Genomic DNA, 54,891 nt, shown 5'->3' with positions numbered 1-54,891 from the left:
CCTCGGCTTCGGCTTCCGCTGCGGCTTCCTCGGCCTGCTGCACCTGGAGATCATCCAGGAGCGCCTGGAGCGCGAATTCAACCTCGACCTGATCTCCACGGCGCCCTCCGTGGTCTACCGCCTGCAGATGACGGACGGCACGATCAAGGAGCTGCACAACCCGGCCGACATGCCGGACGTGATGAAGATCACCGCCATCGAGGAGCCGTGGATCCGCGCCACCATCCTCACCCCCGACGAGTATCTCGGCGGCGTGCTGAAGCTCTGCCAGGATCGGCGCGGCACCCAGGTCGACCTCAACTACGTCGGCAAGCGGGCCATGGTGGTCTACGACCTGCCGCTCAACGAGGTGGTGTTCGATTTCTACGACCGGCTGAAGTCGATCTCCAAGGGCTACGCCTCGTTCGACTATCACATCTCCGACTACCGCGAGGGCGACCTGGTGAAGATGTCGATCCTCGTGAACGCCGAGCCGGTCGACGCCCTCTCGATGCTGGTCCACCGCACCCGGGCCGAGCATCGCGGCCGGGCCATGTGCGAGAAGCTCAAGGACCTGATCCCGCGCCACCTGTTCCAGATCCCGGTCCAGGCGGCGCTCGGCGGCAAGATCATCGCCCGCGAGACCATCAAGGCCCTGTCCAAGGACGTGACGGCCAAGTGCTACGGCGGCGACATCTCGCGCAAGCGCAAGCTCCTCGACAAGCAGAAGGAGGGCAAGAAGAAGATGCGCCAGTTCGGCAAGGTCGAGATCCCGCAGGAGGCGTTCATCGCCGCCCTGAAGATGGACGATTGAGCCGGGCCGCCCGACCGTGGATCCCCATTCGGACCCCCATTCGGACCCGACCGCGCCGATCCCGCTGACCGTCCTGATCCGCACGCTGAACGAGGCGGACCGGATCGCGGCGGCGATCCGCTCGGCGCTGCCGCTGCACTGCGAGATCCTCGTCATCGACGCGGGGTCGACGGACGCCACCGTGTCGATCGCCGAGGCCCTCGGGGCCCGGGTGGTGGTGAACCCCTGGACGGGGTTCGGCCCCCAGCGGCGGTTCGGCGAGGCGCTCTGCCGGCACGACCACGTCTTCAGCGTCGATGCCGACGAGATCCTGACGCCGGAGATCGTCCGCGAGATCCGGGGGATCTTCCAGAAGCCGGCGATTCCACCCCTGATGATCGTCCGCAAGGCGATGGTGCTGCCCCACCACGCGCGCCCCTCACCCTGGGCCTTCTGCACCGAGAACATCTACCTCTACGACCGGCGCGTGGCCCGCACGACAGACAACCCGAACTGGGACAAGCTCGCGATCACCACGGACGCGAAGCCGGTGACGATCCGGTCCGTGGTCTGGCACCACACCTTTCGCGACTGGAACCACGCCATCGCCAAGTCGAACTATGTCGGGCAGCTCGCCGCCGACACGCAGCCGATCGGCTCGCGCTTGGAGACCGGCCTGCGGCTGGTGTTCGAGTATCCGCTCAACTTCCTGAAGTTCTACGTCCTGCGGCGCTTCTTCCTGGCCGGCCTCGACGGCTTCGTGATGGCCAGCGTGCTCGCCTATGGCCGCTTCATCCGGATCGCGAAGATGCACGAGGCGACCCGCGGCCAGCCCTCGACGGGGCTGCCGTTCCTGCGCCGGGCCAAGCGCCCGCCCGCCGACACGCGGGCCGGATCCGGCTGAGGCCCCGCCGCCCCCGCCCGGCCATCTCCGCGACGCAATCGGCCGGCTCCTGTTCGCGGTTGACGTCCGCCCCGGCGCCCGGCTTGCCAGCCGGCGCGGGGACCGGCACTGTCAGCTTGGCCATAAGGCCGCGCGGGGTCGATCGGTCGGCCCGCCGCGCGACGGAAGACGGGACGCCTGCGATGACGAGGGACACGAGGACCATGGAGTTCGGCCGCCTGAGCCGCCGGTCGTTCCTGGCCGGCACGGGCGCGGGTCTCGGCGCCCTGGGGCTTGCCGGCTGCGTCGCCTCGGACGGCGCCCTGCGCGCCGAGGCGGCCAAGATCTACGGCCCGATGCCGGAGGAGAAGTTCCCCATCCCGGCCACCGACATCAGCAGGGTCGATCCGAAATACTTCCGCCGCACGGTCCCGTACGAGACCAAGGAGGCGGCCGGCACGATCATCGTCGATCCGGCCAACTACTACGTCTACCGCGTCGAGGGCGACGGGACCGCCACCCGCTACGGCGCCAATGTCGGCCGCGATGGATTCCGGTGGAGCGGCGACGCCTATGTCGGGCGCAAGTCCGAATGGGCCACCTGGACCCCGCCCGCGGAGATGATCCGGCGCCAGCCCGAGGCGGCCAAGTACGCCCGCGGCATGCCGGGCGGCCTCGACAATCCGCTCGGCGCCCGCACCCTGCATCTCTACCAGAACGGCGCCTACACCCTCTACACGATCTACGCCTCCGGCGAGCCCGACACGATCGGCTCGGGCATCACCAGCGGCTGCGTCGGCCTGCTGAGCCAGGACATGATCCACCTCTACGCCCGCACGCCGGTGAAGACGAAGGTGGTGGTCCTCCCGGCCTGAGGCCGGGGATCGCGGGCCGCCGGCGCCGGGGCTCTTTCTCCGCGGGGCGCCGAAGACAGGGCGGGCTCAGCGCGGCGGGGCCATGCGCAGGGTGCCGCGGCCGGCGGCCTTGGCCGCGTAGAGGGCCGCGTCCGCGCGGATGAAGAGATCCGCCGGCGCCGAGGCGGCGGCCCGGGCGATACCCACGGAGGCCCCGAATCGGAGGCAGACGCCGCCATGGGGGTAGGGTTCGCGCATGGCCGTGACGATGCGCCGGCCGATCGCCTCGCAGAGCGGCCCGTCGGCCCCCTGCGCCACCAGGACGGCGAACTCGTCGCCACCGATGCGGGCGACGAGGTCCGTGTCCCGGCAGGCCGCCCGGAGGCGCCGCGCCGCCTCCTGCAGGCAGGCATCGCCCACGGCATGTCCGTGGCTGTCGTTGATCGCCTTGAAGCCGTCGAGATCGACCAGGAGCAGGGCCCCGGTCTCCGACATCTGCGCCAGGCGGTCGTCGAAGACGGACCGGTTGGCGAGGCCCGTCATGCGGTCGAATTCCGCCTGGTAGCGCGTGCGCTCGGCGCTGAGCGTCTGCGCGGTGATGTCCTGCTTGAACCCGAACAGGCGCGCGGGGACACCCGCGCGGGTCTCCACCGACCCGGTGATCCGGATCCAGCGGCGGCTGCCGCGGCGCGCGACGATCTCGGCATCGAGCGTGAAGGCGGAGCGCCGGCCGATCGCCTCCGACCGAACGGCCCCGAGGTGGCGTCGCGCCTCCTCGGTATAGCAGGCGAGGGTGTCCTGCCGGTTCACCGGGGATCCGTGCGGGAATTCGAACAGGTCGTAGATCCCGTCGCTCCAGCGCAGGGACTCGGTCGGCAGGTCGCATTGCCAGAGGCCGATCCGCGCTTCGGTCGTGGCCTCCTCGAAGACGCGGGTCAGGTCGGCGAGGGCATCGGCCTGGCGCTGGATCAAGGCCGCCTGTGCGTCGAGTTCGTGGCGCAGGGTGAGGATCGTCGCGGTGTCCCGCCAGCTTTGGGCGGCCGCGGCATCGACCGCGCGGGTGGCCAGCCGGAGGGCGGCGGAGGCCAGGCGCGGGCGGCGTCGCGCCGGCAGCGCCTCACCGGAGTCGTCGGAAGAGTTCAAGCGTCGTGCCCCGTTCGCGCCAAGGCGTGCCTCCGGGTGGAACGGACATCGCTGGCGACGTCCCGCCGTGTCCGACAAGTCCTGCCGTCGTCAGGACGTCCCGCCGTGTCCCAGATGACCCTGGACCGTGACGATCGCACGGCGCCGGTTAACGGAGGCCAACCCGGCGCCGCCGGCGCCCCGTCCTACTCGGCGGGCTTGTCCATCTCCTGCGCCTCGGCCTTGTCGACCGGCGGCTCGGCGCTCGCCACGGACTTGCGCTCCAGCATCGGCTGCAGGCGCTCGGCGAGCTGCTGACCGAGATGGCGCGTATAGGCGTTCTGGAAGTAGCGGGCGCCGGTGCCGCGGCCGTAGAGGCGGTCATGCGCCTGGATCATCGCATCGACCTCCGGGCGGCACAGGAAGCCCGTGATGCCGGCGGCCTCGTACCAGCGGCCCGCGCGGGCGTGACGGGTCGCGGCGGGGTTCGCCAGCACGGTCTCGGCGAAACAGTCCGTCGCCGCCCCCTCGAGGGGCGACATGACCGCGTGCGGGTGGGTCGGATTACGCCCTGCCGCCTCCGCCGCGGCGCCCCATCCCAAGGTCGTCACCAACGCGCCGAACAGCAAAGCCTTCATCGTCGGAAGCCCCGTGCGAAATCGATCTCGATTCGACGCGAGTATTCACCAGTGATTCGGTCCGGAGAAGGGCAGAAGTCCGGCCGTTGGAGGCCCGACGATGATCGGCGCGCGATTGTGGCGCGCCCATCACAGGGCCGTCACGCGAGGGCCGTCAGCCCCGACGCTCGGCGTTCCAGCGGCCGCTGCAGGCGATCAGCCCGGTGGTGTTCCAGGTGCCGTTGCCGGTGCCAGAGCGGCCCAGCCGGCCGACCACGTCGGCGGCGTCGTTGCCGCGGGAGATCACCGCCCGCACCGCGCCGCTCTGCGAGACGCGCCCGTTGATGTTGAACTCGCCGCCGGCATAGCTCGCCTCGCCGCGCCGGATCTGGACGCCGTAGCGGTAGGCGCGGTCGCAGGGACCGTCGAGGGTGACCACCTCGATGCTCCAGGTGCCGTCGTAGCGGTTCGGAACCTGGACCTTCTTCTTGGCGGCGTCCGCGACCCCGGCGGAGGCGGTCAGGAGGGCGAGGGTGCTCGCCGCGAGGGCTGCGCGTCGCATGGAAATCCGTTCGTGATTCGACTCGATTGGGTCGAGAACGAGCGTGGCCGCCCCCGGGTTGCGCGCCTACGCGTTCGTCGCGTGCGCCAGCGCTCCTGTCAGCAGCGCCAGGACGTCGCCGCCGGCATGGAGATAGCCGTCGACGCCGGCCGCCGTCAGGGGCTCGGCGAGGTCGCCCGCCTTGCCGGCGAGGTACAGGGTGGTGGCCCCGGCCGCCTTGAGGGCGCGGGCGGCCTCCACCGCGTGGCTGGCGTAGAGCGCGTCGGAGGAGCACAGGCAGGCGATGCGGGCGCCGGAGGCGCGGAAGGCCTCGGCCAGGAGCGCCGGGTCGGTGAAGCCCTCCGCGTTGACCGCCTCGATGCCGCCGGCCGCGAAGGCGTTGGCGGCAAAGGTCGAGCGGGCGTTGAAGACCGCCACGGGGCCGAGATTGGCCAGGAACACCGCGGGGCGTCGGCCGCTCGCGGCGAGGGCCGCGTCGGACGCGTCTCGCAGGGCCTCGTAGGGTTCGGCGAGGCGCAGGGACGGCAGGGGCGCGGCGGTGAGGACCGCTCCGCGGCCGAAGCCCGCGGCCGGAGGCGCCGCCACGGGGGGGACGTCCAGGACCGTGACGGGCTTCTCGGCGAGGTAGGGGAACTCGCTGGCGCCGGTCAGGGCCTCGCGCCGGGTGGCGACGTTCCGGGCCCGGGTCGCCTGGATCGCGGCGATCCGTCCCTGGATCGTGCCGGCGCGCAGGCTGGCGACGATGCCGCCCTCGCGCTCGATCGCCTGGAAGGCGGCCCAGGCCGCCTCGGTCAGCTCGGCCGTCAGGGTCTCGAAGCTGCCGGCACCGGCGGCCGGGTCGGCCACGCGGGCGAGGTTCGATTCCTCGATGAGGACGATCTGGCTGTTGCGCACCACCCGGCGGGCGAAGGCGTCGCTGAGGCCCAGGGCCGCCGTGTAGGGCAGGGCGGTGATCGCGTCGGCGCCGCCGAGGCCGGCCGAGCAGGCGGCCATGGCGGTGCGCAGGATGTTCACGAAGGGGTCCCGCCGGCTCATCATCCGCCAGGCGGTCTCGGCATGGAGGCGCAGGGGGGCGGGGGCGAGCCCGCAGGCCGATTCCACCCGCGCCCAGAGACGGCGCATGGCCCGGAACTTGGCGATGGTCAGGAACTCGTCGGCATCGGCCGTGAGCAGGACGGCCACGGCGTCCCGGGCGCGCTCCAGGGCCTGCCCGCCGGCTTCGAGGGCGCGCAGGTAGGCCACCGCCGTGGCGAGCACGGCCGCCAGCTCGGTGGCCTCGCTGGCACCGGCCTCGTGGTAGGGCCGGCCGTCGGCGAGGCAGGCGCGTCCCGAGAAGCCCTCGGCGTCGAAGGCCGCCAGGGTGCGGGCGAGTTCGGCGCCGTAATCCTCCGCCAGGGCGCCGCCCGCCGCGAGGGTGCCGATGGGGTCGAGTCCGAGGTCGAGGTCGAGGCCCTTGAGGGTCTCGCCGCGGGCCTTGACCATGTCCTTGAGCAGGAAGGCGGCCTCGATCCCGCGTGCGCCCGCGTCGAGGCGGGTGGCGATCAGCGGCAGCATCACGTTGCCGAGCGCGGCGTCGAGGTCCGCGGCGTTGGTGGCGGTGAGGCCGTAGCCCCGCGCCGCGGGGGCGCCGGCGAAGACCAGGGTGAGGGCGTCGGCGCCGCCCTCGAGATCGGCCAGGGCGAGGGCACTTGCCTGCGCGCCGTCCGGATGGTCGACCCGCTGGGCCACGCGCCACGGGCCGGGGGCCCGCACGGGCTGCGCCACCGGGGCCGCGGCGTCGTAGAGCGGTTCGATGCGGATGCCGTCGGCCGTCTTCGAGACGAGGCGCTTCTCGAAATCGCCGCCCTTCAGGATACCGTCGACGAGGCCGAGCCAGCGCGCGCGGGTCGCGGGCGGGAACAGGTCGGCGAGGGGACGGTCTTCCATCGGGGCGGGCCTCCGCAGATGCTTGGCTTTGGCCAAGCGGCGTTGCGCCGGCCGCGCGCAGCCGGACATTCTGATCCGGAGAGCCCTTGCACGGGGCGGCGCGCGGACGCAATCGCCTCCCCGTCCTGTATTCTTTATCCCGTGCGATCCGGCGCTCGGGCGCTCCGCGTCAGCCGAAGATGATCAGGCCGGCGAAGCCCAGCGAGCCGACGATGATGCGCCACCAGGCGAACAGCCGGAACCCGTGGGAGGCGACGTAGTCGAGCACCGTCCGGACCACGATGAAGGCCGAGATGAAGGCGACGATGAAGCCGATGACGATCAGGCCGGTGTCGTCCCGGGACAGGTTCTTGTAGTTGTCGAGCAGGTCCTTGGCGAAGGCGCCCGCCATGGTGGGGATCGCGAGGTAGAACGAGAATTCCGTGGCCGAGCGCTTGTCGGCGCCCATGAGCATCGCGCCCACGATGGTGGCGCCCGAGCGCGACACGCCCGGGATCATCGCGAGGCACTGGAACAGGCCGATCCTGAAATCCATCGGCAGGGTGAAGTCGAAGACGTCGCGCTTCTTCACCTCGAGGTCGGTCTCGTCGAGGACGAGGAGGACGATGCCGCCGGCCACCAGGGTCGCGCAGACGATCCAGGGATTGAAGAGGTAGTACTTGATGTACTTCGAGAAGAGGCCGCCGATGATCGCCGCCGGCAGGAAGGCCACCAGGATCCCGAGGACGAAGCGACGGGCCTTGGGGTCGTTGGGGAGCGCCAGGGTGATGCCGAGCAGCCGGCGGAAGTAGACGGCCAGGATCGCCAGGATCGCGCCGAGCTGAATCAGCACCTCGAAGGTGTTGTTCGGTGATTCGAACCCGATGAAGTGTCCGACGAGGAGCTGGTGCCCGGTCGAGGAAACCGGAATGAACTCGGTCGCGCCCTCCACCACGGCAAGCACGACCGCCTTCGCGATGCCCATCGCATCCATCATCTCAGCGCCTCGAGGGTTGGAGGTGTTTCGTGGGACCGGGCCGGTCCGGAGCGAGCGGTGCGGATCCACCTCGCGCGGCCTTCGCGGATCGAGCCTGATCCGTCAAGGTTGACGGATGGTTATCGCGTTCGCCGCAGGCATGTTAATGAGGCGGCAACCCTCGGGCCATAAGTGTTATCGCCGCCGACCATCCCCGCGGGGCACCGACGCGGCCCGTCCCCCGGCAAACCCTCCCCGTTCGAAACGGCCTCGATGGCGACGCTTTACCACTCTCCTTTCTGCCCGCACTCACGCTTCATCCGCCTGGTCCTGTCCGAGATGGGCATGGAACCGACGCTGATGGAGGAGCGTGCCTGGGACCGACGCGAGGCCTTCCTGCTGATCAATCCGGCCGGGACGACGCCGGTGCTGGTGGAGCAGAGCGGGCTCGCCGTGCCGGGGGCCGGGATCATCGCCGAGTATCTCGACGAGACCCGCGGGCTCGGCCTCAGCGGCCGGCGCCTCCTGCCCGAGACCACGGCGGCCCGGGTCGAGGTGCGCCGCCTCCTCGACTGGTTCCTGGTCAAGTTCAACGCCGAGGTGACCGAGTACCTCGTCACCGAGAAGATCTCGAAGCGCTTCATGACCAGCGCCAACGGCGGCGGCCCGCCGGACATGAACGCCATTCGCGCCGCGCGCACCAACGTGCGCTACCACATGAAGTATATCGGCTACCTGATGTCCCGCCGGAAATGGCTGGCGGGCGACCATCTGACCTATGCCGATCTCGCGGCGGCGGCCCACCTCTCCTGCGTGGATTATCTCGGCGACGTGCCATGGGACGAGGACGAGACGGCCAGGGACTGGTACGCGCGGGTGAAGTCCCGCCCGTGCTTCCGCACCCTGCTGGCCGACCGGGTGCCGGGCATGGCGCCGGCGGACCACTACGCGAACCTGGATTTTTGAACGCACCGGGCCCGCCGCAGGCACGCGCCGCGAGCCAACCGCCGCACGAACACGCCGCGAGCCAACCGTTGCAGGCACCCGCCGCGAGCCGGCCGTCGCAGGCACCTGCCGCGAGCCAACCGCCGCAGGCACCCGCCGCACGCAAGACACCCCGAAAAATTCTCGCGGGCGCCGACCTGCGTCGCGCCGTGGAGGCGCGCGCCCGCCTCCTCGGCTTCGAGGCCGTCCGCGTCACCCGCCCGGACGCGGTTCCCGAGCTTCGGACCCGGCTGCCCGCCTGGCTCGCCGCAGACCATCACGGCGAGATGGACTGGATGGTGGAGCGGGCCGACCAGCGGGCCGATCCCGCCACCCTGTGGCCCGGTGTCCGCAGCATCGTCATGCTGGGCATGAATTACGGTCCGGAGGTCGATCCCCTCGCGGTCCTGGCGCGGCGGGACCGGGGCGCCATCGCTGCCTATGCCCAGCGGCGCGACTACCACGAGGTGGTCAAGGGCAAGCTGAAGGAGCTCGGCGGCTACCTCTCGGCCAAGGGCGACGTCCGCGTGAAGGTCTTCGTCGACACGGCGCCCGTGATGGAGAAGCCCCTGGCCGCCGCCGCCGGCCTCGGCTGGCAGGGCAAGCACACGGTCCTGATCTCGCGCGCCTTCGGCAACTGGCTGCTGCTGGGTGCGATCTACACCTCGGCCGAGCTGGAACCCGACACGCCGGAGACCGACCATTGCGGCTCGTGCCGGCGCTGCCTCGACATCTGCCCGACGAACGCCTTCCCGGCGCCCTACCAGCTCGATGCCCGCCGCTGCATCGCCTACCTCACCATCGAGCATGCCGGGCCGATCCCGACCGAGTTCCGCGCCGCCATCGGCAACCGGGTCTTCGGCTGCGACGACTGCCTGGCCGTCTGTCCCTGGAACAAGTTCGCGGCGGCGGCCGCAGAGGGCCGCATGGCCGCCCGGGCCGACCTCGCCGCACCGGCCCTGGCCGACCTCGCCGGCCTCGACGAGGCGGCCTTCCGGGCCCGCTTCGCCGGCACGCCCGTGAAGCGGACGGGCCGCGACCGCTTCCTGCGCAACGTCCTCATCGCCATCGGCAACTCCGGTGAGCCCGGCCTCGCCGCGGCCGCCGAGGCGAACCTGTCCGACCCGTCGGCCCTGGTGCGCGGCATGGCGGTCTGGGCCCTCGGCCGCCTCGTCGCCCGGCCCCGTCTGCAGGACCTTTTCAACGCCCGGGGTTTCGGCGAAACCGACGACGCCGTCCGGGCCGAGTGGCGGTGCGCCCTCGATCCCGCCGGCTCCGAGACGACAGGACACGCCGCCTCATGAACCTCTTCGTCTTCGGCCTGGGCTTCACCGCCCGGCGCTTCGTGGAGCGCGCCCGCAGCCGCTTCGACACGGTGCGCGCCACGGTCACCGATCCGGGGCGGACCGGACCGGGCGACATCGCCGAGATGCGGGCCTTCGGACCCGATTCGAACGACCCGCGCATCGCGGCCGACCTCGCCGATACGGACGTGCTCCTCGTCTCGGCCCCTCCGGTCCGCGACCTCGACACGACCCTCGGCGTATACCGCGACGCCATCGCCCGGAGCCGCATCGGCTGGATCGGCTATCTCTCGACCATCGGCGTCTACGGCGACCACGGGGGCGCCTGGATCGACGAGGACACCGCCCCCAGCCCGGTGAGCGGCCGCTCGCAAGGTCGCCTCGCCGTCGAGGCGGCCTGGCTGACCCTGGGCCGCGAGACCGGCAAGCCCGTCCAGGTGTTCCGCCTGTCGGGCATCTACGGGCCGGGCCGCAACCCGATCGTCAAGCTGCGCGACGGCAAATCGCAGCGGATTATCAAGCCGGGACAGGTGTTTAACCGCATCCACGTGGACGACATCGCCACGACGCTGCTGGCCTCGATCGACAAGCCCCGGAACGGCGCGGTCTACAACGTCACCGACGACGAACCCACGCCGCCGCAGGTGGTCACGGAGTACGCCGCCAAGCTCGCCGGCCTGCCGCTGCCGCCGGAGATCGATTTCGAGACCGCCGACCTCAGCCCGATGGCGCGCAGCTTCTACGGCGAGAACAAGCGGGTCCGGAACCGCCGCATCCGGGACGAACTCGGCGTCGACCTCGCCTATCCGACCTACCGCGAAGGCCTCGCCGCCCTCACCGCCGATGCGCGGACGGCCTAGCGTCCCGGCCTGCCCCGTGGGCGCCCGGGTTCGGTCGCACCGGCCATCGCGACGGTTCGGCCCGCATCACCGGGGGACCACGCCGTGAGAGTGCTCCATTCCCTCCAGGCGATGCGGGGGCTCGCGGCGTGCCTAGTCGTCTACGCCCATGCCTTCGACCTCGCCAAGACCCTGAGTTCCGGGCCGGCCGTCCAGGCCCGCCTCGGCTACCTTGAGGATTTCGGGGCCATCGGCGTCGACGTCTTCTTCGTCATCAGCGGCGTCATCATCACGCTCACGGCGCAGCGCATCGTCGATCTGCCGTCCGCACATCGCTTCGCCCGGCGCCGCGTCCTGCGCGTCGTACCGTATTACTGGCTCCTCAGCGGTCTCGTCGTCGGCCTGACGCTCCTGTCCGGGCTGCCCGACGCGCGCCGAATTCCGGCGACGGTGCTGTTCTTCCCGTTCAGTGCGCGCGGCTTCGAGATGCCGTACCTGGCGGTCGGCTGGACGCTCTGTTTCGAGATGCTGTTCTATCTCTGCGTCTATCTCGCCCGGGCGTGGCTGTTCTGGACGCCGACGCTCCGGTTCTCCGTGGCGCTCATCCTCTTCGCCGGGCTCTTCGTGCTGGCGCGGTCCGAGCCCGTCACCCTGTTCCTCCTCAACCCGATCATCCTCGAGTTCGGCTTCGGCATCGGCCTCGCCCGGCTCTATCGGCGCGGTACCGTCGGGCGCGCGGAGGCCCGGTATCTCTTCGCCTTCGGTCTGATCGGCTTTGCCCTGAACCTGATCTTCGGCTTCGGTCAGGCCTCGGAGCTGGAATACACCGTCGCCCTCCCGGGGGCCGCCTACCGGGTGCTGGTCTTCGGCGTTCCGAGCGCCGCCGTGGTGGGCGGCCTGCTGCTCATGGAGGGGGCCGGCGTGCGGATCGGAACGGCGCTGGAGGGACTGGGGAACGCGTCCTACTCGATCTATCTCACGCACACGCTCACGTTCGAAGTCATCCGGGCTGCGGTGCCGCGGAACAGCCTGGCGCCCGACCTCGCCATCGCCCTGGCGCTGGTCCTCGGCGTCGCGCTCGGGTTCGTGGCCTACCACGTCCTCGAGCGGCCGCTCCTGCGGGCCCTCGGGAGCCTTCCTGCCCCCGCCGGTCAGGGCCGTTCGGGGCCTGCCGCCACCGGGACGGCGAGCCCCTGAACGGAAGGACCGTCAGGCCGCCCTGCGGTTTGCCGCCGGCCCGAAATGGTCGCGGTAGCGTTCCGCGATGGCCGAGACGGGCAGCACCACGAAGACGTCCGTGGTGCCGAACTGGTGGTCCACCACGGCCCCGTCGCCGAAGGTGGCACCGACGCGCAGGTATCCCTTGATCAGCGGCGGCAGCGCTTGGAGCGCCGCCTTGGGATCCACGGCCTCGCGGGCGAGGCGGTCCATGGCGACATAGCGCTCGGGCAGGGCGCGGGCGCACCAGCCCTCCGCCGCCCGGGCATGGTGGTGCAGGAAGCTCAGGGGGAGGGCGAGACGGTCGGGGTCGGTCCCTTCCAGGCTGGCGCAGCCCAGCATGGCGTCGATGCGGTGATGCTGCACATAGGCCCAGATCCCGGCCCAGAGCAGCTCCACCGTCCGCTTCGTCCGATAGGGCTTCAGCACGCAGGAGCGCCCGAGCTCGAGGAAGCGCGCGCCCGGGTTGGCCGCCATCATCGGGGCGATGTCGTACTCGCCCGCGGTGTAGAAGCCGAAGTGACGGTCGGCCGCCTCCTGGCGCAGGAGGCGGTAGGTGCCGACCACCTTCGGCCGGGCCCGGCGGAAGGGCTTTGTGGCGAAGGGCGTCGTGTCCACGGCCGCATGGTCGATGACGAGGAGGTGGTCGCAGACCGCGTCGTAATCGTCGATGTCCCGGCGCGACAGTATCGCGAGGCCGCTCGGGACCGCCGACATCTCCTCGTAGAACACCCCGTAGCGCAGCCGCTGCGCCCGCCGAATTTCCGAGACGGTGGTGGCGAGACGGACCTCCAGGGTGCCGATCCGGCCCAGGGTCGCAGGGAGGCCCGGAGCCGCCAGGGGCTTCTTGAGGCGGGGCTTGAATCGGATCGGCGCCGCCCCGGGGGGGAGCAGCAGGCCGCGGGGATGGAGGGCCGGAAGGCCGGCACGGCCCGCCTCGGCGGTGCGCTGCTTCAGCCGGGCAAAGGGGGCGTGCACATGCGCCTCCCAGCCATTGAGCCACGCCGTGGAGGCATCGCGCGCGAAGTTCGGAACCATCGTCCAATCCGCCCTGTCGGGACACCGAGGCGGCTCCGCGGGAGCCCCTGGCCTCGTGCCTTCGGGAGGTCACAACATCACGAAGCCCACACGCTTTTATGACACAGATTGCCGTTTAGCCAGAGAGGTTTGCGACGGGATGAGCCCGACCCTCGGCGACGGCCCGGTGGGTAGTCGCCGAAGGATCAGGCCCGCCGATCGCAGACGAACGGGCTCAGACGAACTGGTTCAGACCCGGGATCGAACCGACGATCGGTCCCATCACGTCCTCGCCGGCCTTCTCGCGGCCGTAGGCGAACAGCTCCTGGCCGAGGGGCTGCATCTGGCCCATCGGCACGCCGGCCGACATCAGCTTCTGGCCGAGAGCCATGACGCCGCCGCCACCCATCATGCCGCCGAGCATGCCCATCAGGCCGCCGCCGCCCTCGCCGGCGTTGGCTTCGGCGATCGTGGCCTCGGATCCCGGCAGGGCGCTGAGCAGCTGGCTCACCTCGGTGGCGGGCCCCTCCTTCTGCAGGAAGGCCAGGATATGGCCGATGGCGGTCTGGGCCGTGGCGGCATCGAGGCCGGTCCGGTTCGTCACACGGGCGATCAACTCTTCCATCTCAAACGGGCTCCTGGGTGGCCGGCTCTTCCACGCGGCCGGGATTGCTACGCGGTCGGGATGTTGTCCTTCCGGCCTCATCGCCCCGAAATCAAGGCCGGCCCGCGAAGCGCTGGAAAATGCCGCGGCCGCAGCCCATAACCGGCACGGTCGATGCCGCCGCGCCTAGGCCGGCGAAGAGGAGCGGACGGTCATGCAGGACGACGGCACGATCCTGGTGGGCAAGGCGCCGCTGAAGGACGGCACCCTGAAGTCCGAGGGTCTGACCCTCCGGCTCGCCAATCGCCACGGCCTGGTGGCGGGGGCCACCGGCACCGGTAAGACCGTGACCCTGCAGGTCATGGCCGAGGGGTTCTCCAACGCCGGCGTTCCCGTCTTCGCTGCGGACATCAAGGGAGATCTTTCGGGCCTCGCTGCGGCCGGGGAATCGAAGCCGGTTTTCGTCAAGCGCGCCGCGGAACTGGGGATTTCCTACGAGCCCGACCGGTTCCCGACGGTGTTCTGGGACCTGTTCGGAGACCAGGGCCATCCGATCCGCTGCACCGTCATCGAGATGGGGCCGCTGCTGCTCGCACGCTTGCTGGAGCTCAACGACACCCAGGAAGGCGTCCTGAACATCGCGTTCCGGGTCGCCGACGACAACAAGTGGCCGGTCCTCGACCTCAAGGACCTGCGAGCCCTGCTCCTCTACCTCACCGAGAACCTGAAGGCGGTCTCGGGCCAGTACGGCAACGTCTCGGCGGCCTCCGTGGGCGCGATCCAGCGCCAGCTCCTGATGCTTGAGAACCAGGGGGCGGACCGCTTTTTCGGGGAGCCTGCCCTCGACCTCAACGACTTCATGCGGGTGGACCGCGAGGGCCGGGGCATCGTGAACATCCTGGCCGCCGACAAGCTGATGCAGCGGCCCCGGCTCTACGCCTCGTTCCTGCTCTGGATGCTCTCCGAGCTTTTCGAGCAGCTTCCCGAGGTCGGCGACCTCGACAAGCCGAAGCTGGTGTTCTTCTTCGACGAGGCGCACCTCCTGTTCGACGACGCTCCGAAGGCGCTCCTCGATGCGGTGGAGCAGGTGGTGCGCCTGATCCGCTCGAAGGGCGCCGGCGTCTACTTCGTGACGCAGAACCCCCTCGACGTGCCGGAATCGGTCCTCGGCCAGCTCGGCAACCGGGTGCAGCATGCCCTGCGCGCCTTCACGCCCCGCGATCAGCGCGCCGTGAAGGCCGCGGCCGAGACGTTCCGCCAGAATCCCGGCTTCGACGTCGCCGAGGCCATCACCGAGCTCGGCGTCGGCGAGGCCCTCGTCTCGTTCCTGGAGGCGAAGGGCACGCCCTCGGTCGTTGAGCGCGCCTTGATCGCCCCGCCCCAGGGTCGCGTCGGCCCGATCACCCCGGCCGAGCGGGCCGAGCTCATGGCGAAGAGCCCCGTGCGCGGCAAGTACGACCAGTCGGTCGACAACGAGAGCGCCTACGAGATGCTGGCTGCCCGCAAGGGCCTCGACGGAGGGCCGGGCGGGGCCGAGCCCGCGGAAGGGGGCTTGGGTGGAATGCTCGGCGGCTGGCTCGGGGGTGTTCTCGGCAGCAAGCCGGCCGGCAAGAGCGGCCGCCGGCCGGCCCCCGGCCTCGCTGAGCAGGTCCTTGGCAACGCCGCCCGCTCGATGGCCCGCAAGGTTGGGACCGAGGTGGGGAACGCGATCCTGCGGAACGTGCTGGGCGGCCTGACGAAGCGGTAGGTCGTCGGTGCCGACGCTCGGGCGCCCGCATTGACAAATCACCCTGTCCCCGCCTATCCACCGCCTCTCGCGCGGCTTCCTCGACGAAGTCCGCGCGTTTCGCGTTCGCGCTCGGCCCAGGCAGCAAGCCCCGATCCGGTGTCGCGGATGACCTGAACAAGAAGACGGTCCAGGCTCGCCTCGCGGTGAGCGGGAGACCGGCAGAGAACACGAAGAGAGAACGATGTTCGCAGTCATCAAGACGGGCGGCAAGCAGTATCGCGTTGCCGCCAACGACACCATCACGATCGCCACCCTCGAGGGTGAGGCCGGTTCGGCCGTCACCTTCGGTGACGTGCTCCTGTTCACGAACGGCGAAGGCGCCACCCAGGTCGGCGCGCCGCTGCTCTCGGGCATCAGCGTCACCGGCGAGATCGTCAGCCACGGCCGCGACGCGAAGGTCATCGCCTTCAAGAAGCGCCGCCGTCAGAACTCGCGCCGCAAGCGGGGCCACCGCCAGCACCACACGGTGGTCCGCATCACCGGCATCAGCGCCTGACGATCCGACCTGAGATCCAAAGATTCGGAGTAATTCCCCATGGCCCATAAAAAAGCAGGCGGCTCGTCCCGCAACGGTCGCGACTCGGCCGGTCAGCGCCTCGGCGTGAAGAAGTTCGGTTCCGAGGCCGTGATTCCGGGCAACATCATCGTGCGCCAGCGGGGCACCAAGTGGCACCCCGGCACCAATGTCGGTATCGGCACGGATCATACCCTGTTCGCCAAGGTTGCCGGCCGTGTGCTGTTCGAGACGAAGCGCGGTCGCGCCTTCGTCACCGTCGTGCCGATGCAGGAAGCTGCCGAGTAAGGCGCCGAACCAGGGCCTTCCGCGAGGCGGGCCCGACCACCAGATGATCCCGGGGAAGATGGGAAACCGTCTTCCCCGTTGTCGTTTCTCCCCTCGACGTTTCGGTGGCGCGCTCGCGCCCCGAGAGCCAACCTGACCTGAGTCCGCCCGTGAAATTCCTCGACGAAGCCAAGGTCTATGTCCGCTCCGGCGACGGTGGCGCCGGCTGCGTGGCCTTCCGCCGTGAAAAATTCATCGAGTTCGGCGGACCGAACGGCGGCGACGGCGGTCGCGGCGGCGACGTCTGGGTGGAGTGCGTCGACGGCCTCAACACCCTGATCGACTACCGCTACCAGCAGCACTTCAAGGCCAAGAAGGGCGAGCACGGCATGGGCTCCAACCGCCACGGGGCCAACGGCGCCGACGTGGTGCTGAAGGTGCCGGCCGGCACCGAGATCCTGGCCGAGGACGGCGAAACCCTGATCGCCGACATGACCCATGTCGGCCAGCGCGTGCGCCTCGCCAAGGGTGGCAACGGCGGCTTCGGCAACGCCTATTTCACGACCTCGACCAACCGGGCTCCGAAGCACGCGAACCCGGGCCTGGAAGGCCACGAGCAGTGGGTCTGGCTGCGCCTGAAGCTCATCGCCGATGCGGGACTGGTCGGGCTGCCGAATGCCGGCAAGTCGACCTTCCTCGCCACGGTAACGGCGGCCAAGCCCAAGATCGCCGATTACCCCTTCACGACGTTGCACCCGGGCCTCGGCGTGGTGCGCTCCGACGAGCGCGAGTTCGTCCTCGCCGACATCCCGGGCCTGATCGAGGGCGCGCATGACGGTGTCGGCCTCGGCGACAAGTTCCTCGCCCACGTGGAGCGCTGCCGGGTGCTGCTGCACCTCGTCGAAGCCACCAATGAACACGCGGGCCAGACCTACAAGCTCGTCCGGCGTGAGCTCGAAGCCTACGGCCACGGCCTCGACGAGAAGCCCGAGATCGTGGCGCTCTCGAAGGCCGACGTCGTCGATCCGGACGTGCTCAAGGAGCAGGTCGCCCGCCTCAAGCGCGCATCCAAGAAGAAGCCCCTCATTCTGTCCTCGGCCACGGGCCTCGGGGTGCAGGACGCCCTGCGGGCGCTGGCCCGGGAGATGGATGCCGCCAAACTCGCCGAGGCCGAGGCGCAACCGGCAGAGGCGTGGCAGCCCTGAGGAGGGGAAGCCAGGTCTTGTGCGGTGGCCAACCGGTCGTCACAAGCGCTCCATCGCCCTCTCGCCGATGCTGCCGATGACCTCCGACGTTCAGCCCCCGAACCTCCAAGACTTCCGTCGCATCGTCATCAAGGTCGGTTCGGCCCTCCTGGTCGACCGGACGCGTGGGCGCCTGCGCCATGCCTGGCTGAGTGCGCTCGCCGAGGACATCGCCGACCTTCATGCCAGCGGTGCCGACGTCCTCGTCGTCTCCTCCGGGGCCATCGCCCTGGGACGCACGGTGCTCGGCTACCCGCCCGGGACCCTGCGCCTGGAGGAGAGCCAGGCGGCGGCGGCCGTCGGGCAGATCGCCCTCGCGCGCCACTGGTCGGAAGCGTTGGGGCATCACGGCATCGCCGCCGGCCAGATCCTGGTTACGCCTCAGGACACGGAGGAGCGCCGGCGCTACCTCAATGCGCGCGCCACGGTGCTGAAGCTCCTCGAGGTGCGGGCCGTGCCCGTCGTCAATGAGAACGACACGGTGGCCACCAGCGAGATCCGCTACGGCGACAACGATCGCCTGGCCGCCCGCGTCGCCACGATGATCGGGGCCGACGTGCTCGTACTGTTCTCCGACATCGATGGCCTCTACACAGCGCCGCCGCACACCGACCCGGAGGCGCGCCACCTGCCCCTGATCGAGCGGATCACTCCCGAGATCGAGGCCATGGCGGGTGGGCCGGCCTCGGAGCTTTCCCGCGGCGGCATGCGCACCAAGGTCGAGGCGGCCAAGATCGCCGCGAGCGGCGGCACCCACATGATCATCGCCGACGGGCGCGAGAAGAATCCCCTGCGCAGCATTCTCCGGGGTGGGCGCTGCAGCTGGTTCCTGTCCGGCTCGAACCCCGTCACCGCGCGCAAGAGCTGGATCGCCGGCTCCCTGGAGCCGCGCGGCATTCTCACGGTCGATGCCGGCGCGGCGCGAGCCCTCCAGGGCGGCGCGAGCCTGTTGCCGGTGGGCGTCACGAAGGTCCAGGGCGGCTTCGGGCGCGGTGACGCGGTGGTGATCCGCGACGAGGCCGGGCGCATTCTCGGACGTGGGCTCGTAGCCTATGACAGCGATCAGGCCCTGCGCATCATCGGGCGGCCGAGCCGCGAGATCGCGGACCTCCTCACCCATCCGGGTCGGGCCGAGATGGTGCACCGCGACGACCTCGCCATGGTGGGGGAATAGCAGCTCTGTCAGCGGCAATGCTTGTTTTGACGGTATCCGGCATGGCATGACGAGCGGGAACACATGGCGGCCGCGCCCCTTTCCGCGACGGTCGCGAGGATGAAGGCCGTGCCCGTTCTGAACCTGCGAACTGATTTTGCGCCGCCCGGCGATCTCTCCGAGGAGATGAACGCCATCGGCCGTCGCGCCCGCGCCGCCGCCCGCCAGATCGCCCTCGCGCCAGCCCAGACCAAGGACACGGCCCTGCGGCTGATCTCCGAGCGCCTGCGCGCCGAGCGAGACGTCATCCTGGCCGAGAACGCCCTTGATGTGGAAGCGGCTCGTGCCGCCGGCCAGACGCAGGCGCTCATCGACCGCCTCACCCTCGATGCGGGCCGCCTGAACGGCATCGCGGATGCGGTGGCCAAGATCGGTGCGCTGCCCGATCCCGTCGGCCGGCAGGTCGCGGCCTTCGAGCGGCCCAACGGCCTGCTCATCGAGCGCATTGCCGTCCCCCTCGGCGTGATCGGCGTCATCTTCGAGAGCCGGCCCAACGTCACTGCCGATGCCGGTGCGCTCTGCCTGAAGGCCGGCAACGCCGCGATCCTGCGGGCAGGTTCGGACAGCCATCGCTCCGCCATGGCCATCGCCCGCATCATGCGCGCCGGGCTGGAGGCTGCCGGCCTGCCCGCCGACGCCATCCAGATCGTACCGACGCGCGACCGGGCCGCGGTGGGAGCGATGCTCACTGGCCTCGACGGGGGTATCGACGTCATCGTGCCCCGCGGCGGGCGTGGGCTGGTGGAACGCGTGCAGGTGGAGGCCCGGGTTCCGGTCTTCGCCCATCTCGATGGGATCTGCCACGTCTACGTGGCGGCCGGTGCCGACCTCGACATGGCCCGCACCGTCCTGCTCAACAGCAAGATGCGCCGCACGGGCATCTGTGGGGCCGCCGAAACCCTGCTCGTCGACCGCGCTTGTGCCGACACACACCTGGCCCCCCTCGTCACCGCTTTGCTGGAGGCCGGCTGTGCGGTGCGCGGTGACGCCGCCGTCCAGGCGGTCGACGACCGCGTCACCGCCGCCATCGAGGCGGACTGGCGCACCGAGTACCTCGATGCCATTATCTCGGTGCGTGTGGTCGACGGCCTCGACGCCGCAATCGAGCACATCGAGACCAACGGCTCGCACCACACCGACGCGATCATCACTGACGATATCGCCGAGGCCACGCGCTTCCTCGCCGAAGTCGATTCGGCGATCGTGACCCACAACGCCTCGACCCAGTTCGCCGATGGCGGCGAGTTCGGCTTCGGCGCCGAGATCGGCATCGCGACCGGACGGATGCACGCACGTGGGCCGGTGGGCGTCGAGCAGCTGACGACCTTCAAGTACCGCGTTCACGGGAACGGGCAGACGCGTCCTTGACGCGGCCACGCCCGACCCGACTCGGCCCCGATGCGCTTTGACGCGTCGGGGCCGGCGCACCTGCCCCCCGTGACGCCGGGCCTGCGCATCGGCCTCTACGGCGGCTCGTTCAACCCGGCCCATCTGGGGCACCGGCATGTCAGCCTCGTTGCCCTGAGGCGCCTGCGACTCGACCGCCTCTGGTGGATGGTGACACCGGGCAATCCGCTGAAGGACCGCGGGCAACTCGCGGCCATCGACCGGCGGGTCGCTCGCGCTGACCGTGTCGCCGACCATCCGCGCATCGACGTCACCGATTTCGAATCACGGATCGGCGCGCTCTACACCCGTCAGACCCTGCGCTTCCTCACCCGTCGCTATCCCTCGGTGCGCTTCGTCTGGATCATGGGGGCGGACAGCCTCGCGACATTTCATCGCTGGCAGGGATTTTCCGAGATCGCCCACCTGATGCCGATCGCGATCGTCGACCGGCCGGGCTTCACGCTGAAGGCCCCAGCCGCTCGCGCCGCTCAGGCCCTAGCGCGCTGGCGCATACCCGAAGCGGATGCGCCTACCCTGGCCGACCGGACCGCCCCGGCCTGGATGTTCTTGCACGGACCGCGCTCGACCCTCTCGTCGACGGCTCTGCGGGCCAGGGCGGAGAGCGATGCATAGGACGGTCATGGAAAAGGCAAGAGCCACGTTCCACTTTATCCTCATACAGGGTACGATCACGGGATGACGATGGCGATTGCAGGAACCCAGACACTGAACGACGCGGTTCATACCGGAGCCTTAGGCTCTGACGACTCCACCAACCGGAAGATCAATGATCTCCGGAGCCTGGCTCTCGATTGCCTCGAGGACATGAAGGCCGAAGAGACGATCGAGATCGATCTGATGGGGCGGACCTCCCTGGCCGACACCATGATCATCACCTCGGGCCGCTCCCAGCGCCATGTCGGCGCCATCGCCGACCGGGTCCTTCAGGAGATGAAATCGAAGGGGCTTGGTACCGCTCGCGTCGAGGGTCTCCCGGCCTGCGACTGGGTGCTCATCGATGCCGGTGACATCATCCTGCACATCTTCCGGCCGGAGGTGCGCGGCTTCTACAATCTTGAGAAAATGTGGGGCGCCGATCGTCCGACCAGCGATCGTCCCCTTTCCGTCGTCGCCGAGTGAGCGCCGGCACCGCTTCGTGCGCCTTCTCGTGGCGGCAGTCGGCCGCCTGAAGCCTGGACCCGAGCGCGACCTCGCCGTCCGTTACCGTGAGCGGGCCGCGCAGCTCGGGCGCGGCCTCGGCTTCACAGCCTGCGACATTGCCGAGATCCCCGAAAGCCGAGCCCGCCGCGCGCCGGACCGCGCCGCCGAGGAGGGGGCTGCAATCCTGGCTCACGCGGCCGCTGGCGCGGTGCTGGCCGTCTATGACGAGCGCGGCCGCGCCGATCTCACGAGCGAAACCATCGCGACGCGCATCGGAGGCTGGCGCGATGCGGGTCGCTCCGTCCTCGTCCTCGCCATTGGGGGCGCCGACGGCCTTGATGCCGTCGTGCGAGATCGCTCTGAGCTCGCCCTGTCCTTCGGAGCCGCCACCTTGCCGCACGGGCTTGTGCGCGTCCTCGCCCTGGAGCAGGTGTATCGCACGCTGACGATCCTTGCCGGCCACCCGTACCACCGCGGAAACCTCGACGAGCGATGAACCCGGCCACGCGACGCAGGCGAGACGGCATGAGGGGCGGCCTGCTGGCGCTCGTCCTTCTGACGCCATCGTTCCTCGCCGCGCCGGCCGCGCTCCGAGCCGAGGAACCGGCAACGCCGGAAGCGGTCCAGAAGGCACTCGAGGAGAAGACCCGCCGGGCGGAGAACCTCAAGCGCATCGAGGACGCCCTGGCTGCCAGCACCGGGACCCGCGCCAAGTACGAGGCGGAGATCGCCAGTATCGGCGGCGATCGGGCCAAATTGAACACCGCGCTTCTCGACGCCACGCGCCAGGCGCAGGCCACCGAGGTTCGAATGAGCCGGCTGGAGGAGCGTCTGAAGACGCTTGGTGCCAGTGAGGCCGCCCTGCGCCGCTCGCTGGATTCCCGCCGCGGCGTCATCGCGGAGATCCTGGCGGCCCTGCAGCGGATGGGGCGGCGGCCACCCCCCGCCGTGTTGGTGCGGCCGGAAGACGTGCTCGCGGTGATCCGTACCTCGATGCTGCTCGGGGCCGTGGTGCCCGAACTGCGCGGCGAGGCCGAGACTCTTGCCGCAGACCTCTCGGAGCTCGTGCGCCTCAAGGGCCTCATCGCCGCCGATCGCGAAGGATTGACCAACGATCTCGCGGGCTGGGCCCGCGAGCAGCAGCGCCTGAACGCCCTCATCGCCGCGCGCCGCACCCGTCAGGCCGAGGTCGAGAGCGGCCTCGCAGCCGAGCGGACCCGCACGGCCGAACTGTCGGTGCAGGCCCGCAGCCTCAAGGATCTTCTCGACCGGATGGAGGGGGAGGTCGCCTCCGCCCGCCGGGCTGCGGAGGAGGCCAGGGCCGCCGAGACGCGGGAGGCCCGTGCGACGCAGGAGCGCTTTGCTGCCGCCGGGGCCCGAGATCCCGCCCGGCTTTCCCCGAAAGTGCGCTTCGTCGACACCCGTGGCGACCTGCCACGTCCGGTCAGCGGAGCACTCCTGCGCAGCTTCAACCAGCCTGATGGGAACGGCGGCACCACCCGCGGCATATCGCTCGCAACTCGCCCGAAGGCCGTGGTTTCGTCACCGGCCGATGGCTGGGTGTCCTTCGCGGGGCAGTTCCGCTCGTACGGGCGACTCTTGATCATCAACGCCGGCGATGGCTACTATCTCTTGTTGGCCGGGATGGACCAGATCAACGTCGAAGTCGGCCAGTTCGTGCTCGCGGGCGAGCCGGTGGCGGCGATGGGGGAGGGCGGTACCGGCACCGATGCGGCGGCCGCAGACCGCGGCGATCCGGTCCTGTACGTAGAGTTCCGAAAAGACGGCGGCTCCATCGATCCGGAGCCTTGGTGGGCGAAAAGCCCCAGCGAGAAGGTTCGCGGATAATGCGCAAGGTTTCCCTCGTTCTGCTCGGCGCGTTCGTCGGCGTCGGGTCCTCCATGGTGGCGACCCAGACCCGCCTGCTCTCGGGGACGAGCGCGGTCGCGGCCTCCGCCGAGACCTACCGCCAGCTCAGCCTGTTCGGCGACGTGTTCGAGAAGGTGCGCACCGATTACGTCGAGAAGCCCGACGAGGCGAAGCTGATCGAGGCGGCCGTCAACGGCATGCTGACCTCGCTCGATCCACATTCGAGCTACATGGATGCCAAGAGCTTCCGCGACATGCAGGTGCAGACCCGCGGCGAGTTCGGCGGCCTCGGCATCGAGGTTACGATGGAGGACGGCCTGATCAAGGTCGTCACTCCGATCGACGACACGCCGGCCTCGAAGGCCGGCATCCTCACCAACGACATCATCACCCAGATCGACGAGGATCAGGTCCAGGGCCTGACCCTGAACCAGGCCGTGGACAAGATGCGGGGCCCGGTGAATTCGCCGGTCAAGCTGAAGATCAGCCGCAAGGAGTCGAAGGACCCGATCGAGGTCACGCTCAACCGCGACGTGATCAAGATCAAGCCCGTGCGTTCCCGCGCCGAGGGTGGAGACGTCGGCTACATTCGCCTGACCCAGTTCAACGAGCAGACCTTCGACGGCCTGCGTGCGGCAATCGACAAGCTGAACACCGATATCGGCGCCGATAAGCTCAAGGGCTACGTGCTGGATCTCCGCAACAATCCGGGCGGTCTCCTCGATCAGGCCGTGATGGTTTCGGACGCCTTCCTCGACCGGGGCGAGATCGTCTCCACGCGCGGACGCAACCCGGACGAGACGCAGCGCTTCTCGGCCAAGGCCGGCGACCTGACCAAGGGCAAGCCGATCGTCGTGCTGGTGAACGGCGGCTCGGCCTCGGCCTCCGAGATCGTGGCTGGCGCCCTGCAGGATCACAAGCGCGCCACGGTGCTCGGCACGCGCTCGTTCGGCAAGGGCTCGGTGCAGTCGATCATCCCCCTGGGCGGCAGCGGCGCCCTGCGCCTGACCACGGCCCGCTACTACACGCCGTCGGGCCGCTCCATCCAGGCCAAGGGCATCGAGCCGGACCAGGAGGTCCTGCAGGAGGTGCCGGACGAGCTGAAGGGGAAGGACGAGACCAAGGGCGAGGCCGGCCTGAAGGGGCACCTCAAGCAGAAGGACGTCGAGGAGCGCGGCGGTTCGTCCGCCTACGTCCCGCCGGACCCGGCCAAGGACAAGCAGCTCATCGCCGCCTTCGACTTCCTGCGCGGTATCCAGAAGGGCGCAGCCAACACGCCGAAGGCCGCCGTCCCGAACTGAACACGATCCGGCTCGCCTTAGCGAAGCGTTAACCATGACGGCCCCCAATGTTGGTTCAGGACCGACGCTGGGGGCCGTCGCCGTTTCGGCCAGTCCCTCTGCGAGCCTCGGTCCAGGAGCCTGGGGAAGCGGCTGCGCGTGGCCACCGACGATATCCTGACCCGTCCGCTCGGCGGCAAGCCGACCGCCGGCCAGCGTCTGCGGGCCCTGCGGCAGGTGCGCGTGACCGCCCCGATGGTGCTCGGCGGTCTCGTGGCGGGCCTCGTCCTCGGTGCCAGTATCCTCGTCGTGGCAGGTGACCCCGAGGGCGGCGAGCCCAGCGCGGTGGCGGTGATCGCGCTCCGCGAGCCGGTCGCCCCGGAGCCGACGACACAGGCGCCGAAGCCAGAGGCGGTGAAATCCGGTCCGAGCAGCGCCAGCGACGTCGAGACCGCCTCCGGCGTTATCGTCGTTCGCCCGACCGGCACGGCCGCCCCCACCGATGCCGTGGTCATCCAGGTTCCGTCCGCGGCCGCCGTGAAGCTGAGCACCGCTCCGGATCCACGGCTTGTCGAACGCGGTCGCCACGGCAACATCCCCCGCCTCGGCGACGGCCGCCTGCGCGCCCTCGACGTCTATGCGCGGCCGGATGCCGGCGGTCCCGGGCCCCGCATCGCCATTCTAGTCTCGGGCCTCGGGATCGGCCAGGCGGCCACCGCCAGCGCGATCACCCGCCTGCCCCCCGCGATCAGCCTCGGCTTCGCACCCTACGGCACCGACCTCGAGCGGACCGTCGCCCGGGCTCGCGAGGCCGGGCACGAGGCCCTGCTCCAGGTGCCCATGGAGCCCTTCGACTATCCCGACAGCGATCCCGGTCCTCAGACGCTCCTGACCAGCTCGCGCCCTCCGGAGAATCTGGATCGCCTGAGTTGGGTCATGAGTCGGTTCTCGGGCTTCGTCGGTCTCGTCAACTACATGGGCGCGAAGCTCACCAGCGATCCGGGCGCCCTGGAGCCGGTTCTGCGTGAGATCGGAGCCCGCGGCCTGGGTTTCGTCGATGACGGAACCTCGCCGCGCTCGGTTGCCCCCGCATTGGCCGCCAAGGCCAGGGTACCCGTCGCCCGAGCCGAGATCGTCCTCGACGCCCTGCCGCGGCCCGAGGCGATCGACCGGGAACTGGCCCGGCTCGAAGCGCAGGCCCAACAGAAGGGTTTCGCCTTCGGCTCCGCTTCGGCCCTGCCGATGAGCATCGACCGAATCGCCCGCTGGGCCGCCGAGGCGGAGGCGCGCGGCATTCGTCTCGTTCCGGTCAGTGTCGCCCTGCGCGGAAGCGGGCCGAGTCCCCGGCTCACCAGCGCCAAACCCTGACACGGCCCGCTCGACGGCCCGGGCCTGACAGGCCGGCCCGGAATTGCGCTGCGGCGCCGTTTCGTGCGTTGCGGCACATCCCCCGCCTGCCTATGGTCGCCGCCATGACCGCATCCCCGATCACCGACGGCGCCGACCTTCCCTACCGTTCCTGCGTCGGCATCACGTTGATCTCGCGCACAGGTCTCGTCTTCATCGGGCGGCGGCGGGCTGATGCCGGGCCGGAGCACGTGGCGGACGGACGGGCCTGGCAGATGCCCCAGGGCGGGATCGACGACGGCGAGGATCCGGGAGCGGCCGCCCTGCGCGAGCTCTATGAGGAGACCAACGTCGCGGCCGGCTCGGTGGTGCGGCTCGGCGAGACCCCGGGATGGCTCTCCTACGACCTGCCCGCGGAGGTCCTGAAGCAGGCCTGGAAGGGGCGCTACCGCGGCCAGACGCAGAAGTGGTTCGCCTTCGGCTTCCTCGGTTCAGACGACGAGATCGATGTCGCCACGCCCGGCAACGGCGCCTTCAAGTCCGAATTCGATGCCTGGCGCTGGGAGCCGATGGCCGGATTGCCGGACCTGATCGTACCCTTCAAGCGGCCCGTCTACGAGGGCGTGGTCGATGCCTTTTCCGGGCTGACGACCTGGCGCGTTCCCGCGTGACGGCCTGACGCCCGATGCGGTGGTGGTCGATCCCGATCCTGTTGGTGCTCGGCTGGTTCGCGTACACGCTGACGCCGCTCTGGGCACTCTATGACATCGCTCGCGCGGTCCAGGCGCACGATACCGACTACATCGCGCAGCACGTCAATTTCCGATCCCTGCGCCTCTCGGTGATCCGCCAGGCCGCCGCGGCGGCCCAGACGCGTGATCCCGCCGCGCCCGATGCGGAGCCCAGGGAGCGCCAGCGCATCGCCGAGGCCGCCGCAGCTCTCGCGATCCCGATCGCCGAGGCCCTGGTGACGCCCCGGACCGTCGTCGACCTCCTCGACGACGGATGGCCGCAATCGGTGGAGCTCGGCCGCGACGCGCCCGAGGAGAAAGCGGCCGGCGGGGGCCTCCGGATCGATTCCTTTCGCCGGCTGATCCCCTTCTATCTCGCTTCCGAGATGCGGGGCTTTCGCACCGTGGTCGTCGGCGTGCCGCCGGAGGCGGGCCGGGACCGTCGTCTGCGGATCCGCCTGCGCCTGCGCGCCTGGACGTGGCGCATCGTCGATATCGAGCTGAACGACGAGCTGCGCGAGCGCATCGCCCAGGCCTTCGCGCGCACCGGCGCGAAAGCGCGCTGAGGCCGCCGCGGCGGCTAGTCCTCGTCCTCCGTGCCGCGGTTGGTGAACCTGGCGTTGCCGAGGCCCGTGCCGATGGTGAGCACACCCCATCGCGTCACGTCCGTCCGGTGCGGAACCTCGCTGAGGCCCTGCACCACGGCGTCGTTGTGCATGACCACCATGGCCGGGTGTTCGCCGATCCGGGGGATCGCGGCCGTCACACGCTCGGCAAGGTTGAAGTCGCGGCCCTCCCAGTTGCCGGGCAGGTTCTGGCCCCCGCGATCGATCGTGCCGTCGGCCTCGATCATGCCGGGGCAGCCGATGCCGATGAAGGGCGCGAGAGTGAGGTTGGCGCGGTCCGCTCGGCGGATCAGGTCGTTGAGCATGCCCACGAGGCGCTCGACCGCTTCGTCGCGGCTCGGCATCGGATCCTCGTCGCAATGGCGCCAGATCTCCGAGCGCCAGACCTCGCTGCGCGAGAGGTCGGCAGCCTTCCGGAGGTTCGTGACCACGACGCCCGCGCGAATGTTGCTGCCGCCGATATCGACGGCCAGCAGGCTGTCGTAGCCGGAGAACATCCAGGACGGCGCCAGGTGCACGGCGCCGATCAGGCCGCCCTCGTCGGGATGGTGTCGGATCGGTTCGAGGGTGATGTCGAGCCCCCCGGCGCGCAGCAGGAAGCCTGCCCGCGCGACCGCGAGGCGTCCGGCCCGGCTGTCGCTGAAGCCACCGCCCACCACGATCGCCTGCGTGCCCTCCCAGCCATCCTGGCCGAGGAAGAGGCGGGCCACACGGGCCAGCTCCTGCGCGAAGTCCTTGATCGCGCTGAAGACCACGCCCGCGGCGAGGGGATCCTCGCCGAGCAGGATCTGGTCGATGCGACGCTTCGAGAAATCGCAGCTCGCCTTTTCACCCAGCGGATCGGCGCCGAGGGCACGCAGGCGCTCCCGGCACGCTTCCAGCATCTCGCGAAACGCAGACTTCGAAACCCGGTCGCCGATGAAGCCTTCGCCGTCCTTCAGCTCGATGTTGTAGTCGTCGACCACCACCGACGGCAGCCGTTGTGCCGCGTGCGCGATGCCCGCCTCGCGGATCTGAGTGTCCTTCGCCATGCCGTTTCGCTTACCCCTCGTCGTGTCGTTCCGCGCAGCTCAACGCACCGCGCATTCATTTGGGCTTGGCGGTTTCGGCCGGGGTCGGCGCTTTCGGCTCGCGGGCCTCCATCAGGTCCTCGGCCTTGTCCTCGTCGGTATCGCCGCCGCGCTCGATCGTCTTCTCGGGGTTCGCGGCGAGGGCCCGCACGATCTCGACCAGGCGCTCGCACTCGGTGGAATACTTGTAGGTCTCCAGCACGATGGCCGCGTCGCGCAGCGTGCGCAGGTCGCGCACCGTCTGCTTGTTGGCCGTCTCGCGCAGCTCGGCCTTGGCCGCGATAGCCTCCTCCAGCTTGGCGCCCTTCACGTCGCAGACGGCCGAGGCCGTCGCCGTGCCGGCCAGGAGGACGAAGAGAGGGAGGAACAGATGGCGCATCGGAAGGCTCTGGGCTCCGGCGGCCGAACCCGCGCCGCGCGCGGTCCGGTCTCAGCCGTGGTGGGGGTGGGAACGCAGGATCTCGTTGGCGAGGGCCACGAGATGGCTCAGGCGGTAGGGCTTCGGAACGAAGACGGACTGGGTGACGGCGTCGGCCTGCGAGAGGTGGCCGCGTCCACCCGAGGTGTAGACCACCGGCAGGTTCGGCAAGTGCCGGCGCGCGCGCCGCGCGAGGGCGATCCCGTTCGTGTTGCGGGCCAGATCGATATCGGTGAAGAGCAGGTCGACGCGCTCCCGCGCCAGGATGTCCTCCGCTGCGTCGGCATCAGCGGCGGTGAGGACGCGGTAGCCCTCGTCGAGCAGCGCCTCGGCGGCGAGCTCGCAGACCATGGCTTCATCCTCGACCACCAGGACGGTCTCGGCGGCGGCACGCGGGCTAAAGGCGGGATGGGCGGGAAACGCGCAGGCGAAGGAAATCATGACGCAACTCCTACTCACCCGGCGTGAGCCCCTGGGGGCTGGGCCGGATCGCAAGACAAACGGGTCGCCGAGGCGCATCGTTCGCCGCCGATCACTCCAATTGCGCGGACTTGGTAAGCGAAGCTTTAACCCTGCGGCGACGCCGGTGAATGGGTGCGTGCCCCGTCCATGACCCGTCCCTGGCATCTCGGCTTCGGCCTCGTCCTCACGGCCCTGGCCGGCTACGTGGACGCCCTCGGGTTCATCCGGCTCGGCGGCCTCTACACCTCGTTCATGAGCGGGAACACGACCCAGTTCGCGGTCTCCCTCGGGCACGGCGATCCCCATCACGCCATTCTGCCGGCGCTGATGATCGTGGCCTTCCTCACCGGCGGCATCTGTGGCGGTGGCCTCTCAGCCCTCACGCCCGCGCGCTGGGTCACTCCGGTGATTCTCGGCTTCGAGACCGCGATCGTCGGCGCTGCCTTCGAGGCCGCGACGGCCGTGCCGGATTCCGGTGTCGCCTCGCTGATGCTGGCCTTGGCGATGGGCGCGCAGAACGCCGTCCTCTCCCATGTCCAGGGCTTCCGGGCCGGGACCACCTTCGTGACCGGCGCCTTGTTCGGCTTCGGCCAGAAGCTCGCTCTGGCGCTCGCCCGGCGCGGCGCGCGCACCGCCTGGGTCGGCGACGGCGTCGTCTGGTTCGCGCTCCTCCTCGGATCCGTGGCCGGGACGGTCGCCTACGGGAAGCTGGCGTTGTATGCCCTCGCCATTCCCGCCGGCATCGCCGGCCTCCTCGCGCTCGTCGCGACGGTCCTGACGGCGCGCGCGGCGCCGGCGAAGGTCGCCGTCGTGAAGTGAGCGCGCGAGCCCCTGGTTGAGAGACCCGTTGCGATGAGTGCCCCCTCCCTCCTCGATCACGTCGCGCCGCTATCCGCCGGTGCCCACGTCACCGCCACGGTCTGGCTGAAGGACACCCTGGCCCTCGCCCTCGGAGACGGCGGCGTGCTCTTGGCCTCCGGAGCCGAACTCCGCCGGGTCGAGGCGCATCCGGAGGCCGGCATCCTCGTGGCGGCCGGGGACGGGCGACGCCTCGTCACGGGCGGCGACGATGGCCGGGTGGTGGCGACCTCCGGTACGGGCGACGTCGTCGAGGTCGCCCGTGCGAAGAACGGTGCCTGGATCGACGCCCTCGCCCTGCATTCCGAGGGCGGCCTCGCCTACGCGGCCGGGCGCAACGTCGTCGCCCGCGACGCGAAGGGACGGGAGAAGAGCTTCGCGGCGCCCTCGACCGCCCGCGGCCTCGCCTTCGCGCCCAAGGGCTATCGTCTCGCGGTGGCGCACTACAACGGCGCCACCCTCTGGTACCCCAATCTCGACACTGCCCCCGACTTCATCGAGTGGAAAGGCTCGCATATCGACGTGACCTGGTCGCCGGACGGCCGGTTCGTCGTGACCACGATGCAGGAGAACTCCCTGCACGGCTGGCGCTTGCAGCCCGACCGCGGTCACATGCGGATGTCGGGTTATCCTGCGAAGGTGCGCTCAGTCTCCTGGTCCGGCGACGGACACTGGCTGGCCACCAGCGGCGCCGAGGCGGCCATCGTCTGGCCCTTCGATTCGAAGGAAGGCCCCACCGGCAAGGCCCCCCGCGAGTGCGGGGTGCGGCCCGCCCGCGTCTCGCGGGTGGCGTTCCACCCCAAGGCCCTGGTTCTGGCCATCGGCTACGAGGACGGCTGCATCCTTCTCGTGCGCTTTGCCGACGCGTCGGAACTGCTGGTCCGGCCCGCGGTGAAGGGCAGCGCCATCTCGGCCCTGGCCTGGGACGGACGTGGCAGCCGCCTCGCCTTCGGCTGCGCCGACGGGCAGGCGGGCCTTCTGACCCTCCCGGCCTGACGCCGATGGCCCTGTTCAGCTTCGGCAACCGCCGCCCGCCGGCGGATCAGGGTGCCCGCGCGAAGGTCGTCGATTGGGTCCGCCGCTGCGGCGGCTTCGACGCGGCCGTCACCGTGAAGGCGAGCGAGATCGTCTGTGCCGACCCGGCTTGCCCGGGTATCGAGACCGTCATTCTCATTCTCGTCCCCGGGCGCCCGACCCGCGCCCTGAAAGTGGCCCGTCCCCTCGCAGAGGTCACCGAAGCGAACATTGCTGCGGCGTTCGCGGGGGAGGGGACGGCGGCTTGAGGCCGAGCGGTCCGCCGGAACCCGCCGCGCCGTCGCGCCCTTGTCCCCCGTCACCACCCACGCGGAGAGGCCGGTGTTTCGCGTCCTACGCACCCTGGGGCTTGCCCTCGGACTGATCGGCGGTGCCCTGGCGGCGCAGGCGCCGGAATTCGCCCAGCAATACGCGCAGCGCCTCGGCGGCACCCTGGACGAACTGCGCCGCGTGGTTTCCGGTTTCGAGGCCGATGCCGTCGCGACCGGGCGTAGCCGCGACGATGCGGTGGCGCGCCTGCGCAGCGACGGCGACCCTCTCGTCGCCCGGCGCGGCGAGGCGGCACGCCAGGATATCGTGCGTCTCGCCGCCCTCGATCGGCAGCGCCGGGAACTCGCGGAGGCCGGCGGCCCTCTCGGCCGCGTCGTCGCCCTGATGCGCGATCCCGATCCCAGCCTCGCGCGGGCCACCTACCAGGACTACACGCCCGCGATCCCCACCACAGCCGACGGCCTGACAGCGGGCCTGGTGGGCTTCCTCGCCACCTGGGCAGGCTGGCGCATCCTCGCCGACCTCCTTCGGCGCCTCGCGTCGGGCCGTGTCCGGCGGTCCGTGACCCGGCCGGCGTGAAGACGCGACTGTTGCCCGGCGTCTACAGCGTGGCCCCCGCGGCTGCACTAGGGTCTGGCGGTTAGCGCGCGGGCCTCATCCTGGCGCCGTTTCACGGCCTCCTTCGAACCCATGGCGCGCCTTCCTTCCACTTCGGTCGACCCAGCCATCGATGCCGCGGCCCTGCTGCGTCGCATCGGCTTCATCGGCCTGTTCGTGATCATGCCGGTGGCGGCTCAGGTCGCCCGACGCGCGGTGGTCATCCTCGCGCCGATCTCCATCGCACTTCTGCTCCTGGCGAGCGCCATTGACGGCCGTGCGCGGCCGGTTCGCCCGGCCTCCACCCGCCTCTTGCGCTCGCCCGCCTTCCTGGCCGGCTGCTTGGTGATTCTCTGGTCGGCCCTGTCCCTGGTCTGGACGCCGTTTCTGAGCCTTGCGACCGAGCGGCTGCTCAACGTGATCGCCACCTTGCTGATGACGATGGCGGCCTATCTGGCTCTGCCGGACCGTATGCGTTCGGCAAACCTCTATCTTTTGCCGGTGGGCGTGGCGGCGGCGGCCATCTTCGCCATTGGGCTCGGGCTCACGGGGCAGGGGCCGTTCGGCCAGGGCCTGCTCGGACCTGACGAGGACGCGATTCTCGACCGGGGCTTGATCCTGCTCATCCTGTTCGTCTGGCCGGCTGTGTCTTGGCTTCGCTCCCGTGGGCGCAACGGCGAGGCCCTCGGGCTGGCCCTGCTCGTCTCGGTCGCGCTCCTGGTCTCGCCCGGCCCGACCACCCTGGTCGCCTTGGCGGTGGGGGCCATTGCCTTCGCGCTCGCAACGTTCCGGCCCATGCTGACGCCGCGCCTCCTCGGCGTCACGGCGGCGACCCTGCTGGTGCTGGGACCGGTCCTGCCCTTCATTGCCCGACCGATCGGCGCGACGATGTTCGGCGGGCGGGCGCCCGGCGTCCTGAGCCTCAAGGCCTGGCAGACCATCGTCACCGGCGAGCCGCTGCGTCTCGTCACCGGGCACGGCCTCGAGACGGCCCTGCGGGGTCGTTACGTCAACCTGCTGCCGATCAACGCGCCGCGGACCCTGCTGTTCGAGCTCTGGTACGAGCTTGGCTTGGTCGGGGCCTTCGCGGCCGCCTTCGCCCTGCACGCCGCGATCCGCCGCGCGGGACGCGAAGCATCGGTGCTGGTGCCCGGTGCCATGGCAGCCTTCGCCTCGGCCTTCCTGATCGCCTGCATCGGCGTCGGGATGACGGTGATGTGGTGGCTCACCACCTTGGCGCTCGCCGTCCTGGTCTTCGTCGCGGTGGAGCGCGGGCAGTTCCGCACCCGCCGACCCAAGGCCAGCCTGTTGCGGTCCGCCCAGAAGGCCTGACGCCTCAGGTGTCCGCGGCCGCCTCGATCGCCTCCATGTCGGCGTCGGAGAGCCCGAAATGATGCCCGATTTCGTGGACCAGGACGTGCGTGACGAGGTGGCCGAGGGTCTCGTCGTGCTCGGCCCAGTCGTCGAGGAGGGGGCGACGGTAGAGCCAGACCTGATTCGGTATCTGCCCGGTCGCCGCCTCGCCGCTCTGGGCGAGACCGATCCCGCGGAATAGACCGAGGAGATCGAACGGGCTCTCGCACGCCATCTCTCGCAAGGTCTCGTCGTCGGGGAAGTCTTCGACGTGGATGACGAGGCCGGCACAGAGATTCCGGAAGGCCCGGGGCAGGTTGGCGAAGGCCGCATGCGCCAGATCCTCGATCGCACCGAGGTCCGGTGCCCGAGCCGACGTCCAGTCCGGTTCGCCGCCGCTCACGCGAGTTCCGGCAGCACGCGCTGCGCGAGGAAACCGGCGAGATCGCTGGTGATATGGTCGATATGCGCTTCGCGAACGGCCTCCTGCTCGAAGGCTTCCCGGAAGGGGTCGATCGTCGGCGGAACCACCAGGACCGTGGACATGCCGATGTCGTGCGGCACGATCAGGTTGCGGGCAATGTCCTCGAACAGGGCCGCCCGGCGCGGCTCGACACCGTGGCGCTTCAGGAACCGCTCGTAGGTGGAGCGCTCGGGCTTCGGAATGAAATCGGCATCGGCGATGTCGAACACGTCCTCGAAATGGTCGAGGATGCCGAGCTTGGCCGCCACGTTCTCAGCGTGCCGGCGCGATCCGTTGGTGAGGATGAGCTTGCGGCCGGGCAGGCGCTCGATGGCGTCGCCCAGCGCCGGGTCGAGGCGGATCGACGAATGGTCGATGTCGTGGGCGAAGTCGAGGAAGTCGTGCGGATCGATGGCCGATTCCACCATCAGCGCCTTCAGGGTCGTCCCGTAGCGATGGTAGAAATACTTCTGCAGGGCCCGGGCCGAGAGGCCGTCGAGGCCATAGAGGCGCATGACGTAGAGGGTGATGCGCTCGTCGACCTGCGGCCAGACCCGGGCGTCGCTCGGATACAGCGTGTTGTCGAGATCGAACACCCAAGTGTCGACGTGGCGAAAGCCGCGGGATTGGTCGGTGGTGAAGTGGGTTTCGCCGGGCAGGAACAAGGTGGGTCGATGTGGTTCTTGGGTGGGCCGAGACGCCCGGCCATTCGAGATGGGGACCGGACACCGCGAAGGAAAGCGGGGCGCCTGCATGTCAGAGCATGGCCGTCGGCATCCCGCAAGCATGTGCGCCGGCCCGGCCTCGAGGCCCCGTCGTCCGAGCCGCGCTTCGCCGGCAGGCTCTTCACATCGGCCCGAGGTGAGTTGGTCAGTGTTTAGGCAAAAGCCAACCGTTTTGTCCTCGAAATAGGCAGCCTAAGCCTCGGCATGGCGATATTTTGCTTGCCGGCGGAAAGACAAGGCGAAGATGCCAGCTTAACCGAACGTATACGAACGTCCGGCTATTTGATCACGACGGTATAGCGCGAGACGAGCGTCTAAGGCCGACCCGGTGTGGCGGGAGAAATTGCATTGCTCGCACGCGATTTCATGAACTTCTTCGACGCGTCCCGGCGCCAGGGCGTAATCCTTTCCTTCGGCGGCGACATTTCGGAGAACGTCCTCTTCTCCCTCGGCGAAGTGCTCAAGTTGCGCATGCGCCAGGGCGAGACCGATGCATCGGTGGCCAAGCGCGTCTTCGCGATCTTCGTCGAGCAGGCACAGAACGTCATCCGTTACTCCGCCGACAAGGTCGTGAAACCGTCCGGTCCGCAGGCAGGTCTGATCAGCAACGGGGTGATCGTCGTCGGTATGGAGGCGGGGCGCTTCTACGTCGTCTGCGGAAACGAGTTGCCGGATCTCGACGTCCCGCCCCTGCGCGCCCGCCTCGACCATATCGCGAGCCTGAACAGCGACGAACTGAAGGCCTATTACCGCGAGAAGCTTCGCCAGCCGCCGGACGAGGGCAGCCTCGGCGGCAGCATCGGCCTGATCGAGATCGCGCGGCGCTCCAGCGCGCCGGTCGAGTACGGCTTCCAGGCGCTCAGCTCCGGGCGCAGCTTCTTCTGCCTCAAAGCCTATATCTGACGGGCCGACCACCGATGGACCGAATCCAGCTTGCCGCCACGGACCGCTCGCCGCGGGTCGATTTCGACTTCGCGACCGGGCACCTGTCCCTGCACGGCGAATCCTATCCCGAGGATGCCGCCGCCTTCTTCGGCCCCCTGCTCCAGGCTCTGCGCACCTACCTGGCGGATGCCTCCCCGACCCCGATCGTGTTCGAGGTCGGGCTGGCCTACTTCAACTCGTCGAGCGCCAAGGCGCTGATGAACCTGTTCATGCCCCTGGAGGACGCCGCCGAGGAAGGGCGCTCGATCACGGTGCGCTGGCGGTTTGCCGATGGCGACGAGACGATCGAGGAAGCGGGCGAGGACTTCGCCGCCGACTTCTCCTACGCGCGCTTCGAGATGGTGAGGGAGATCGTATGACCCGCGCGATCCGGGCCGTCGGAGGCACGGCCTCAGAACCCGCCGCCGATTCCTTCAGTCTCTACGACGCTGAGGAAGCGGTACTGACCCGCACGGAGGCGATGCTGTCGGGGCTCTCGGACGTCGCCGGCGGTGTCCAGGCGCTGGCCGACGCCTATCGTCGGGGCTTTCGCGAGCAGCAGCGGCTGGTCCGCATGAGCGACCGGATGCAACTCGACCTGCAGAAGGCGAACCAGCGCCTAGCCGATCAGCGCCGGGATCTGCAGGCCCTGAACGCCGCCCTGTCCGGTGAGATCGAGCACCGCACCCGTCTGGAGGCCGAGCTGCGGCGCTTGGCCGACACCGACGACCTGACGGGGGCCCTGGCGCGCCGCCGCTTCATGGAGAGCGCTGCGCGCGAATGGCTGCGCCACGCGCGCAGCGGCGCCCCGGTCTGCATCCTCATGCTCGACCTCGACCGATTCAAGCTCCTCAACGACAGTTTCGGTCACGCGGCCGGCGACGCCGCGCTGGTCTCCTTCGTCGCGATCTGCCGGGCTCACCTGCGCACCCTCGACTTCATCGGCCGCACGGGCGGCGAGGAGTTCGCCATCGTCCTGTCCGATACCGGCCTCGAGGGCGGCGCGGCCTTCGCGGAACGCCTGCGCGAAGCCGTTGCCGTGACGCCGGTGCCGATGATGGATGCCGCCATGCGGATCACCGTGAGCATCGGCGTCGCCCAGTCCGAGCCGGGAGAAACCCTGGAGAACGCCATGCAGCGGGCCGATGCCGCCCTTTATGCGGCCAAGGATTGCGGTCGCAACCGTATCGCATTGAGGTCCGGCGCGCAGGACCTCTCGGGCGCTGCGATCCGGCCATGACTGCCGAGACCCCGACCCTCGGAGCCGCCACCGGCCCGTCCGCCAGCGACCGGCCTGCCTCCGGCGTACGGCGCGGCGGGTCCCTGCGCGGAGCCGGCCCGCGGCGCAGCAGTGATTTTCTCAGCGCGGCGGGCTTCATCGATGTCCCGACCGGCGAGCCGGGCGCGATGCGTCCGGGCGCCCTGCGCGGCGCGGCCCAGGGGCGCGACCTCGACAGCCTCGCCCACACCCTCTTCCTGCGGATCTACCCCGTGATCGCGGTGGTCGTCCTGGTGACGCAGATCGGGATCGCGTGGGTCAATTATCGCGACCAGCTCCACCTCTACACCGAGCGCGCCGACCTGATGGCGTCCCTGACCGCCAAGGCTATTGCCGGTCCCGGCTGGCGCAGCCGTCCGGAGATCTATCGTCGTCCGATGGAGGCTTTGACCCTCGACCCGGCCTTCCGCGCGGCGACCCTGCGCGACGCCGCCGGTGCCGTGGTGATGACGCTGGGCGAGCCGAAGCGCGGGCGGTCCTTCGAGCAGATCACGACGCAGGCAGATCTCGTCGCCGGCCCCGGTGACGCCCCGCTGGGACACCTGACCCTGTCGATCTCGGCCGAGGCCCTGCGCGGCAACGCCGAGAAGCAGGCGATTCTCGCCGTCGTCACCAGCCTGATCCTGATGCTCGCCTTCGTGCTGACCCTGCATGCCAACGTGCGGCGGCACGTGCTGTCCCCCCTGAAGCGCCTGCTGCTGGCCATGCGCGAGGTCGAGCACAAGCGCTGGGTGCCGGTGGAGCTCGATGGCGCGTTCCGCGCCAGCAACGAGATCGACGTCATCTCCCAGGCCTTCAACCGCATGGTCGACGGGCTCCGCTCCGGCGACGAGGCCAAGCAGCTCCTGGAGCAGCTGGAGCAGGCACACCAGAAGCTGGCCCAGGCCAACCACCTGGTGATGGAGAGCATCGGCTACGCCCGTCGCATCCAGAGCTCGGTGCTGCCCGACCGGTCAGCCCTCGACGGCACGGGTCTAGACGTGGCGGTGCTCTGGGAGCCGCTGCATCTGGTCGGGGGCGATTATTTCTGGCTCGAGGAAATCGACGGCCTCGGCATCCTGCTGGTGGCCGACTGCACCGGCCATGGCGTTCCGGGCGCCTTCCTGACACTCATCGTCGCCACCGCCCTCGACCGCCTGATCCACGAGCGCGGCCTGCGCGATCCGGCCGCCATCCTGGAGGCGCTCGATGGCATGGTGCGGACCCAACTGCGCCAGGACGGGCGGGGATCTGAATCCGACGACGGCCTCGATTGCGGCCTCTGCGTCTGGGACCCGGCCGCCGCGGAGCTCCGCTTCGCCGGCGCCGGCTCGGCCCTGACGTTGATCGACGGCGCGGCGGTGACGCGGATCCGCGGTGCCAAGCGCGGCCTCGGCTATCCGCAGCGACCGGGCGAGCGCTTTGCGGCGGAGGAGACCCGCCTGCGGGTTGGACCCGGCATGACGTTCTACCTGATGACGGACGGGATCACCGACCAGATGGGCAGCGCCGGACCCGCCCGACGCCTCCTCGGCCATCGTGGCGTGACCGAGATCCTAGGGCCTCATCAAGGGGCGCCGCTGGCCGAGCAGGTGGCGGTGCTCGATGCAGCGCTCGCCGCCTATCGCGGCGGCGAGAGCCGACGGGACGACATGACCCTGGTGGCCTTCCGGCCGCGGGTCCTGCCCCGCGCGACCTGAGCGCAGGGCAGGGGATCGCGTTCAGCCCCGACGGATCAGGGTGCCGGCACCGTAATCGGTGAACAGCTCCAGCAGCACCGCGTGGCTGACCTTGCCGTCGAGGATGACCACCGCCTCGACGCCCTGCTCCAGAGCGTAGATGCAGGTCTCAACCTTGGGGATCATGCCGCCCGTGATCGTGCCGTCCGCAATGAGCCGGCGGCAATCGTCAATGGACAGCTCGGGGATGAGCTTCTTGTCCTTGTCGAGCACCCCCGGAACGTCGGTGAGCAGCAGCAGGCGCTTGGCCCGCAGCGCCCCCGCAATCGCGCCCGCGAAGGTGTCGGCATTGACGTTGTAGGTCTGGCCGTCGGAGCCGAAGGCCACGGGGGCCAGGACCGGAATCAGCTCGGCCTTCAGCACCGCGTCGAGAACGCCGCGCTCGACATGCTCGGGCTCGCCGACGAGGCCGAGATCGACCTCCTGCTCGGTCTGGCTCTCGGGATCGATGATGGTGCGGGTGGCCTTGCGGGCCCGAACCATGTTCCCATCCTTGCCGCAGAGGCCGATGGCGCGGCCGCCCTCGGCCGAGATCCAGCCGACGATCTGCTTGTTGATCGAGCCGGCCAGAACCATCTCGACCACCTCGACGGTGGCCTCATCGGTGACGCGCAGACCGCCGCGGAATTCCGATTCGATGCCGAGCCGGCCGAGCATCCGCCCAATCTGCGGGCCTCCGCCATGGACCACGATGGGCTTCAAGCCGGACTGCTCCAAGAGCACGATGTCCTCGGCGAAATCCTCCGCCGCTGCCCGGTCTCCCATGGCGTGGCCGCCATACTTGATGACCACGATCTCCTGGTCGTAGCGCTGCATGTGCGGCAGGGCCTGGACCAGGACCTCGGCGCGCACATGGACGTTGGGCAGCGGTTCTTTCATCGTGGGGCTCGTCCTCGATGGCGCGTCGGGCACCGCGCGCGACGCCGGGCTTCTAGCGCAGCAACGCGACGGTGCGAAGCAGCAGGCAAATGAATTTCACGCGGCGGCGACGTGTTGCGCCGGCGTCCGTCCGGCGCGGGCGCCGCCGGAGCCGGCGCGGCCCCCTTCCGCGGACGCGTCGCGGACGCGGCTGCAACCGGTCCCTGGTAATCAATCCTTAAGGTTGATAAACCATGATCGGTCGGTCGCCGGGGATCCTGCACCATGCTGAATGTTGATCCATACGTACCGCGTCCCACCCTGCTCAGCCCGCACCACATCGCCAGCGCGGTCGATCAGCTCAACCCTCAGGCGGCCTCGCCCTCCGAGGTCTGGCGCCTCCTGACCGAGCAATTCACCGTCGATCTCGATGCCGTCGCAGCCATTCTGCCGCGATCCGAGCCCGAGCCGCACTGGTTGCAGGTCCGCCGCTAACGCAAGCTGCGCCATCGGCGGCCCCGTCCACGCCGGACGGTGATCCGCCCCTCAGGGGAACGACGCTGGCACACGCCGTGCTTAGCCCTCTTCAACAACAACGACACGGGGAACACCAAGGCAACGATCACGCGGCCGCTCGCACGCCGGAGCCACACCGCGGACCTTTTTCGCCATCTCGAACAAGGGGTCCGTCATGTCTGAACTGCTCTCCGTCGCCCTCGTCTGCGCCGCGACGCTCCTCGCCAAGGATTGCTCGCGCGACACCGCCCTCGACGTCATCGTCGCCCCTGCCCGAACTCCCATGGAGTGCATGATGCACGGTCAGGCCGCCGCGGCTTCCACGGGCCTGGCCGCCGGTGAGAGCCGCTACCTGAAGGTCACCTGCGAGCGCCGTCACGCGGACCTGCGCCACCTGCGCCGGGCGGGCTACGCCGCCGCGATCGTCCTCGTGCACCGCGACGCCATCTAGCCCAGGCTGAGAGCCTCGCCGGCCGTCAACACGCCGCCTTCCAGCACCTCCGCGTAGACGCCGCAATCCGTGTGGCCGAGATGCTGCGCGAGCGTACGAGGAATCGCGAGGTCGCGCTGGCCCGTAGCCGGGTCGACATTGGTCGCTGCGCAGCGCTGCGTTCGCTTGTGGATGCGCAGGCGCACGCCGCCCGGCGACGTGAGCGTGTGATCGACGAGATCGAGCTCGGCCCAGGCGTCGAGGCCCGTGACGTGGAGGTTCGCGCGGAAGCGGAGGGGGTTCACCGCCGCGCCGGTCATGGTCTCGAGCGCGGCGACGCTGGCGAGATTGAGGAGCGAGACGAAGCCGCGCGGAGAGTCCGTGAAGCGATAACCGCCCGGTGCCGACAGGATCCGGGCTGGACCGCGCAGGGATCCGGGCATGTAGTGCGTGAGGAAGTCTTCGATGGTGGCCCGCCCTTGCGGTTGGGCGAGGTCGCCGCGGGCTGCGATCGCGCCGCCCTGGCGGATCGTCAGCGTTCCATCCGTCGGATCGTAGCGCGTGTCGAGCTGCGCCAGCGCCTCGTCGCGCATCAGCATCAGGAACTTGATCTTGGGCTGGTGCACCGGGGCGGCCGGGTCGAAACCCGACGGGCCGTTCTCGACCGCGAACAGGCGGTCGTCGGGAAAGTAGTCTCCGTCCCTCAGGGTTGCGTGGTCTATCGACTCGGGTGAGAGCCCCTTCACGGGGTAGCGGTAGAGGGCGTCGAGGCGCAGGCTGGGCATGTCGGTCATGCGCCGAGCGTGGCCCTGAAATGCGTCGGGACGCAAGCCTGAGCGACGGCTGTCTCCCGTCGCGTACCGCACCCTTGTGGTGCCGATTTACAACACCACATCTCGACTACCGGCGGCCAGGTGGCGCCGGGGTCTCCAGCGGCATCGGCCGTGGGGGCGACGTCTCGGCGATCGGTCGCGCCGCGAAGAGCGGGCGGTGGGTCGAGCCGACACGGGGAGGTGGGACACAGATGAATTTTGAGATCTATACCGAGCGCGCCCGCGGCTTCGTCCAGGCCGCGCAGAGCCTCGCAATGCGCGAGGGCCATCCGCAATTCCAGCCGGGCCATATCCTCAAGGTTCTGCTCGACGATCCCGAGGGCCTCTGCGCCGGTCTGATCGATCGGGCGGGCGGTCAATCGCGGGTCGCCCTTGCACAGACCGAGGCTTGGCTCGCCAAGCAGCCGAAGGTGTCCGGCAACGCGTCTCAGCCGCAGGCGACGCGCGAACTCGTGCGCCTGTTCGACACTGCCGAGAAGGCCGCCGAGAAGGCGGGCGACAGCTACGTCACGGTCGAGCGCCTGCTGCTCGCCCTCGCGGTCGAGAAGGATACCGAGGCCGGGCGCGCGCTGGCGGCGGCCGGCGTCACCGCGGCCTCGCTCAACGGCGCGATCAACGCCCTGCGCAAGGGCCGGACCGCCGACAACGCCACGGCCGAGAACGCCTATGATGCGCTGAAGAAGTACGCCCGCGACCTCACCGAAGCGGCGCGCGAGGGCAAGCTCGACCCGGTGATCGGCCGCGACGAGGAGATCCGTCGCACGATCCAGGTCCTGTCCCGGCGCACCAAGAACAACCCCGTCCTCATCGGCGAGCCCGGCGTCGGCAAGACCGCCATCGTCGAGGGCCTCGCCCTGCGGATCGTCGATGGCGACGTGCCGGAATCCTTGCGCGACAAGAGCCTCCTCGCCCTCGACATGGGCGCGCTGATCGCGGGTGCAAAGTATCGCGGCGAGTTCGAGGAGCGGCTGAAGGGCGTGCTCTCCGAGGTGACGGCGGCCGAGGGCGGGATCATCCTGTTCATCGACGAGATGCACACCCTGGTCGGCGCCGGCAAGGCGGATGGGGCGATGGATGCCTCCAACCTGCTGAAGCCGGCCCTCGCCCGCGGCGAGCTGCACTGCGTCGGGGCCACCACCCTCGACGAGTACCGCAAGCATGTGGAGAAGGACGCGGCCCTGGCGCGGCGCTTCCAGCCCGTCTTCGTGTCCGAGCCCACCGTCGAGGACACGGTCTCGATCCTGCGCGGCATCAAGGAGAAGTACGAGCAGCACCACGGTGTACGCATCCAGGATGCGGCCCTGGTGGCAGCTGCGACCCTGTCGAACCGCTACATCACCGACCGCTTCCTTCCGGACAAAGCCATCGACCTGATGGACGAGGCCGGATCGCGCCTGCGCATGCAGGTCGATTCGAAGCCCGAGGAGCTCGACAACGTCGACCGCGAGATCGTGCGCCTGAAGATCGAGGGGGAGGCCCTTAAAAAGGAGACCGATTCCGCCTCGCGCGACCGTCTCGTGCGATTGGAGAAGGAGCTGGCCGACCTCGAGGAGCAATCCGCCGCGATCACCTCGCGCTGGAAGGCGGAGAAGGACAAGCTCGGGGCCGCCGCCGAACTCAAGCGCAAGCTCGACGAGGCGCGGAACGAATTGGCCTCGGCCCAGCGCCAGGGCCAGTACCAGCGCGCGGGTGAGCTCGCCTACGGGGTGATCCCGGGCCTGGAGCGTCAGCTCTCGGAGATCGAGGCCCAGGCCGAGAGCGCCGTGGTCCGCGACGGCATGGTCGAGGAGGCGGTGACGCCGGCGCATATCGCGGGCGTCGTCTCGCGCTGGACCGGGGTTCCCGTCGACAAGATGCTGGAGGGCGAGCGTGACAAGCTCCTGGCCATGGAGAAGGTGCTGGGCGAGCGCGTCGTCGGGCAGCGCGAGGCGGTGGAGGCGGTGGCGACCGCCGTGCGCCGGGCGCGCGCCGGTCTCCAGGATCCGAACCGGCCGATCGGCTCGTTCATCTTCCTGGGCCCCACCGGCGTCGGCAAGACCGAACTGACCAAGGCCCTGGCGGGCTTCCTCTTCGACGACGACACGGCTCTCGTGCGCCTCGACATGTCCGAATACATGGAGAAGCACTCCGTGGCCCGGCTGATCGGCGCGCCTCCGGGCTATGTCGGCTACGAGGAGGGGGGAGCACTGACCGAAGCGGTTCGGCGCAGGCCCTACCAGGTCGTGCTGTTCGACGAGGTCGAGAAGGCGCATCCGGACGTGTTCAACGTCCTGCTCCAGGTGCTCGATGACGGCCGGCTGACCGACGGACAGGGGCGGACGGTGGATTTCCGCAACACGCTCCTGATCATGACCTCGAACCTCGGTTCGGAATACCTCGTCAACCAGGGGGAGGGCGACGACACCGACGCCGTGCGCGAGGAGGTGATGGGCGTGGTGCGCAGCCACTTCCGGCCGGAATTCCTGAACCGGATCGACGAGATCATCCTGTTCCACCGCCTGATGCGCTCGGAGATGGGCGCGATCGTCGATATCCAGCTGAAGCGCCTGCAGAAGCTCCTCGACGAGCGCAAGATCACCCTCGACGTCGATCCGGAGGCTCGCGACTGGCTCGCCGACAAGGGTTACGACCCGGCCTACGGGGCGCGTCCCCTGAAGCGCGTGATCCAGAAGGCGGTGCAGGATCGGCTGGCGGAGCAACTCCTGTCCGGGCTGATCCACGACGGGGAAGTGGTGCCGGTGGAGGTCGGTCCCCTCGGGCTGAAGGTGGGCAAGTCCGGCCTCAGCACCGAGCGCCGGCCGGAGAGTGCCACCCTCAACTGAGGCGGGGCGTCATTCCGACATCTTGCCGACATCCTGCCGGGATCCCGCCGAAATCCCGGGGCCCGCGACGGCAGCCGCCGCCGCGGGCCCCGTCAGGCCGGTTCCTCACTGTCCCGAGCGCAGGACGAGGCGGCGGATGCGACGGTCGAAGTCCTGGAAGCTGGCCGAGATGCCCCGGCCGGCGCAGGCCTGGAAAGAGTCGCCGGCGAAGAAACCGCGCGCACTCTGCTCGCGGCACGCCATCAGGGGCGGGACCAGCACAGTGCCGAGGCCTACGACCAGCACCAGGGCGAAGTTCAGGATGACCGCGATCATCCAGCCGAGGGGGGACAGGAAGGGCTTCTCGAAATCCGTCCTGCCCCGGTCCTGGCGCGCCAGATCACGCACCTTGGCGCTGGCCTGACGCCGTTCGGCCATCCTCGTATCGAGGTCCCGGAACTTCGAGATTTCGGCCACGAACAGGGTCTCCCATGCGAGAACAGGGCGCATCGTAGCCGTCGAACCCTCAAGGAAGCCTGAAGCGGCGACCTGACATTCCCGCGCGATCCCTGCTGCCAAGCCTGTGTACCGGCCGGATTGCATCTTGAGCCCGGTCGGCAATTGCGGACAATGCGCCTCCAAGGCCATTTCCTCGTTCCCAGGACTTCCCGATGTCGACACCCACGCCGGAGCGTCGAGCCGACCCCGCCGCGCTGGACAGCGCCCTGTCGCGGGCCGGCATCCGCTTCACCGCCTGGGCCGAGAAGTGGTTTCCCGATGCCTTCATCTTCGTCGCCATCGCGGTGGTCATCGTCGCCCTCGGCGCGCTGGCCAACGGCGCCCCGGCGCCCGCCATCGCCAAGAGTTTCGGCGACGGCTTCTGGAGCCTGATCCCCTTCACCATGCAGATGGCCTTCGTCACGATCGGCGGCTACGTCGTGGCGACGGCGCCCCCGGTCCAGGCGCTGATCGATCGGCTCGCCGCCATCCCGAAGACCGGCCGCGGCGCCGTCGGCTTCGTCGCCGCCGCGACCATGCTGTCCTCGTTCCTGAGCTGGGGCCTGAGCCTGATCTTCGGTGGCCTCCTCGCCCGCGCGCTCGCCCGCCGGACCGAACTCCGCATGGATTACCGTGCCGCCGGGGCCGCCGCCTATCTCGGGCTCGGCGCCACCTGGGCCATGGGCCTCAGCTCTTCGGCGGCCCAGCTTCAGGCGAACGCGGCGAGCCTGCCGAAGGCGCTGCTGCCGATCACCGGTGTGATCCCCTTCAGCGAGACCATCTTCCTCTGGCAGTCGATGCTGATCGCCGCGATCCTCTTCGTGATGTCGGTGATCATCGCCTATGCCTCGGCGCCCCGCCCGAGCACGGCGGTGACGGCCGAGGATCTCGGCGTGAACGTCGCGCGCGAAACGACCGATCTCGGCCGGCCGGAGCAGCCCGGCGAATGGCTGGAGCACTCGCCCATCCTGACGATCCTGCTCGTGGTGATCGCGGGCGCCTGGATCTACCAGGAGTTCGCTCGGCAATCCTGGATCACCGCGATCTCCAACCTGAACACCTACAACCTCCTGTTCATCACCCTCGGCCTGCTGCTGCACTGGCGCCCGAAGCGCTTCCTCGTCGCAGTGGCCAAGGCAGTCCCGGCGACGGCCGGCATCCTCATCCAGTTCCCGCTCTACGCCGCCATCAGCGCGATGCTGACCGGGCCGAAGAATGCCGCCGGGATCTCGGTGTCCGAGGTGATCACCCACGCCTTCGTCAGCCTGAACACCACGGGCAGCTTCCCGATCTCGATGGGCGTGTACTCGGCGGTGCTCGGCTTCTTCGTGCCGTCGGGCGGCGGCAAGTGGCTGCTCGAGGCGCCCTACGTGATGCAGGCGGCCAACGAGCTGCAGGTGCATCTCGGCTGGGCGGTGATGGTCTACAACGCGGCCGAAGCGCTCCCGAACCTGATCAACCCGTTCTGGATGCTGCCGCTCCTCGGCATCCTCGGCCTGAAGGCGCGCGACATCGTCGGCTTCAGCTTCCTGCAGCTCCTGATCCACCTGCCGGTGGTGCTGTTCCTGCTCTGGGCCCTGGCCTTCACGCTGACCTACCACCCGCCGGTGATGCCATAGGCCGCGCCCGGAAGCCGGATCGGAGGGTCCAATCCATTGCGTGTCGCCGTCCTGCCGGTCCTGTCGATCCTTCTCTTCGGGAGTCTGTCCGCCTTGGCCCAAGACCGCCTGCCGCCGCTTCCGGCCGACGCCCTCAGCCCGGAGCAGAGGGCGGCCTCCGAGGCCTTCCTGGCGGCGCGGAAGACGCCGGTCTTCGGACCGTTCGTGCCGCTCCTGCGCAGTCCCGAGCTGATGACCAACGCCAGCAACATGGGGCTGCACCTGCGCTACCGCAGCGTGCTGCCCTTGCGGCTGAGCGAGTTCATCATCCTGATCACCGCGCGGGAATGGACGCAGCAGCTGGAGTGGCACATCCACGCGCCGATCGCTCTGAAAGCCGGCCTCGACCCGGCGATCGTCACGGCGATCCAGGAGGGCCGGCGGCCGGACGCGATGGGCCCGGAGGAGACGCTGGTCTACGCGTTCTCGACGGAGCTGCACCACAACAAGGCGGTGAGCGACACGACCTACGCGCGGGCGGTCCAGACCTTCGGCGAGCAGGGCGCCATCGAGATGGCGGGGATCAACGGCTACTACACGCTGCTGGCGATGAGCATGAACGTGGCGCAGACCGCGCTGCCGGACGGCGCCGCGCCACAGCTGCCCCCGCTGATCCGCTGAGGGCCGGGTCCCAGCGGCTCGGCCGGACCGCTGAGGCGTCTTCCCGCCACACGATCCCGGAGCCGACGACGAGGAGTCACCCGCGCGGTGAGCGCGGTGTGCATCGGGCGGTCGGCGGCGGGCCCATGCCCCAGGACCGGCGTGCCGGAACGAAGGCGGCCACGGCCGTGAGCAGCCAGCCGGCCATCAGGGCGAAGCCTCCGGTCGGCGCCGCCATGGGAAACAGTGGCGTCCCCCGGAGCGCCCGGAGGGCGAGGTCGCCCGAGAACAGCGCGAGGCCGACGACCAGGGCCCCCGCCGCGATTCGGGTCACGAGACGGTGCGTCGTGCCGGTGGCGGTCAACGCGACGAGCCCGAGGATCGCCGGGGCGTGGAAGAGCAGGAACTGGGCGGCCGTCTTCAGACTGTCGGCTCCGCTGAGATGAGCGGCCGCCGCGCTGGCAGCCACACCCAGCAGGCCCGCGAGGGCGCCGAGCGCCAGGAGGACGCGATCGACGCCGTTCACGCGCCGCGCTCCCGCAGCAGGCGGGCGACGCTGGCCCGGAGTTCGGGGACGCCCCGATCGTCGCGGCTCGAGGTGAGCAGGATCTCGGGGTAGGCGGCCGGCCGACGGGCGATGGCGGCCTGCACCCCGGCGATGCGGGCATCCATCTCGGATTTCTTCAGGGCGTCGCCCTTGGTCAGCACGATCTGGTAGCTGACGGCGGCCTTGTCGAGGCCGTCGAGGACGTCGGTGTCGATGCTCTTCAGGCCGTGGCGCGAGTCGATCAGCATGAAGACCCGGGCCAGGTTCGAGCGGCCCTTCAAGTAGTCGTGGATCAGGTCGGTCCAGGCCTCGACCTTGGTCTTCTCCACCGCCGCGTAGCCGTAGCCCGGCATGTCGACCAGGGTCAGGCGGCCCCCGATATCGAAGAAGTTGAGCTGTTGCGTGCGCCCCGGGGTGTGCGAGGTCCGCGCCAGGGTGTTGCGCCCGGTCAGCGCGTTGACGAGGCTCGACTTGCCGACGTTGGAGCGGCCCGCGAAGGCGATCTCAACGCCCTTCATCGCCGGCAGGGCGGGCACGTTCGGTGCCGAGGCGATGAAGTCGGCCGCACCCGCGAACAGCAGGCGTCCGGCCTCCAGCAGGGCGGCATCGTCTTCGGCTTGGGACATCGGGCGGCTCCGGACGAGGGGGCGCATCCGCCGCCCTCGCGAGCCGACACGCCGGAAACAGGACGGTCCTCCCCGTCAGGAAACGGAGAGGACCGGTTGGGATGTCGCGCGCCGTGGCCGGACGTCGGCCCGGCGCGGTTCGGTCGAGCCGGGTTCAGCTCTTGGCAACTTCAGCTCTTGGCGACGGCGTTCTTGTCGGCGGGTTTGCGCCGGAACATGCCCCTGAGATTGTCCCACAACTCCACCTTCACGCCGTTGCGGCGCATGATGACGTATTGCTGGATCACCGACAGGGTGTTGTTCCAGGCCCAGTAGATCACCAGTCCGGCCGGGAACGAGCCGAGCATGAAGGTGAACACGATGGGCATGAAGGTGAAGATCTGCGCCTGGACCGGGTCCGGCGGCGCGGGGTTCATCTTCATCTGGATGAACATCGTGATGCCCATGATGATGGGCCAGATGCCGAGGTGGATGAAGTCGGGTGCCGCGAACGGCAGGAGACCGAACAGGTTGAGGATGTTTGTCGGATCCGGCGCGGCCAGATCCTGAATCCAGCCGAAGAACGGCGCGTGCCGCATCTCGATGGTGATGAACAGGACCTTGTACAGCGCGAAGAAGACCGGGATCTGGATCAGCACCGGCCAGCAGCCAGCGACCGGATTGATCTTCTCCTTCTTGTACAGCTCCATCATCGCCTGCTGCTGCTTCATCTTGTCGTCAGCATAGCGCTCGCGGATCGACGCCATCTCCGGCTGCACGGCCTTCATCTTGGCCATGGACTGGTACGACTTGTTGGCGATCGGCAGGAAAAGCAGCTTCAGGCAGAAGGTCACCACCAGGATCGACACACCGAAGTTGCCGAACAGGTGGAAGAAGAAGTCCAGCGCCCGGAACATGGGCTTGGTGATGAAGTGGAACCAGCCCCAGTCGATCAGCAGGTCGAACTGCTTGATGTTCTGGTTCGCCTGATAGGCGTTGACGGTGTTCACTTCCTTGGCGCCAGCGAACAGCTGCTGGGTCGCGGTCGCCGAGGCCCCGGGCTGGATCACCTGCACGTTGCCGAGCACGTTGGCCTGGTAGACCTTGGTGGCGCCGTCGGTCCGCTCGGTGAAGCTGCCCGTGTAGGGGGTCGCCTGATCCGGGATGGCGGCAGCGGCCCAGTACTTGTCGGTGATGCCGACGAAGCCGCCCGTCACGCCCGCCCAGGTCTTGCCCTTGGTGCTGGCATTGCCGAGGGCCGGCTCCTTGGCGAGGTGATCGTAGGTGTATTCCTGCAGGCCGTCGGCGCCGAGGACGCCGATCAGGCCCTCGTGCAGCACGTAGTAGCCCTGGGTGTGCGGCTTACCCCAGCGCGAGACGAGGCTGTAGGGATAGAGGGAGACCGCGTTGCCACCCTTGTTCTCGACCTCGTCGCGAACGGTGAACATGAACTTGTCGTCCACCGCGATGATGCGCTTGAACAGCAAGCCGGCGCCGTTGTCGTAGCTCAGCGTCACCGGCTTGCCCGGCGCCAGAGTGGTGGCGTCGGCGGTCCAGACGGTGTCGCCGTTGGGCAGCGGTCCGGCGTTCTGGCCGACCCAGCCGAACTCGGCGTAGTAGGGATTCTCGGTTCCGGTGGGCGAGAGCAGGACGATGCGCGGGCTCTTGTCGTCCACGGTCTCGTGGTAGTTCTTCAGCGAGACGTCATCGATGCGGCCGCCCTTCAGGGCGATGGAGCCGGCGAGCGCCGGGGTGTCGATGGTCACGCGCGGGGAACGCGCGATCGCCGTCTCGCGGGGTACGACGCCACCGCCGGCGCTTGCGGCGCCCGGCAGGGTTCCGGGGACGGGATTGGCGGGGCCGCCTTCCTTCGGGCTGGCGCTGGGCACGCCGTCCGGACTGGCCGGCTCGGTGGCGGCCTTGTTCTGGAGGGCGGCCTGGCGCTGCTGCTCCACGCGGGGGGCGGCGATGAAATAGTTCCAGCCGAGCAGGACCGCCAGCGACAAGGCGATCGCGACGATCATGTTCGTCTTGTCATTACCCATCGGTCGGTCCGTCGCATGCGTTGGGAGAAGGGGAGGGCGCGTTCGCGCGGGCCGGCTCGGCATCGGCCGGCGCGGCGAGGCCCGAGGCCAATACCGGAGCCGTCGCCGATGCGCCAGACGCGGGCGCGCCTTTGCCGCGTCCGCGCCGGGCGGGCCGCGAATCGGAAGCTCCGGATGTCTGGCCCGGCAGTTTTGGATCCTGCGGCTTCGTCACCACGGTGACGGCGCGGCGCAGGTCGTCGATGAGGGTTTGGAACGGGGCGTGCAGGGCCGGGCGCCGCGCCACCAGGACCACGTCGGCGGGACGCGCCGGCAGGTCGCCGGCAGCCTGGGCCACGGCTGCGCGCAGCCGTCGCCGGATACGATTGCGCTCCGTCGCGTGGCCGACCCGCTTGGTGATGGTGAAGCCGATGCGGAGGCCGTCGCCCGCGGGATCGCCGGGGGCGTCGTCCGTGGACGCCTCCGCGGCGCGGACGAGGCCCTGCGCCGACAGGCGTTCGTTGTGGAAGCGACGTCCGCCGGCCGCGGCCAGGAACTCGGAGCGTCGCGTGAGCCGCCCGACCGTCGGTGGGGCCGATGACATGGCCGATCCGATCTCGCAGCGGGTCCTGTGGCCCCTGGCCAGACTCATGATGTGGCGCGCCGCCGTGACGGCGCCGCCGACCTCTTAGGCCGAGAGCTTCTTGCGACCGTGTGCGCGGCGGGCCGCGATGACCTTGCGGCCGCCAGCGGTCGCCATGCGGGCGCGGAAGCCGTGACGACGCTTACGCACGAGCTTGCTGGGCTGATAGGTTCTCTTCATGGCGCGATCTCCGAATGGCCGAGGATCGATCCGGGCCGCACCGAAGGCCGCGCCGGATATTCACTCGCCCTGAAATGTGTCTGCAAGCGCGAACAGCGCCCTCGAGGGCGCCGCGTCGCGATGGCGCGGCTTATGGGGCAAGGTCCCGCGCGAGTCAATTCCGGAGCGTGCCGAAACGGCAAGATCCCGGTCCCTCGATCAGGCGCCCGGACGGCATTTCGTGAACCATCCGTTAACCAGTCTGCGCCATCCTGTGATCCTGTTCGGTTCTCCCGGACAACGCGCGGATTGTCCGATCCGCTCGCTTGGACTGCTCCCGAAACTCGCTCTCCAGGCCGCCCGCACCGGGCGGCCTTTTTTCGTTCCGGGTTCTTCGCGTCCGGGCCTTCGCGTGTCCGGGCCTTCGCGTGTCCGGGCCTTCGCGTGTCCGGTCATCCGGACGTCCCAGCGGCGCGATCGCGCCGCTGGGACCCGATCGCCCCGATTAACGTTAACAGCGGGTAAAGGCCGCGGATCGGTGGGTTCGGCGCTAGAGTTGCGCAGATCGGTGCAAGCGCGGCGCCTTCGTCCCATCTCGGGACGCAATCGGTCCGGTCGCGGCACAGGAGGCACCATGAGCGGGTTCGACGTCATGTTCCGGGACGAGCGCGATTGGGTGAATTTCGGTGACACCTACGTCACGTCCGAGGCCTTCAAGGTTCTTTTCCGCGAGGGCATGACCCTGGTCGAGGAGGCGGCCGCCTATCTCGACGGGACCGGCCGCGAGGAATCCCGCCTGATGTCCCGCGATGGGACGCTAAGCTATGCCAGCGAGAGCATGCGCCTCACCACCCGGCTGATGCAGATCGCCTCCTGGCTCCTGGTGCAGCGCGCCGTGTCCGAGGGCGAACTGACCCCGGCCGAGGCGATGCAGGAGAAGACCCGCGTCCGCCTGACGACGCCCGAGACCTTCCGTAGCGAGGTGTTCGGCGTCCTGCCGCCGACCCTCCAGGACCTCATCGTGCGCTCGCGCCGTCTCCACAGCCGGATCCTGCATCTCGACGGCCTGATCGCCGACGAGCGTCCGACGCCGCTGCCGCAGGAGAGCCCCGTCGTGGCCCAGCTGAGCCTGCTGCGCTCGGCCTTCGGCGGCGCGTCCGCCTGAGCGGGGCTTCACCGCCCGGCCCCGGCCGGGCGGCGGGAAAGGAAACGGAAACGCAGAACGGGCGGCTCCGGGGGGAGCCGCCCGTTCTGCGTTGTCCTGAGGCCGCCGCCGCGTTGCGCGGCAGCGAACCCGGGTGACCTTACTTCTTGCCGAAGGAGAGGGCGCCGAAGCGCGAATTGAAGCGCGACACGCGACCGCCGCGATCGAGCATCTTCTGCTCGCCACCGGTCCAGGCCGGATGGGTGTTCGGGTCGATGTCGAGGTTGAGGGTGTCGCCCTCCTTGCCGTAGGTCGACCGGGTCATGTACTCGGACCCGTCGGTCATCACGACCTTGATGAAGTGGTAGTCGGGATGCTCGGTACCCTTGGCCTTGTCGGCCGCGCTCTTTGCCATGACGAAATCCTTGAATAGCCAAGCCGACCGGCCCGTCTGGCGGCCCGCGGCCATAGATCACGCGCAATCGGATGAAGGCGCGCCTATACCTCACGCACCTCCGCCCGACAAGCGTGCGCCGATCGAAGAGACCGCCGAACGGTCGCTTTTCCTGGAAGACCAACGATGACGAGGCACCATGGCTCGCGGCCGTGACAAGAAAATCCCCGGCGAGGCGCGGCCGAAGGCACCGCTGGGTTCGCTCCGCCCGCTGATTCCGTTCGCGATGGTCTATCGCGGCCGGATGCTCGCGGCATTCCTGGCGCTCCTCGCCGCTTCGGGCGCGACCCTGGTGGTCCCGATCGCCTTGCGTCGGGTCATCGACCACGGGTTCTCGCCCGAGGGCCAGGGCGTGATCGACACCTACTTCGCCGCCCTGATCGGCGTCGTGGCGGTCCTCGCCCTCTCCAGCGGGGCGCGCTACTACACGGTCGCGACGCTGGGTGAGCGCGTGGTGGCGGATCTCCGCACCGCCGTGTTCCGGCGCCTGACCCAGCTCGATCCCGCCTTCTTCGACCGGTCGCTCTCGGGCGAGATCATCTCGCGCCTCACCGCGGATGCCACGCAGGTGAAGGCCGTCTTCGGCGTCTCGATCTCGATCCTGCTGCGGAACGCCTTCCTGTTCACGGGCGCGGTGGTGATGATGGTCATCACGAGCCCGAAGCTGTCGGTCCTCGTCCTGGCGGCGATTCCCCTCATCGTCTTCCCCCTGATCCTGTCCGGGCGCGGCGTGCGACGCCGCTCCCGGGCAGCGCAGGACCGCCTCGCCGACGCCTCGGCCTATGCCGCCGAGGCCGTGAACGCGATCCGCACGATGCAGGCCTTCGGCATGGGCCGGACCACCGCGAGCCGCTTCGCTGCGGCGGCCGAAAATGCCTATGCGGCCGCGCGGGATTCGATCCAGGCGCGGGCGCTCCTGACCGGCGTCGCCATCTTCCTCATCTCCGCCAGCGTCGTCGGCGTGATGTGGTACGGCGCGCAAGGGGTCTTGGCCGGCACCATGACGGCGGGTCAGCTCTCGCAGTTCGTGCTCTACGCGGTGTTCGGGGCGAGCGCCCTCGGGCAGCTCTCGGAGGTCTACGGTGAGCTCGCCCAGGCGGCCGGGGCCGCCGAGCGCCTCGGCGAGATCCTGGCGGCCGAATCGATGATCCGTACCCCGGCCGAGCCGCTGGCCCTGCCGGTGCCCGCCAAGGGCGCCGTGTCCTTCGACGCCGTGCGCTTCCAGTACCCGACCCGGCCCGATCATCCCTCCCTGGACGGCATCAGCTTCACCATCGCGCCGGGGGAGCGCGTCGCCCTGGTGGGACCCTCCGGCGCCGGCAAGACCACGGTGCTGCAGCTGCTGCTGCGCTTCTACGACCCGCAATCCGGCCTCATCCGGGTCGACGGGGTCGACATCGCCCAGGCGGATCCGGAGCCACTGCGCGAGCGCCTCGCCCTGGTGCCCCAGGACCCGACGGTCTTCTCCGGCTCGGTGCTCGAGAATATCCGCTATGGCCGGCCGGCCGCGACCGAGGCGCAGGTCCGGCGCGCGGCCGAACTCGCCCATGCCGACGGCTTCATCCAGGCCCTGCCGCAGGGCTACGCCACGACGGTGGGCGAGCGGGGCGTCACGCTCTCCGGCGGCCAGCGCCAGCGGGTGGCGATCGCCCGCGCCATCCTCAAGGATGCCCCGATCCTCCTGCTCGACGAGGCGACCTCAGCCCTCGACGCCGAGAGCGAGCGCGCGGTGCAGACCGCCCTCGACACCCTGATGCGCGGGCGTACCACCCTGGTCATTGCGCACCGCCTGGCCACGATCCGCAAGGCGGACCGCATCCTGGTCCTCGACGGTGGTCGAATCGTCGAGAGCGGGACGCACGAGAGCCTGCTGGCGCAGGGCGCGCTGTACGCGCAGCTGGCGGCTCTGCAGTTCACCGATGCCCATGACGATGGCCCGCGCGCCCGGGCATCCCGGCCGGTCCTCGACGCGCTACCGGCGGAGTAGGGCGCCAGCGAGCGCCCCCGGCCTGTCGCGGGGGGTCAGCCCTCCGCGCCGGTCCCGTTGAGTGGGTTTGCCTCGTCCCAGGCGTAGCCGAGGGTCTCGAACCGCATCGCGCGGGTATCGACCATGAGGAGGCGGCCGACGAGGGGCTCGCCGAAATCCGTCACCGTGCGGATCACCTCCAGCGCCATCAGCGAGCCCATGATGCCCGCGAGCGCGCCGAGCACGCCGGCCTCGGCGCAGGGGGCGACGCTGCCGGGCGGCGGCGGGTTCGGGAACAGGCAACGGTAGGTCGGGTTCGGGCGCCCGCGCGCATCGGCCTCGTAGGGCCGCAGGGTCGTGAGCGAGCCGTCGAAGCGTCCGAGCGCCGCCGTCACCAGTGGGCGCCGGGCGTGGAAGCAGGCATCCGAGACCGCGTAGCGCGTGGCGAAGTTGTCGGAGCCGTCGGCCACCACGTCGTAGGCGCCGATGAGGTCCGGGGCGTTCTCCGGCGTCAGCCGCAGCGCATGCGCCTCCACGGCGACGTGCGGGTTCAGGCGCGATACGGCCTCGGCTGCGCTCTCGACCTTGCGCCGGCCGATATCGGGGGTTGCGTGGATAACCTGCCGCTGCAGGTTCGACAGGGAGACGGTGTCGTCGTCGACGAGGCCGATGGTGCCGATCCCGGCAGCCGCGAGGTACTGGATCAGGGGGGCGCCGAGACCCCCGGCCCCGATGACGAGGACGCGGGCGGCCTTGAGCCGGGCCTGACCCGGACCGCCGACCTCCGGCAGGACGAGATGGCGGGCATAGCGTTCGACTTCGTCGGGGGAGAGGGCCATGTCCCGCAGATAAGCCCCCCCGTCGCCCGGCGAAAGCCCGGCCGCGAATTGCACCCG

Annotated in this window: 59 protein-coding genes (1 of these 59 only partly in view); 37 read left to right on the top strand and 22 right to left on the bottom strand. The window is 69.7% G+C overall.

The annotated features are described in order from the left end of the window. The 3 genes from lepA to AC0IY1_RS00285 form a co-directional block, all read left to right on the top strand. Window positions 1-793 carry the 3' end of a translation elongation factor 4 gene (lepA, locus tag AC0IY1_RS00295; RefSeq protein ID WP_055948858.1) on the top strand. Its footprint begins 1,013 nt before the window's first position, so only the last 793 of its 1,806 coding nucleotides appear in the window; its start codon lies beyond the left edge, outside the window; its stop codon occupies window positions 791-793. Between the two features lie 16 nt (window positions 794-809). Then, window positions 810-1,676: a glycosyltransferase family 2 protein gene (locus tag AC0IY1_RS00290; RefSeq protein ID WP_471766958.1), complete on the top strand. Its 867-nt coding sequence runs from the start codon at window positions 810-812 to the stop codon at window positions 1,674-1,676. Between the two features lie 203 nt (window positions 1,677-1,879). Then, window positions 1,880-2,530, top strand: a complete 651-nt coding sequence (locus AC0IY1_RS00285) for a L,D-transpeptidase (RefSeq protein WP_471766956.1) — start codon at window positions 1,880-1,882, stop codon at window positions 2,528-2,530. 66 nt (window positions 2,531-2,596) lie between these two features. Here AC0IY1_RS00285 and AC0IY1_RS00280 read toward each other — a convergent pair whose 3' ends face one another. From AC0IY1_RS00280 to AC0IY1_RS00260, 5 genes are all read right to left on the bottom strand, one after another. Beyond that, entirely contained in the window at window positions 2,597-3,652 is a 1,056-nt protein-coding gene (locus AC0IY1_RS00280) for a diguanylate cyclase domain-containing protein (protein ID WP_471766954.1), read from the bottom strand. Window positions 3,653-3,837: 185 nt separating this feature from the next. Continuing rightward, window positions 3,838-4,269, bottom strand: a complete 432-nt coding sequence (locus AC0IY1_RS00275; RefSeq protein WP_103708440.1) for a hypothetical protein — start codon at window positions 4,267-4,269, stop codon at window positions 3,838-3,840. Window positions 4,270-4,423: 154 nt separating this feature from the next. Then, window positions 4,424-4,810: a hypothetical protein gene (locus AC0IY1_RS00270; RefSeq protein ID WP_471766952.1), complete on the bottom strand. Its 387-nt coding sequence runs from the start codon at window positions 4,808-4,810 to the stop codon at window positions 4,424-4,426. Between the two features lie 66 nt (window positions 4,811-4,876). Continuing rightward, the gene (locus tag AC0IY1_RS00265; protein WP_471766951.1) at window positions 4,877-6,736 is read right to left on the bottom strand and encodes a methylmalonyl-CoA mutase family protein; all 1,860 of its coding nucleotides are present in this window, start codon (window positions 6,734-6,736) and stop codon (window positions 4,877-4,879) included. A gap of 169 nt (window positions 6,737-6,905) precedes the next feature. After that, the gene (locus tag AC0IY1_RS00260) at window positions 6,906-7,709 is read right to left on the bottom strand and encodes an undecaprenyl-diphosphate phosphatase (RefSeq protein ID WP_055948865.1); all 804 of its coding nucleotides are present in this window, start codon (window positions 7,707-7,709) and stop codon (window positions 6,906-6,908) included. A gap of 255 nt (window positions 7,710-7,964) precedes the next feature. On the opposite strand from AC0IY1_RS00260, the gene AC0IY1_RS00255 reads away from it, so the two are divergent. The 4 genes from AC0IY1_RS00255 (at window position 7,965) to AC0IY1_RS00240 (ending at window position 12,015) form a co-directional block, all read left to right on the top strand. Further along, window positions 7,965-8,657, top strand: coding sequence for a glutathione S-transferase family protein (locus AC0IY1_RS00255; protein WP_055947796.1), 693 nt, complete (start codon window positions 7,965-7,967; stop codon window positions 8,655-8,657). 188 nt (window positions 8,658-8,845) lie between these two features. Further along, entirely contained in the window at window positions 8,846-9,979 is a 1,134-nt protein-coding gene (gene queG, locus AC0IY1_RS00250; RefSeq protein ID WP_471767381.1) for a tRNA epoxyqueuosine(34) reductase QueG, read from the top strand. Beyond that, on the top strand, window positions 9,976-10,839 hold the full coding sequence (locus AC0IY1_RS00245) for an SDR family oxidoreductase (protein WP_055947799.1): 864 nt from the start codon (window positions 9,976-9,978) through the stop codon (window positions 10,837-10,839). Before queG ends, AC0IY1_RS00245 begins: the two co-directional genes overlap by 4 nt. Window positions 10,840-10,923: 84 nt before the next feature. Next, a complete protein-coding gene (locus AC0IY1_RS00240; RefSeq protein ID WP_471766949.1) occupies window positions 10,924-12,015 on the top strand; it encodes an acyltransferase family protein in 1,092 nt (363 codons plus the stop codon). Window positions 12,016-12,027: 12 nt separating this feature from the next. On the opposite strand, the gene olsB is transcribed toward AC0IY1_RS00240, so the two are convergent. Beyond that, on the bottom strand, window positions 12,028-13,074 hold the full coding sequence (gene olsB, locus AC0IY1_RS00235) for a l-ornithine N(alpha)-acyltransferase (RefSeq protein WP_055947805.1): 1,047 nt from the start codon (window positions 13,072-13,074) through the stop codon (window positions 12,028-12,030). A gap of 214 nt (window positions 13,075-13,288) precedes the next feature. Beyond that, window positions 13,289-13,759, bottom strand: coding sequence for a DUF2267 domain-containing protein (locus tag AC0IY1_RS00230; protein ID WP_280137525.1), 471 nt, complete (start codon window positions 13,757-13,759; stop codon window positions 13,289-13,291). A gap of 112 nt (window positions 13,760-13,871) precedes the next feature. On the opposite strand from AC0IY1_RS00230, the gene AC0IY1_RS00225 reads away from it, so the two are divergent. The 14 genes from AC0IY1_RS00225 (at window position 13,872) to AC0IY1_RS00160 (ending at window position 27,027) form a co-directional block, all read left to right on the top strand. Then, window positions 13,872-15,404 (top strand): helicase HerA-like domain-containing protein, encoded by a 1,533-nt coding sequence (locus tag AC0IY1_RS00225; protein ID WP_471766947.1) that lies wholly within the window; start codon window positions 13,872-13,874, stop codon window positions 15,402-15,404. A 223-nt stretch (window positions 15,405-15,627) separates the two neighbouring features. Next, a complete protein-coding gene (gene rplU, locus AC0IY1_RS00220; RefSeq protein ID WP_055947814.1) occupies window positions 15,628-15,942 on the top strand; it encodes a 50S ribosomal protein L21 in 315 nt (104 codons plus the stop codon). 39 nt (window positions 15,943-15,981) lie between these two features. After that, window positions 15,982-16,248 (top strand): 50S ribosomal protein L27, encoded by a 267-nt coding sequence (gene rpmA, locus AC0IY1_RS00215; RefSeq protein ID WP_055947817.1) that lies wholly within the window; start codon window positions 15,982-15,984, stop codon window positions 16,246-16,248. Between the two features lie 149 nt (window positions 16,249-16,397). Next, the gene (gene obgE / locus AC0IY1_RS00210) at window positions 16,398-17,432 is read left to right on the top strand and encodes a GTPase ObgE (RefSeq protein ID WP_108038439.1); all 1,035 of its coding nucleotides are present in this window, start codon (window positions 16,398-16,400) and stop codon (window positions 17,430-17,432) included. A gap of 76 nt (window positions 17,433-17,508) precedes the next feature. After that, the gene (proB, locus tag AC0IY1_RS00205) at window positions 17,509-18,645 is read left to right on the top strand and encodes a glutamate 5-kinase (RefSeq protein WP_055947823.1); all 1,137 of its coding nucleotides are present in this window, start codon (window positions 17,509-17,511) and stop codon (window positions 18,643-18,645) included. Between the two features lie 108 nt (window positions 18,646-18,753). Continuing rightward, complete coding sequence (locus AC0IY1_RS00200; protein ID WP_471766945.1) at window positions 18,754-20,052, top strand: glutamate-5-semialdehyde dehydrogenase; 1,299 nt, start codon at window positions 18,754-18,756, stop codon at window positions 20,050-20,052. Between the two features lie 30 nt (window positions 20,053-20,082). After that, the gene (locus AC0IY1_RS00195; protein ID WP_471766944.1) at window positions 20,083-20,706 is read left to right on the top strand and encodes a nicotinate-nucleotide adenylyltransferase; all 624 of its coding nucleotides are present in this window, start codon (window positions 20,083-20,085) and stop codon (window positions 20,704-20,706) included. 63 nt (window positions 20,707-20,769) lie between these two features. Continuing rightward, a complete protein-coding gene (gene rsfS, locus AC0IY1_RS00190) occupies window positions 20,770-21,213 on the top strand; it encodes a ribosome silencing factor (RefSeq protein WP_082512817.1) in 444 nt (147 codons plus the stop codon). 16 nt (window positions 21,214-21,229) lie between these two features. Next, complete coding sequence (rlmH, locus tag AC0IY1_RS00185) at window positions 21,230-21,730, top strand: 23S rRNA (pseudouridine(1915)-N(3))-methyltransferase RlmH (protein ID WP_055947830.1); 501 nt, start codon at window positions 21,230-21,232, stop codon at window positions 21,728-21,730. A gap of 29 nt (window positions 21,731-21,759) precedes the next feature. Next, the gene (locus AC0IY1_RS00180) at window positions 21,760-23,082 is read left to right on the top strand and encodes a murein hydrolase activator EnvC family protein (protein WP_244477182.1); all 1,323 of its coding nucleotides are present in this window, start codon (window positions 21,760-21,762) and stop codon (window positions 23,080-23,082) included. Further along, window positions 23,082-24,404 carry a S41 family peptidase gene (locus AC0IY1_RS00175; protein ID WP_103708453.1) on the top strand — a complete coding sequence of 441 codons (1,323 nt, stop codon included), beginning with the start codon at window positions 23,082-23,084 and terminating at the stop codon, window positions 24,402-24,404. Before AC0IY1_RS00180 ends, AC0IY1_RS00175 begins: the two co-directional genes overlap by 1 nt. A 132-nt stretch (window positions 24,405-24,536) precedes the next feature. Then, window positions 24,537-25,751 carry a divergent polysaccharide deacetylase family protein gene (locus AC0IY1_RS00170; RefSeq protein WP_471767379.1) on the top strand — a complete coding sequence of 405 codons (1,215 nt, stop codon included), beginning with the start codon at window positions 24,537-24,539 and terminating at the stop codon, window positions 25,749-25,751. A gap of 104 nt (window positions 25,752-25,855) precedes the next feature. Next, window positions 25,856-26,401 carry an RNA pyrophosphohydrolase gene (locus AC0IY1_RS00165; protein ID WP_471766943.1) on the top strand — a complete coding sequence of 182 codons (546 nt, stop codon included), beginning with the start codon at window positions 25,856-25,858 and terminating at the stop codon, window positions 26,399-26,401. A gap of 14 nt (window positions 26,402-26,415) precedes the next feature. Further along, on the top strand, window positions 26,416-27,027 hold the full coding sequence (locus tag AC0IY1_RS00160; RefSeq protein WP_471766942.1) for a DUF2939 domain-containing protein: 612 nt from the start codon (window positions 26,416-26,418) through the stop codon (window positions 27,025-27,027). 14 nt (window positions 27,028-27,041) lie between these two features. Here AC0IY1_RS00160 and AC0IY1_RS00155 read toward each other — a convergent pair whose 3' ends face one another. From AC0IY1_RS00155 to AC0IY1_RS00145, 3 genes are read right to left on the bottom strand one after another with little or no spacing between them, the layout of a single operon-like run. Beyond that, window positions 27,042-28,118, bottom strand: coding sequence for an ROK family protein (locus AC0IY1_RS00155; RefSeq protein WP_471766941.1), 1,077 nt, complete (start codon window positions 28,116-28,118; stop codon window positions 27,042-27,044). A gap of 55 nt (window positions 28,119-28,173) precedes the next feature. Next, window positions 28,174-28,536: a photosystem reaction center subunit H gene (locus AC0IY1_RS00150; RefSeq protein WP_471766940.1), complete on the bottom strand. Its 363-nt coding sequence runs from the start codon at window positions 28,534-28,536 to the stop codon at window positions 28,174-28,176. A 51-nt stretch (window positions 28,537-28,587) separates the two neighbouring features. After that, on the bottom strand, window positions 28,588-29,016 hold the full coding sequence (locus AC0IY1_RS00145; protein ID WP_055947850.1) for a response regulator: 429 nt from the start codon (window positions 29,014-29,016) through the stop codon (window positions 28,588-28,590). Window positions 29,017-29,184: 168 nt separating this feature from the next. Here AC0IY1_RS00145 and AC0IY1_RS00140 point away from each other — a divergent pair, with 168 nt between their 5' ends. The 5 genes from AC0IY1_RS00140 to AC0IY1_RS00120 all read left to right on the top strand — a co-directional run bounded on the left by AC0IY1_RS00140 (window position 29,185) and on the right by AC0IY1_RS00120 (window position 33,129). Then, entirely contained in the window at window positions 29,185-29,856 is a 672-nt protein-coding gene (locus tag AC0IY1_RS00140; protein WP_471766938.1) for a YoaK family protein, read from the top strand. Between the two features lie 33 nt (window positions 29,857-29,889). Next, a complete protein-coding gene (locus tag AC0IY1_RS00135; protein WP_471766937.1) occupies window positions 29,890-30,891 on the top strand; it encodes a WD40 repeat domain-containing protein in 1,002 nt (333 codons plus the stop codon). 5 nt (window positions 30,892-30,896) lie between these two features. Next, entirely contained in the window at window positions 30,897-31,178 is a 282-nt protein-coding gene (locus AC0IY1_RS00130) for a hypothetical protein (protein ID WP_471766935.1), read from the top strand. Window positions 31,179-31,251: 73 nt separating this feature from the next. Continuing rightward, the gene (locus tag AC0IY1_RS00125) at window positions 31,252-31,779 is read left to right on the top strand and encodes a DUF2937 family protein (RefSeq protein WP_055947862.1); all 528 of its coding nucleotides are present in this window, start codon (window positions 31,252-31,254) and stop codon (window positions 31,777-31,779) included. Between the two features lie 111 nt (window positions 31,780-31,890). Beyond that, window positions 31,891-33,129, top strand: a complete 1,239-nt coding sequence (locus AC0IY1_RS00120) for a peptide ABC transporter permease (protein ID WP_471766933.1) — start codon at window positions 31,891-31,893, stop codon at window positions 33,127-33,129. Window positions 33,130-33,133: 4 nt separating this feature from the next. Here the strand turns inward: AC0IY1_RS00120 and AC0IY1_RS00115 are convergent, their stop codons facing one another. Both AC0IY1_RS00115 and AC0IY1_RS00110 read right to left on the bottom strand, forming a co-directional pair. Next, window positions 33,134-33,553 (bottom strand): metallopeptidase family protein, encoded by a 420-nt coding sequence (locus tag AC0IY1_RS00115; RefSeq protein ID WP_471766931.1) that lies wholly within the window; start codon window positions 33,551-33,553, stop codon window positions 33,134-33,136. After that, window positions 33,550-34,278, bottom strand: a complete 729-nt coding sequence (locus AC0IY1_RS00110; RefSeq protein WP_103708464.1) for a pyrimidine 5'-nucleotidase — start codon at window positions 34,276-34,278, stop codon at window positions 33,550-33,552. Before AC0IY1_RS00110 ends, AC0IY1_RS00115 begins: the two co-directional genes overlap by 4 nt. A 408-nt stretch (window positions 34,279-34,686) precedes the next feature. Between AC0IY1_RS00110 and AC0IY1_RS00105 the strand changes: the two genes are divergently transcribed. From AC0IY1_RS00105 to AC0IY1_RS00090, 4 genes are read left to right on the top strand one after another with little or no spacing between them, the layout of a single operon-like run. Further along, a complete protein-coding gene (locus AC0IY1_RS00105; RefSeq protein WP_471766929.1) occupies window positions 34,687-35,241 on the top strand; it encodes a SiaB family protein kinase in 555 nt (184 codons plus the stop codon). Window positions 35,242-35,255: 14 nt separating this feature from the next. Further along, complete coding sequence (locus tag AC0IY1_RS00100; RefSeq protein WP_055947876.1) at window positions 35,256-35,642, top strand: DUF1987 domain-containing protein; 387 nt, start codon at window positions 35,256-35,258, stop codon at window positions 35,640-35,642. Beyond that, a complete protein-coding gene (locus AC0IY1_RS00095) occupies window positions 35,639-36,502 on the top strand; it encodes a GGDEF domain-containing protein (protein ID WP_471766927.1) in 864 nt (287 codons plus the stop codon). Before AC0IY1_RS00100 ends, AC0IY1_RS00095 begins: the two co-directional genes overlap by 4 nt. Continuing rightward, on the top strand, window positions 36,499-38,220 hold the full coding sequence (locus tag AC0IY1_RS00090; protein ID WP_471766925.1) for a SpoIIE family protein phosphatase: 1,722 nt from the start codon (window positions 36,499-36,501) through the stop codon (window positions 38,218-38,220). Before AC0IY1_RS00095 ends, AC0IY1_RS00090 begins: the two co-directional genes overlap by 4 nt. Before the next feature lie 21 nt (window positions 38,221-38,241). Here the strand turns inward: AC0IY1_RS00090 and argB are convergent, their stop codons facing one another. After that, complete coding sequence (gene argB, locus AC0IY1_RS00085; RefSeq protein WP_471766923.1) at window positions 38,242-39,138, bottom strand: acetylglutamate kinase; 897 nt, start codon at window positions 39,136-39,138, stop codon at window positions 38,242-38,244. A 264-nt stretch (window positions 39,139-39,402) separates the two neighbouring features. On the opposite strand from argB, the gene AC0IY1_RS00080 reads away from it, so the two are divergent. Together AC0IY1_RS00080 and AC0IY1_RS00075 are read left to right on the top strand one after the other, a co-directional pair. Further along, on the top strand, window positions 39,403-39,612 hold the full coding sequence (locus AC0IY1_RS00080) for a hypothetical protein (protein ID WP_055947890.1): 210 nt from the start codon (window positions 39,403-39,405) through the stop codon (window positions 39,610-39,612). 196 nt (window positions 39,613-39,808) lie between these two features. Continuing rightward, window positions 39,809-40,084, top strand: a complete 276-nt coding sequence (locus tag AC0IY1_RS00075; protein WP_471766921.1) for a hypothetical protein — start codon at window positions 39,809-39,811, stop codon at window positions 40,082-40,084. Here the strand turns inward: AC0IY1_RS00075 and AC0IY1_RS00070 are convergent. Then, window positions 40,081-40,857: an MOSC domain-containing protein gene (locus tag AC0IY1_RS00070; RefSeq protein ID WP_471766919.1), complete on the bottom strand. Its 777-nt coding sequence runs from the start codon at window positions 40,855-40,857 to the stop codon at window positions 40,081-40,083. The two genes, AC0IY1_RS00075 and AC0IY1_RS00070, sit on opposite strands and share 4 nt — an antisense overlap. 230 nt (window positions 40,858-41,087) lie before the next feature. Between AC0IY1_RS00070 and clpB the strand changes: the two genes are divergently transcribed. Further along, window positions 41,088-43,718, top strand: a complete 2,631-nt coding sequence (gene clpB / locus AC0IY1_RS00065) for an ATP-dependent chaperone ClpB (protein ID WP_471766918.1) — start codon at window positions 41,088-41,090, stop codon at window positions 43,716-43,718. Between the two features lie 105 nt (window positions 43,719-43,823). Here the strand turns inward: clpB and AC0IY1_RS00060 are convergent, their stop codons facing one another. Beyond that, window positions 43,824-44,207, bottom strand: a complete 384-nt coding sequence (locus AC0IY1_RS00060; RefSeq protein WP_181017235.1) for a hypothetical protein — start codon at window positions 44,205-44,207, stop codon at window positions 43,824-43,826. A gap of 161 nt (window positions 44,208-44,368) precedes the next feature. On the opposite strand from AC0IY1_RS00060, the gene AC0IY1_RS00055 reads away from it, so the two are divergent. Beyond that, on the top strand, window positions 44,369-45,814 hold the full coding sequence (locus tag AC0IY1_RS00055; RefSeq protein ID WP_471766917.1) for a short-chain fatty acid transporter: 1,446 nt from the start codon (window positions 44,369-44,371) through the stop codon (window positions 45,812-45,814). A 93-nt stretch (window positions 45,815-45,907) separates the two neighbouring features. Next, a complete protein-coding gene (locus AC0IY1_RS00050; RefSeq protein ID WP_471766916.1) occupies window positions 45,908-46,474 on the top strand; it encodes a carboxymuconolactone decarboxylase family protein in 567 nt (188 codons plus the stop codon). Between the two features lie 76 nt (window positions 46,475-46,550). On the opposite strand, the gene AC0IY1_RS00045 is transcribed toward AC0IY1_RS00050, so the two are convergent. From AC0IY1_RS00045 to rpmH, 5 genes are all read right to left on the bottom strand, one after another. Beyond that, on the bottom strand, window positions 46,551-46,979 hold the full coding sequence (locus AC0IY1_RS00045; protein WP_471766914.1) for a DUF423 domain-containing protein: 429 nt from the start codon (window positions 46,977-46,979) through the stop codon (window positions 46,551-46,553). Next, window positions 46,976-47,626, bottom strand: coding sequence for a ribosome biogenesis GTP-binding protein YihA/YsxC (gene yihA / locus AC0IY1_RS00040; protein ID WP_471766913.1), 651 nt, complete (start codon window positions 47,624-47,626; stop codon window positions 46,976-46,978). Before yihA ends, AC0IY1_RS00045 begins: the two co-directional genes overlap by 4 nt. A 170-nt stretch (window positions 47,627-47,796) precedes the next feature. After that, window positions 47,797-49,650 (bottom strand): membrane protein insertase YidC, encoded by a 1,854-nt coding sequence (yidC, locus tag AC0IY1_RS00035; RefSeq protein ID WP_471766912.1) that lies wholly within the window; start codon window positions 49,648-49,650, stop codon window positions 47,797-47,799. Next, window positions 49,643-50,233, bottom strand: coding sequence for a ribonuclease P protein component (gene rnpA / locus AC0IY1_RS00030; protein WP_471766910.1), 591 nt, complete (start codon window positions 50,231-50,233; stop codon window positions 49,643-49,645). The genes yidC and rnpA overlap by 8 nt, the downstream gene beginning before the upstream one ends. An 84-nt stretch (window positions 50,234-50,317) precedes the next feature. Next, complete coding sequence (rpmH, locus tag AC0IY1_RS00025) at window positions 50,318-50,452, bottom strand: 50S ribosomal protein L34 (RefSeq protein ID WP_055947927.1); 135 nt, start codon at window positions 50,450-50,452, stop codon at window positions 50,318-50,320. Window positions 50,453-51,065: 613 nt separating this feature from the next. Here rpmH and rcdA point away from each other — a divergent pair. Then, complete coding sequence (rcdA, locus tag AC0IY1_RS00020; RefSeq protein ID WP_055947930.1) at window positions 51,066-51,596, top strand: protease adaptor protein RcdA; 531 nt, start codon at window positions 51,066-51,068, stop codon at window positions 51,594-51,596. A 139-nt stretch (window positions 51,597-51,735) separates the two neighbouring features. Here the strand turns inward: rcdA and rpmE are convergent, their stop codons facing one another. Further along, on the bottom strand, window positions 51,736-51,990 hold the full coding sequence (gene rpmE / locus AC0IY1_RS00015; RefSeq protein WP_055948879.1) for a 50S ribosomal protein L31: 255 nt from the start codon (window positions 51,988-51,990) through the stop codon (window positions 51,736-51,738). A 178-nt stretch (window positions 51,991-52,168) separates the two neighbouring features. Here rpmE and AC0IY1_RS00010 point away from each other — a divergent pair, with 178 nt between their 5' ends. Further along, window positions 52,169-54,016: an ABC transporter transmembrane domain-containing protein gene (locus AC0IY1_RS00010; RefSeq protein WP_471766908.1), complete on the top strand. Its 1,848-nt coding sequence runs from the start codon at window positions 52,169-52,171 to the stop codon at window positions 54,014-54,016. Between the two features lie 35 nt (window positions 54,017-54,051). On the opposite strand, the gene AC0IY1_RS00005 is transcribed toward AC0IY1_RS00010, so the two are convergent. Beyond that, complete coding sequence (locus AC0IY1_RS00005; protein ID WP_471767376.1) at window positions 54,052-54,834, bottom strand: HesA/MoeB/ThiF family protein; 783 nt, start codon at window positions 54,832-54,834, stop codon at window positions 54,052-54,054. Window positions 54,835-54,891 lie beyond the last annotated feature (57 nt).

Source organism: Methylobacterium sp. AC690, assembly GCF_979256535.1.
The sequence above is the reverse complement of the archived record's forward strand: the minus strand, read 5'-3'. Positions and strand labels throughout refer to the sequence as shown.

Coding starts and splice junctions, on each gene's coding strand:
- AC0IY1_RS00285 (WP_471766956.1), top strand. CDS start 1,880: ATGGAGTTCGGCCGCCTGAGCCGCCGGTCGTTCCTGGCCGGCACGGGC.
- AC0IY1_RS00275 (WP_103708440.1), bottom strand. CDS start 4,269: ATGAAGGCTTTGCTGTTCGGCGCGTTGGTGACGACCTTGGGATGGGGC.
- AC0IY1_RS00270 (WP_471766952.1), bottom strand. CDS start 4,810: ATGCGACGCGCAGCCCTCGCGGCGAGCACCCTCGCCCTCCTGACCGCC.
- AC0IY1_RS00265 (WP_471766951.1), bottom strand. CDS start 6,736: ATGGAAGACCGTCCCCTCGCCGACCTGTTCCCGCCCGCGACCCGCGCG.
- AC0IY1_RS00260 (WP_055948865.1), bottom strand. CDS start 7,709: ATGGATGCGATGGGCATCGCGAAGGCGGTCGTGCTTGCCGTGGTGGAG.
- AC0IY1_RS00255 (WP_055947796.1), top strand. CDS start 7,965: ATGGCGACGCTTTACCACTCTCCTTTCTGCCCGCACTCACGCTTCATC.
- AC0IY1_RS00245 (WP_055947799.1), top strand. CDS start 9,976: ATGAACCTCTTCGTCTTCGGCCTGGGCTTCACCGCCCGGCGCTTCGTG.
- olsB (WP_055947805.1), bottom strand. CDS start 13,074: ATGGTTCCGAACTTCGCGCGCGATGCCTCCACGGCGTGGCTCAATGGC.
- AC0IY1_RS00230 (WP_280137525.1), bottom strand. CDS start 13,759: ATGAGGCCGGAAGGACAACATCCCGACCGCGTAGCAATCCCGGCCGCG.
- AC0IY1_RS00225 (WP_471766947.1), top strand. CDS start 13,872: ATGCAGGACGACGGCACGATCCTGGTGGGCAAGGCGCCGCTGAAGGAC.
- rplU (WP_055947814.1), top strand. CDS start 15,628: ATGTTCGCAGTCATCAAGACGGGCGGCAAGCAGTATCGCGTTGCCGCC.
- rpmA (WP_055947817.1), top strand. CDS start 15,982: ATGGCCCATAAAAAAGCAGGCGGCTCGTCCCGCAACGGTCGCGACTCG.
- proB (WP_055947823.1), top strand. CDS start 17,509: ATGACCTCCGACGTTCAGCCCCCGAACCTCCAAGACTTCCGTCGCATC.
- AC0IY1_RS00195 (WP_471766944.1), top strand. CDS start 20,083: ATGCGCTTTGACGCGTCGGGGCCGGCGCACCTGCCCCCCGTGACGCCG.
- rsfS (WP_082512817.1), top strand. CDS start 20,770: ATGACGATGGCGATTGCAGGAACCCAGACACTGAACGACGCGGTTCAT.
- AC0IY1_RS00180 (WP_244477182.1), top strand. CDS start 21,760: ATGAGGGGCGGCCTGCTGGCGCTCGTCCTTCTGACGCCATCGTTCCTC.
- AC0IY1_RS00175 (WP_103708453.1), top strand. CDS start 23,082: ATGCGCAAGGTTTCCCTCGTTCTGCTCGGCGCGTTCGTCGGCGTCGGG.
- AC0IY1_RS00165 (WP_471766943.1), top strand. CDS start 25,856: ATGACCGCATCCCCGATCACCGACGGCGCCGACCTTCCCTACCGTTCC.
- AC0IY1_RS00160 (WP_471766942.1), top strand. CDS start 26,416: ATGCGGTGGTGGTCGATCCCGATCCTGTTGGTGCTCGGCTGGTTCGCG.
- AC0IY1_RS00155 (WP_471766941.1), bottom strand. CDS start 28,118: ATGGCGAAGGACACTCAGATCCGCGAGGCGGGCATCGCGCACGCGGCA.
- AC0IY1_RS00150 (WP_471766940.1), bottom strand. CDS start 28,536: ATGCGCCATCTGTTCCTCCCTCTCTTCGTCCTCCTGGCCGGCACGGCG.
- AC0IY1_RS00145 (WP_055947850.1), bottom strand. CDS start 29,016: ATGATTTCCTTCGCCTGCGCGTTTCCCGCCCATCCCGCCTTTAGCCCG.
- AC0IY1_RS00140 (WP_471766938.1), top strand. CDS start 29,185: ATGACCCGTCCCTGGCATCTCGGCTTCGGCCTCGTCCTCACGGCCCTG.
- AC0IY1_RS00135 (WP_471766937.1), top strand. CDS start 29,890: ATGAGTGCCCCCTCCCTCCTCGATCACGTCGCGCCGCTATCCGCCGGT.
- AC0IY1_RS00130 (WP_471766935.1), top strand. CDS start 30,897: ATGGCCCTGTTCAGCTTCGGCAACCGCCGCCCGCCGGCGGATCAGGGT.
- AC0IY1_RS00120 (WP_471766933.1), top strand. CDS start 31,891: ATGGCGCGCCTTCCTTCCACTTCGGTCGACCCAGCCATCGATGCCGCG.
- AC0IY1_RS00100 (WP_055947876.1), top strand. CDS start 35,256: ATGGACCGAATCCAGCTTGCCGCCACGGACCGCTCGCCGCGGGTCGAT.
- AC0IY1_RS00095 (WP_471766927.1), top strand. CDS start 35,639: ATGACCCGCGCGATCCGGGCCGTCGGAGGCACGGCCTCAGAACCCGCC.
- AC0IY1_RS00090 (WP_471766925.1), top strand. CDS start 36,499: ATGACTGCCGAGACCCCGACCCTCGGAGCCGCCACCGGCCCGTCCGCC.
- argB (WP_471766923.1), bottom strand. CDS start 39,138: ATGAAAGAACCGCTGCCCAACGTCCATGTGCGCGCCGAGGTCCTGGTC.
- AC0IY1_RS00080 (WP_055947890.1), top strand. CDS start 39,403: ATGCTGAATGTTGATCCATACGTACCGCGTCCCACCCTGCTCAGCCCG.
- AC0IY1_RS00075 (WP_471766921.1), top strand. CDS start 39,809: ATGTCTGAACTGCTCTCCGTCGCCCTCGTCTGCGCCGCGACGCTCCTC.
- AC0IY1_RS00070 (WP_471766919.1), bottom strand. CDS start 40,857: ATGACCGACATGCCCAGCCTGCGCCTCGACGCCCTCTACCGCTACCCC.
- clpB (WP_471766918.1), top strand. CDS start 41,088: ATGAATTTTGAGATCTATACCGAGCGCGCCCGCGGCTTCGTCCAGGCC.
- AC0IY1_RS00060 (WP_181017235.1), bottom strand. CDS start 44,207: ATGCGCCCTGTTCTCGCATGGGAGACCCTGTTCGTGGCCGAAATCTCG.
- AC0IY1_RS00055 (WP_471766917.1), top strand. CDS start 44,369: ATGTCGACACCCACGCCGGAGCGTCGAGCCGACCCCGCCGCGCTGGAC.
- yihA (WP_471766913.1), bottom strand. CDS start 47,626: ATGTCCCAAGCCGAAGACGATGCCGCCCTGCTGGAGGCCGGACGCCTG.
- yidC (WP_471766912.1), bottom strand. CDS start 49,650: ATGGGTAATGACAAGACGAACATGATCGTCGCGATCGCCTTGTCGCTG.
- rnpA (WP_471766910.1), bottom strand. CDS start 50,233: ATGTCATCGGCCCCACCGACGGTCGGGCGGCTCACGCGACGCTCCGAG.
- rpmH (WP_055947927.1), bottom strand. CDS start 50,452: ATGAAGAGAACCTATCAGCCCAGCAAGCTCGTGCGTAAGCGTCGTCAC.
- rcdA (WP_055947930.1), top strand. CDS start 51,066: ATGAGCGGGTTCGACGTCATGTTCCGGGACGAGCGCGATTGGGTGAAT.
- rpmE (WP_055948879.1), bottom strand. CDS start 51,990: ATGGCAAAGAGCGCGGCCGACAAGGCCAAGGGTACCGAGCATCCCGAC.
- AC0IY1_RS00010 (WP_471766908.1), top strand. CDS start 52,169: ATGGCTCGCGGCCGTGACAAGAAAATCCCCGGCGAGGCGCGGCCGAAG.
- AC0IY1_RS00005 (WP_471767376.1), bottom strand. CDS start 54,834: ATGGCCCTCTCCCCCGACGAAGTCGAACGCTATGCCCGCCATCTCGTC.